Annotated in this window: 35 protein-coding genes and 1 tRNA gene; 15 read left to right on the top strand and 21 right to left on the bottom strand. The window is 73.5% G+C overall.

Annotated elements, in window-relative coordinates:
• From ACWGIF_RS22155 to ACWGIF_RS22215, 13 genes are all read right to left on the bottom strand, one after another.
• Positions 1–7137, bottom strand: a 7137-nt coding sequence (locus ACWGIF_RS22155; RefSeq protein ID WP_453499899.1) for an amino acid adenylation domain-containing protein, incomplete at its 3' end; no start/stop codon positions are given.
• Positions 7138–7184: 47 nt separating this feature from the next.
• Complete coding sequence (locus tag ACWGIF_RS22160) at positions 7185–8183, bottom strand: TauD/TfdA family dioxygenase (protein ID WP_453499901.1); 999 nt, start codon at positions 8181–8183, stop codon at positions 7185–7187.
• An 8-nt stretch (positions 8184–8191) separates the two neighbouring features.
• Positions 8192–8404 carry an MbtH family protein gene (locus tag ACWGIF_RS22165; RefSeq protein ID WP_453499903.1) on the bottom strand — a complete coding sequence of 71 codons (213 nt, stop codon included), beginning with the start codon at positions 8402–8404 and terminating at the stop codon, positions 8192–8194.
• A gap of 186 nt (positions 8405–8590) precedes the next feature.
• Positions 8591–9865 (bottom strand): cytochrome P450, encoded by a 1275-nt coding sequence (locus ACWGIF_RS22170; RefSeq protein WP_453499905.1) that lies wholly within the window; start codon positions 9863–9865, stop codon positions 8591–8593.
• Complete coding sequence (locus tag ACWGIF_RS22175; RefSeq protein ID WP_453499963.1) at positions 9865–10674, bottom strand: thioesterase II family protein; 810 nt, start codon at positions 10672–10674, stop codon at positions 9865–9867. The genes ACWGIF_RS22170 and ACWGIF_RS22175 overlap by 1 nt, the downstream gene beginning before the upstream one ends.
• 14 nt (positions 10675–10688) lie before the next feature.
• Positions 10689–12542, bottom strand: a complete 1854-nt coding sequence (locus ACWGIF_RS22180) for a non-ribosomal peptide synthetase (protein ID WP_453499907.1) — start codon at positions 12540–12542, stop codon at positions 10689–10691.
• A gap of 1382 nt (positions 12543–13924) precedes the next feature.
• A complete protein-coding gene (locus ACWGIF_RS22185) occupies positions 13925–18592 on the bottom strand; it encodes an amino acid adenylation domain-containing protein (protein ID WP_453499909.1) in 4668 nt (1555 codons plus the stop codon).
• Between the two features lie 53 nt (positions 18593–18645).
• Positions 18646–23385, bottom strand: a complete 4740-nt coding sequence (locus tag ACWGIF_RS22190) for an amino acid adenylation domain-containing protein (protein ID WP_453499965.1) — start codon at positions 23383–23385, stop codon at positions 18646–18648.
• Positions 23386–23581: 196 nt separating this feature from the next.
• Positions 23582–24862, bottom strand: a complete 1281-nt coding sequence (locus tag ACWGIF_RS22195; RefSeq protein WP_453499911.1) for a glutamate synthase-related protein — start codon at positions 24860–24862, stop codon at positions 23582–23584.
• Positions 24859–25860: an asparagine synthetase A gene (locus ACWGIF_RS22200; RefSeq protein ID WP_453499913.1), complete on the bottom strand. Its 1002-nt coding sequence runs from the start codon at positions 25858–25860 to the stop codon at positions 24859–24861. Before ACWGIF_RS22200 ends, ACWGIF_RS22195 begins: the two co-directional genes overlap by 4 nt.
• Positions 25857–27272, bottom strand: a complete 1416-nt coding sequence (locus ACWGIF_RS22205; RefSeq protein WP_453499967.1) for a methylaspartate mutase — start codon at positions 27270–27272, stop codon at positions 25857–25859. The genes ACWGIF_RS22200 and ACWGIF_RS22205 overlap by 4 nt, the downstream gene beginning before the upstream one ends.
• A 176-nt stretch (positions 27273–27448) precedes the next feature.
• Entirely contained in the window at positions 27449–28000 is a 552-nt protein-coding gene (locus tag ACWGIF_RS22210; protein WP_453499915.1) for a cobalamin B12-binding domain-containing protein, read from the bottom strand.
• A gap of 312 nt (positions 28001–28312) precedes the next feature.
• Entirely contained in the window at positions 28313–29569 is a 1257-nt protein-coding gene (locus ACWGIF_RS22215; protein ID WP_453499917.1) for a helix-turn-helix domain-containing protein, read from the bottom strand.
• Positions 29570–30160: 591 nt separating this feature from the next.
• Between ACWGIF_RS22215 and ACWGIF_RS22220 the strand changes: the two genes are divergently transcribed.
• Genes ACWGIF_RS22220 through xdhC form a run of 3 tightly spaced genes read left to right on the top strand, consistent with a single transcriptional unit; the run spans position 30161 to position 34813 of the window.
• Positions 30161–31624, top strand: a complete 1464-nt coding sequence (locus ACWGIF_RS22220; protein WP_453499919.1) for a xanthine dehydrogenase small subunit — start codon at positions 30161–30163, stop codon at positions 31622–31624.
• Positions 31621–34002: a xanthine dehydrogenase molybdopterin binding subunit gene (gene xdhB, locus ACWGIF_RS22225; RefSeq protein WP_453499921.1), complete on the top strand. Its 2382-nt coding sequence runs from the start codon at positions 31621–31623 to the stop codon at positions 34000–34002. The genes ACWGIF_RS22220 and xdhB overlap by 4 nt, the downstream gene beginning before the upstream one ends.
• 1 nt (position 34003) lies before the next feature.
• Complete coding sequence (gene xdhC, locus ACWGIF_RS22230) at positions 34004–34813, top strand: xanthine dehydrogenase accessory protein XdhC (protein ID WP_453499923.1); 810 nt, start codon at positions 34004–34006, stop codon at positions 34811–34813.
• A 109-nt stretch (positions 34814–34922) separates the two neighbouring features.
• Here the strand turns inward: xdhC and ACWGIF_RS22235 are convergent, their stop codons facing one another.
• Positions 34923–35600 carry a TetR/AcrR family transcriptional regulator gene (locus ACWGIF_RS22235; RefSeq protein ID WP_453499925.1) on the bottom strand — a complete coding sequence of 226 codons (678 nt, stop codon included), beginning with the start codon at positions 35598–35600 and terminating at the stop codon, positions 34923–34925.
• A 139-nt stretch (positions 35601–35739) separates the two neighbouring features.
• Here ACWGIF_RS22235 and ACWGIF_RS22240 point away from each other — a divergent pair, with 139 nt between their 5' ends.
• The 8 genes from ACWGIF_RS22240 to ACWGIF_RS22275 all read left to right on the top strand — a co-directional run bounded on the left by ACWGIF_RS22240 (position 35740) and on the right by ACWGIF_RS22275 (position 43231).
• Positions 35740–37551 carry an ABC transporter ATP-binding protein gene (locus ACWGIF_RS22240; RefSeq protein WP_453499927.1) on the top strand — a complete coding sequence of 604 codons (1812 nt, stop codon included), beginning with the start codon at positions 35740–35742 and terminating at the stop codon, positions 37549–37551.
• A complete protein-coding gene (locus tag ACWGIF_RS22245; RefSeq protein WP_453499929.1) occupies positions 37548–39263 on the top strand; it encodes an ABC transporter ATP-binding protein in 1716 nt (571 codons plus the stop codon). The genes ACWGIF_RS22240 and ACWGIF_RS22245 overlap by 4 nt, the downstream gene beginning before the upstream one ends.
• Positions 39264–39449: 186 nt before the next feature.
• Positions 39450–40016 carry a hemerythrin domain-containing protein gene (locus ACWGIF_RS22250; protein ID WP_453499931.1) on the top strand — a complete coding sequence of 189 codons (567 nt, stop codon included), beginning with the start codon at positions 39450–39452 and terminating at the stop codon, positions 40014–40016.
• 137 nt (positions 40017–40153) lie between these two features.
• Complete coding sequence (locus ACWGIF_RS22255) at positions 40154–40417, top strand: hypothetical protein (protein WP_453499933.1); 264 nt, start codon at positions 40154–40156, stop codon at positions 40415–40417.
• Positions 40418–40432: 15 nt separating this feature from the next.
• Positions 40433–40684, top strand: a complete 252-nt coding sequence (locus tag ACWGIF_RS22260) for a hypothetical protein (RefSeq protein WP_453499935.1) — start codon at positions 40433–40435, stop codon at positions 40682–40684.
• Between the two features lie 51 nt (positions 40685–40735).
• Entirely contained in the window at positions 40736–41230 is a 495-nt protein-coding gene (locus ACWGIF_RS22265; RefSeq protein WP_453499937.1) for a DUF5709 domain-containing protein, read from the top strand.
• Positions 41231–41403: 173 nt separating this feature from the next.
• Positions 41404–42279: a glycosyltransferase family 2 protein gene (locus tag ACWGIF_RS22270; RefSeq protein ID WP_453499939.1), complete on the top strand. Its 876-nt coding sequence runs from the start codon at positions 41404–41406 to the stop codon at positions 42277–42279.
• A gap of 250 nt (positions 42280–42529) precedes the next feature.
• Positions 42530–43231 (top strand): AAA family ATPase, encoded by a 702-nt coding sequence (locus tag ACWGIF_RS22275; protein WP_453499941.1) that lies wholly within the window; start codon positions 42530–42532, stop codon positions 43229–43231.
• Between the two features lie 119 nt (positions 43232–43350).
• Here the strand turns inward: ACWGIF_RS22275 and ACWGIF_RS22280 are convergent.
• A tRNA-Pro gene (locus tag ACWGIF_RS22280) sits at positions 43351–43424 on the bottom strand.
• Positions 43425–43533: 109 nt separating this feature from the next.
• Here ACWGIF_RS22280 and ACWGIF_RS22285 point away from each other — a divergent pair.
• Positions 43534–44019 carry a DUF309 domain-containing protein gene (locus tag ACWGIF_RS22285; protein ID WP_453499943.1) on the top strand — a complete coding sequence of 162 codons (486 nt, stop codon included), beginning with the start codon at positions 43534–43536 and terminating at the stop codon, positions 44017–44019.
• On the opposite strand, the gene ACWGIF_RS22290 is transcribed toward ACWGIF_RS22285, so the two are convergent.
• The 4 genes from ACWGIF_RS22290 to ACWGIF_RS22305 are packed head-to-tail and all read right to left on the bottom strand — an operon-like array spanning position 43996 to position 47252.
• Positions 43996–44391, bottom strand: a complete 396-nt coding sequence (locus ACWGIF_RS22290) for a VOC family protein (protein WP_453499945.1) — start codon at positions 44389–44391, stop codon at positions 43996–43998. The two genes, ACWGIF_RS22285 and ACWGIF_RS22290, sit on opposite strands and share 24 nt — an antisense overlap.
• A 4-nt stretch (positions 44392–44395) precedes the next feature.
• Positions 44396–45034, bottom strand: coding sequence for a LutC/YkgG family protein (locus ACWGIF_RS22295; RefSeq protein WP_453499947.1), 639 nt, complete (start codon positions 45032–45034; stop codon positions 44396–44398).
• Entirely contained in the window at positions 45031–46500 is a 1470-nt protein-coding gene (locus ACWGIF_RS22300; RefSeq protein WP_453499949.1) for a lactate utilization protein B, read from the bottom strand. The genes ACWGIF_RS22295 and ACWGIF_RS22300 overlap by 4 nt, the downstream gene beginning before the upstream one ends.
• Positions 46497–47252 carry a (Fe-S)-binding protein gene (locus ACWGIF_RS22305; protein ID WP_453499951.1) on the bottom strand — a complete coding sequence of 252 codons (756 nt, stop codon included), beginning with the start codon at positions 47250–47252 and terminating at the stop codon, positions 46497–46499. Before ACWGIF_RS22305 ends, ACWGIF_RS22300 begins: the two co-directional genes overlap by 4 nt.
• A gap of 18 nt (positions 47253–47270) precedes the next feature.
• Between ACWGIF_RS22305 and cobF the strand changes: the two genes are divergently transcribed.
• A complete protein-coding gene (cobF, locus tag ACWGIF_RS22310) occupies positions 47271–48023 on the top strand; it encodes a precorrin-6A synthase (deacetylating) (RefSeq protein WP_453499953.1) in 753 nt (250 codons plus the stop codon).
• Here cobF and ACWGIF_RS22315 read toward each other — a convergent pair.
• Together ACWGIF_RS22315 and ACWGIF_RS22320 are read right to left on the bottom strand one after the other, a co-directional pair.
• On the bottom strand, positions 48010–49212 hold the full coding sequence (locus ACWGIF_RS22315) for an aminotransferase class V-fold PLP-dependent enzyme (protein ID WP_453499955.1): 1203 nt from the start codon (positions 49210–49212) through the stop codon (positions 48010–48012). The genes cobF and ACWGIF_RS22315 overlap by 14 nt on opposite strands.
• Before the next feature lie 83 nt (positions 49213–49295).
• Entirely contained in the window at positions 49296–50171 is an 876-nt protein-coding gene (locus ACWGIF_RS22320) for a potassium channel family protein (RefSeq protein ID WP_453499957.1), read from the bottom strand.
• A gap of 280 nt (positions 50172–50451) precedes the next feature.
• Between ACWGIF_RS22320 and ACWGIF_RS22325 the strand changes: the two genes are divergently transcribed.
• Positions 50452–50727, top strand: a complete 276-nt coding sequence (locus ACWGIF_RS22325; protein ID WP_453499959.1) for an isoamylase early set domain-containing protein — start codon at positions 50452–50454, stop codon at positions 50725–50727.
• A gap of 117 nt (positions 50728–50844) precedes the next feature.
• On the top strand, positions 50845–51246 hold the full coding sequence (locus ACWGIF_RS22330; protein ID WP_453499961.1) for a cofilin family protein: 402 nt from the start codon (positions 50845–50847) through the stop codon (positions 51244–51246).
• The last annotated feature ends 94 nt before the right edge of the window (positions 51247–51340 follow it).

The raw sequence follows: 51340 nt of genomic DNA on the forward strand, positions 1-51340 counted from the left end.
GATGGGCACGTCGGTTCCGGCCCCCAGCCGGGTGAGCAGAGCGGCCAGTGCGGCCTGGAACGTCATGAACAGGGTGACCCGGTGCTCGCGGCTCAACTCGACCAGTGACCGGTGCAGTGCGGCGTCGATCGGCAGGGCGACCCGGTCCCCCCGGTGGTCGGCGCGGGCGCCGCGCGGCCGGTCGGCGGGGAGCATGAGCTCCTCCGGGAGGTCGGTCAGGATCTCGCGCCAGTAGGCGAGTTGGCGGGAGACCAAGCTGTCGGGGTCGGTCTCCGCGCCGAGCAGCTCGCGCTGCCAGAGTGCGTAGTCCGCGTACTGGACGGGCAGCGCGTCCCACGCGGGCGCCGAGCCGTCGCGGCGGGCGGTGTAGGCGTCGGTGAGGTCGCGCAGCAGCGGACCCATCGACCAGCCGTCGCCCACGATGTGGTGGAGCGCGACGACCAGTACGTGCTCCTCGGCGGCGACCCGGAGCAGGGTGACCCGGACGGGCGGTTCGCCGGCGAGGTCGAAGGGCCGGCGGGCGGCGCGGTCGACCTCGTCGTCCACCGACTCCGGAGCGCAGTCGAGCCGTTCGACCGTGAGGGCGGCGTCGTCAGCGGCGAGGACCAGCTGGTGGGGCTCGCCGTCGTGCTCGGCGATGACGGTGCGCAGGATCTCGTGCCGGGTGACCAGGTCGCCGAGGGCGCGTTCCAGGGCGGCCGCGTCGAGCGGACCGGTGAGGCGCAGCGCGAGCGGCATGTTGTAGAGCGCGCTCGGCCCCTCCATCCTGTCGATCAGCCAGAGCCGCTGCTGGGCGAAGGAGAGCGGCAGGCGCTCGGGCCGCTCGCCGGCCGTCAGCGCGAGCCGGGCCCCGGCGCCGTCCAGCCGCCGGGCCAGGCCGGCCACCGTAGGCGCCTCGAAGACGTCCCGGATGCCGAGTTCGGCGCCGAGCACCGCGCGGACCCGGCTGAGCAGCCTGGTGGCGAGCAGCGAGTGCCCGCCGAGAGCGAAGAAGTCGTCGTCGACCGAGACCGGCCCCGTCACGCCGAGCACGTCGCCGAACAGGCCGCAGAGGATCTCCTCGCGCGCCGTCCGTGCCGCCCGGCCGCCGGTGGCCGCCGCGAAGTCGGGGGCGGGCAGCGCGGACCGGTCGAGCTTGCCGTTGACGCTCAGCGGCAGCGCTTCGAGCGTCACGAAGGCCGCCGGGACCATGTAGTCCGGCAGGGTGGCGGCCACGTGGGCGCGCAGCTCGGCCGGGTCGAGCGGGGTGCGCGCCACGACGTAGGCGGCCAGCCGGGTGCCGGCCGCGCCGTCCGCTGCGTCGTGATGGGGCAGTACTGCGGCCTGGAGTACGTCGGGGTGGGCGGCCAGGACGGTCTCGATCTCGCCGGGCTCGATCCGAAACCCGCGGACCTTGACCTGGTGGTCGGTGCGGCCCAGGTACTCGACCCGGCCGTCGGGGCGCCGCCGGGCCAGGTCGCCGGTGCGGTACATCCGCTCCCCCGGCGCGAACGGGTCGGCCACGAAGCGCTCGGCGGTCAGCGCGGGACGTCCGAGGTAGCCGCGGGCCAGGCCTGCCCCGGCCAGGTACAGCTCGCCGGGGACACCGGGCGGGACGGGCCGCAGGCAGGTGTCCAGGACGTGCGCGCGCACATTGGGCAGCGGGCGGCCGATGAGCGGGCGCGGGTCGCCGGAGAGCCGGTGGTGCAGCGCGTCGACGGTGCACTCGGTGGGGCCGTACATGTTGAGCACGACGGTGTCGGGGGCGGCGGCCAGGGAGGCCCAGAGGGTCTGGCCTAGGGCCTCGCCGCCGACCATCAGGAGGGCCGGCGGGCAGCGGTCGAGGAGGCCCTCCTCGACCAGCCGTCCGGCCTGGCCGGGGGTCACGTCGAGGACGTCGGCGCCGGTGTGCTCGGCATAGCGGACGATCGCGGCGGCGTCGCGGCGGACGTCGTCGTCGAGCAGATGGAGCTCGTGGCCGGCGACCATCCACAGCAGCGCCTCGAGGGCGGTGTCGAAGGACAGCGAGGCGGCTTGGGCGAACCTGAACCGGGGTCGCGGGCGGGCCTGTCGGGCCGTGGCGATGGTCTCGTCGCGGTGGAAGGCGAGCAGGTTGGCCAGGCCGCCGTGGTTCACCACCACGCCCTTGGGACGTCCGGTGGAGCCGGAGGTGTAGATCACGTAGGCGGCGGTGGACGGGTCGACGCGGACGGGCGGGGCGTCGGCCGGGTGCCCGGCCCAGGTCCGCTCGTCGGCGTCCAGGACGGTGAGACCGTCCAGCACCTCGGGCAGCGGCCAGCCGGCACCGGTGAGGACGGCCGCCGGCCGGGCGTCGGCCAGCATGTGGGCGATCCGGTCGCGGGGGTAGTCGGCGTCCAGCGGGAGGAAGGCCGCACCGGCCTTGAGCACGGCGAGGACGGCGACGATCGATTCGGCGGAGCGCGGCAGGGCGAGCGCGACCACGTCCTCCGGGCCGGCGCCGGAGGCGATCAGGCCGTGGGCGAGCCGGCCGGCGCGGGCGTCCAGCTCGGCGTAGGTCAGCCGCGTCTCCCCGAAGACCAGGGCCGTGGCGTCCGGGGTCGCGGCCACCTGGGCGGCGAAGGCCGCCGTGACGGGTATGGCCCCGCCGGGCCGCGCGGTGTCGTGCCACTCGGCCAGCGCGGCCCGGCCGGCCTCGCCCAGTACGTCCAGCTCGGCGACGGGGCGGTGGGGGTCGTCGGCGGCTTGGGCGAGGAGGCGCAGCAGGGCGTCGGCGAGCCGTTCGGCGGTGGTCCGGTCGAACAGGTCGGTGGCGAACTCCAGGCCGCCGTCGAGGCCGGCCGGGGTGCCGTCCGGATGGTGGCGCTCGGACAGGTTGAGGGTGAGGTCGAAGGCGGTGGCGGGCAGCCCGAGCGGCTCGTATGCGGCGCGGGTGCCGGGGAACTCGGGGCCGCCGCCGGAGGTGTTGTCGAAGGCGATCATCACCTGGAAGAGCGGATGCCGGGCCAGCGTGCGGGCCGGGTTGAGCTCCTCGACCAGCCGCTCGAACGGCACGTCCTGGTGCGCGTAGGCGGCCAGGGCGGCCTCCCGGACCCGGGCCAGCAGCTCGGCGAAGGTGGGACGGCCGGTCAGGTCGGTGCGCAGCACCAGGGTGTTGGCGAAGAAGCCGACCAGCTCGTCGAGGGCCGGGTCGAGGCGGCCGGCCAGGGGGGTGCCGATCGGCAGGTCGTCGCCGGCGCCGAAGCGGTGCAGGAGGGTGGCGTAGGCGGCCTGGAGCACCATGAAGAGGGTGACCCCGTGCCCGGCGGCCAGCTCGGCGAGCCGCATGTGCAGGTCCGCGTCCAGCTCCAGCGGGACGACATCCCCCCGGTGGCCGGCGACCGCCGGGCGGGGGCGGTCCAGCGGGAGCGGCAGCTCGTCCGGCAGCCCGGCCAGCGTCTTCCTCCAGTGGTCGAGCTGGCGGGAGAGCGGGGACTGCGGGTCGGTGTCCGCGCCGAGCAGCCGGTACTGCCAGAGGGCGTAGTCGGCGTACTGGACCGGCAGCGGCTCCCACACCGGCGGCTCACCGCCGAGCCGTGCGGTGTAGGCGTCGGCGAGATCGTGGAAGAGCGGCCGCAGGGACCAGCCGTCGCTGGCGATGTGGTGCATCACCAGGAGCAGCACGTGCTCGTCGGGGGACTCGGGGCGCAGGTAGGCGTGGAGCGGTACGTCGACGGCCAGGTCGAAGGTGTGGCCGGTCAGCTCCTGCACCGGGCGGTCGGTGACCGTGAGGAGCGGGGCCGGGGGCGCGGGCAGGACCCGCTGGTACGGGACGCCGTCGACCTCACCGAAGACCGTACGGAGCGTCTCATGGCGGGCTGTGACATCGCCGAGTGCGCGTTCCAGGGCGTTCGCGTCCAGCGGTCGGGTGAGCCGCAGGGCGAGGGTGACGTTGTAGGTGGCGGAGGGGCCCTCGGCCTGGCCGAGGAACCACAGCCGGCGCTGGGCGAAGGAGACCGGCAGGCGCTCGGGCCGGGGTTCGGGGCGCAGGGCGGGCCGGGCCGGGCCGGTGGCGAGCCGGGCGGCGAGGGCAGCGACGGTCGGGGCCCGGAAGAGGTCGGCGATGGCGAGTTCGGCGCCGAGCTCGGTGCGCGCCCGGCCTGCCAGGCGGGTGGCCAGCAGGGAGTGGCCGCCGAGTTCGAAGAAGTCGTCGTCGATGGTGATGTCGTCGATGCCGAGGATCTCGCCGAAGAGGGTGCACAGGACGCGCTCGTTCTCGTCGCGCGGGGCGCGGCCGGCGGTGGCGGGGCCCAGCTCGGGGGCGGGCAGTGCGCGCCGGTCGACTTTGCCGTTGGCGTTGAGCGGCAGGGTGGGCAGCACGACCACGGCCGAGGGGACCATGTAGCCGGGGAGGGTGTCGGCGGCGAACCGCTTGAATTCGGCGCCGAGTTCGGGCACCTCGTCGAGGGCGGAGGCGAGCACCGAGCAGTAGCCGACCAGCCGGGTGTCGCCGGGGCGGTCCTCGCGGGGGACCACGATGACCTGGCGGACGGCGGGGTGACGGGAGAGCACGGCCTCGATTTCGCCCGGCTCGATCCGGAAGCCGCGCAGCTTGACCTGGCCGTCGATCCTGCCGAGGAACTCGATCGCGCCGTCCGTCCGGCGGCGGACCAGGTCTCCGGTGCGGTACATCCGCTCCCCCGGCGCATACGGGTCGGCGACGAAGCGCTCGGCGGTCAGTGCGGGCCGGTGCCAGTAGCCGCGGGCCAGTCCGGCCCCCGTCACGTACAGCTCACCGGGGACGCCGGGCGGGACGGGCTGAAGCCGCGCGTCGAGGACGTGGGCGCGCATGTTGTCGAGGGGGGCGCCGATCGGGGGCCGGGGGCCGGCCAGGTCGGCGGGGGCGAGGGGGTGGTGCGTGGCGAAGGTGGTGGCCTCGGTCGGCCCGTAGACGTGGGCGAGGAACAGGTCGGGGCAGTGGTCGAGGACGCGGCGCATGAGAGTGCCGGAGGCGGCCTCGCCGCCGGTGCAGACGGTCCGCAGGGCGCGGAAGGTCTCCGGGGCCTGCTCGGCGACCAGGTCGAAGAGCGCCTTGGTGAGGAAGACGGCGGTGACCTGGTGGCGGGTGGCGACGGCGTGCAGGGCGGCGGCGTCCAGGCTGCCGGGCGGGGCGACGACCACCGTGCCGCCGGAGAGCAGCGGCGTCCACAGCTCGTAGGTGGAGGCGTCGAAGGCGTGCGGGGAGTGCAGCAGGATCCGCCGGTGCCGCCCGTCCTGCCAGCGGCGGTCGGCGGCGAGGTCGACCACGTCGCGGTGGCGGACCGCGACGCCCTTGGGGGTCCCGGTGGAGCCGGAGGTGAACATCACGTAGGCGAGCCGGTCGGGGTGGACCGGGATGCCGGGGTCGTGCTCCGGGGCGGCCTTCTCGTCGCCGGGGCGGACCACGACGGCGGTGTGCGGGAATCCCGGGTCGGTGCGGTCGGTGAGCAGGACGGGCGCGGCGGTGTCGGCGAGCAGCGCGGCCATCCGCTCCGGCGGCAGGCTCGCATGCAGGGGGACGTAGCAGCCGCCCGCCTTGAGCACGGCCAGGGTGGCGACGACCAGGTCGACCGAGCGCTCCATCAGCAGGGCGACCGGGGACTCCGGGCCGACACCGCAGGCGATCAGGTGGTGCGCCAGCCGGTTGGCGCGGGTGTTGAGCTCGGCGTAGCCGACGGCGCCCCCGTCGTGGGCGAGTGCGGCCGCGTCCGGGGTACGGGCTGCCTGGGCTTCGAACAGGTCCGGCAGCGAGCCGGACGGGACGGGCGCGGCCGTGGCGTTCCACTCGTCGCGCAGACGGCGGAGCTCCTCGGGGGCGAGGATGTCGAGCGTGCCGATCGGCGCCTCCGGGTCGGCGGCCGCGGCGGCCAGGAGCCGGCCCAGGCGCTCGAACAGGGTGGTGACGGTGGCGCGGTCGTAGAGGTCGGCCGCGTACTCGACCGATCCGGTGAGGCCGCCGGGGGCGCCGTCGGGGGCGTGCAGCTCCGTGACGCCGATGTTGAGGTCGAACTTGGCGACCCGCAGGCCGAGCGGTTCGGGCGCCGATTCCAGTCCCGGAAGGCCGAGCTCGCCCTCCTCGTGGTTCTGCAGGACGAGCAGGGTCTGGAACAGCGGGTGGCGGCCGAGGGAGCGGACCGGGTTGATCTCCTCGACCAGCCGCTCGAACGGAACGTCCTGGTGGGCGAAGGCGTCGAGCTGGGCCTCGCGGACCCGGCCGACGAGTTCGGCGAAGGAGGGATCTCCCGAGGTGTCGGTGCGCAGCACCAGCGTGTTGACGAAGAAGCCGACCAGGTCGTTCAGCGCCTCGTCGGAGCGGCCGGCCACACCGGTTCCGAGCGGGATGTCGGTACCGGCGCCGAGCCGGGTGAACAGCGCGGCGAGGCCGGCCTGAAGGACGGAGAACAGGGTGGCGCGGTGCCGGCGGGCCAGGCCCGCCAGCGCGGCGTGCAGCTCGGGACCATAGGCGAACGGCACGGCGTCGGCGGCCCCGGTGGGCGCGGGCGGCCGGGGGCGGTCCACCGGCAGCTCCAGCTCCTCCGGCAGAGCGGACAGCACGCCTCGCCAGTAATCGAGCTGACGGCTCATCATGCTGTCGGGGTCGTGCTCCTCGCCGAGCACCTCGCGCTGCCAGAGCGCGTAGTCGGCGTACTGGACCGGCAGGGGTTCCCAGTCGGGGGCGCAACCGTCGAGGCGGGCGGCGTAGGCGGTGGCGAGGTCGCGCAGCAGCGGGCCGAGTGACCAGCCGTCGCCGGCGATGTGGTGGAGCACGACGAGCAGCACGTGCTCGGCCGTGGTCCGGGAGGCGGGGGTGAGCGAGAAAACCGTGATCCTGAGGGGCAGTTCGGAGCTCAGGTCGAAGGTGTGGGAGGCGGCCCGGTCCCGCAGGGCGGGGTAGTCGCCCGGTGCGCAGTCCACCGTTTCGAAGGCGATCTCAGCCTCCGCGGACGACAGGATCCGCTGCACCGGGACTCCCCCGGCCAGCGGGAACACCGTGCGCAGGGCCTCGTGCCGGGCGACCACGTCCGCCGTCGCGGCGCGCAGCGCGGCCGTGTCGAGCGTGCCGCGCAGGCGGACCGCGAACGGCAGGTTGTAGAGCGCGGTCGGCCCTTCGATCTGGTCGATCAGCCAGAGACGCTGTTGTGCGTACGAAACCGGGATCACGGTGCTTCCTCTGCTCACGTCACGGCGTGGATGGTGTTCGGGGTGCCTCAGGCGGGGACTGCGGTGGCCGGGCGCACCGTGGGCCGGCAGTCCAGGAGGCCGACGGGGCGGCCCATCGCGACGGCGATCCTCCGGTCGCCGCGGAACGGGTCGCGGCCGTGCGCGCAGAGCACGTTGTCGACCAGCATCACGTCGCCGACCTGCCAGGTCTCGCGGACGGTGGCCGCTTCGTACGCCGCGTTGAGGGCGTCCACGTCCTGCCGGGTGAGCGGTTCCCCGTCGCCGAAGCCGGTGTTGAACGGCAGGCCATCCGGGCCGAACTCGTCGACCATGGCCTCCCGGATGTCCGGGTCGAGCGACCATTCGTTCCAGAAGGCCAGGTGGTTGAACCAGACCTCCTCGCCGGTCTGCGGGTGGTGGACGGTGGCCGAACGCAGCTGGCTGGTACGCAGGTTGCCGTCCGGCTGCCACTCCCAGGCGATGCCGTTCTCCCGGCAGTACCGCTCGACCTCGGCGCGCTCCTCGGTGCCGAAAGCGGTGCGCCAGCCGAGCGAGATGTAGTCCGAGTAGGTGCGGGTGAGCGTCCAGCCGGAGGACCGGCCCCGCTCCACCAGGTGGTCGGGGAGCCCGGCGAGGACCTTGCGGACGTCGGCCGTCGGGGTGGCGCCGCCGGCCCCGGGGGCGGTCAGGCAGGCGAAAAGCAGCCGGCCGGGGAAGGTCAGGGTGTAGCTGTTCTCGTTGTGCATCCGGATCGACTGGGCGGGCGGCAGGTCGGTGGACGAGAAGACGCCGTTGCCGAAGTCGCTGCGCGGGGTGGCCTTCTCCCGGTACGGGGTGGGCTCGGGGATCAGCACGTCGCGGACGGCGGCGACGTCCGGGCTCTGGGCCACCGGCAGTCCGCGCAGGAAGATCGTGCCGTGCTCGTGCAGGGCGGCGGTCAGCGCGGCCTCGTTCTCACGCAGCCACGCGCAGGCCTCGGCGAGGTCGGCGGTGGCCGGCACGTGGGTGAGGGCCGGGCGGCCGGGATTCAGTTCCCAGGTCGGCATGGCGGCGCTCACCGCTGGTCGAGGGTGGCGAGCAGGCTCGCCGGGCGGATGTCGGTCCAGTTGACCTCGATCCAGTCGAGGCACTCCTGGCGGGTGGCCTCGCCGTGGACGGCGGTCCAGCCGGCCGGCACGTCGATCCAGACCGGCCAGAGCGAGTGCTGGTTCTCGTCGTTGACCAGGACCAGGTAGCCGGAGTTGTCGTCCTCGAACGGGTTGCTCATGGTGGTCTCCGTAGGAATGAGAGGTGTTCTGGGGTGTGCTTCGAACGTAGGGGCGCCGGACTGGCCCGAGCGGCACAAGCCCCGGCAGGTGAGCGGCAGTTGCCGTGCTGCCGCAGGCGTCCTCCGCGAACGGCCTGCCTCAGGCGTCCTGCCGCCGCCTCACCACCGTGCCGGGGGGCCGGTCGGTCAGCGGGGGGTGAGGCGGACCGGGAAGTGGTCCAGGCCGAAGTTGATGATCGAGCGGTTGTAGCGGACCGGCCCGGTCGGCTCGATGAGGGCCGCCTTCTCCAGCGCGGCCGAGTACAGCGCGCTCAGTTCGGCCTTGGCCAGCGGGGCGCCGATGCAGTAGTGGGCGCCCAGCCCCAGCGCGAGGTGTTTGTTGGGTGAGCGGTCGAGCCGGATCTCTTCAGGCTGCTCGAAGGCCTCCGGATCCCGGTCGGCGGACCACACCCAGACCGCGACCCGGTCACCGCGGCGGATCCGGCGTCCGCCCAGCTCGACGTCCCGGGTGGCGGTGCGCAGCGTGTGGAGGCCCACCGAGGTCCAGCGCAGCAGCTCGTCCACGGCGGAGTCCATGGACACCTCGCCCTGCTGCAGCCTCCGCCACAGATCCGGCCGCTGGACCAGCGTGTGCAGCCCCATGGCGGCCGTGTGACGGACGGTCTGTACGCCGCCCACGACGATGTTGTCCAGGTTGAGCACCACGTCCTCGATCGGCAGCAGGCGCCCGCCGACCTTGTAGGTGGCCATCATGGAGATCAGGTCGTCGCGCGGGTCGGAGCGCCGCAGCATCACCTGGTGCAGCAGGTAGGGGATCAGCTGCTGGTGGCCGGCCCTGCGCTCCTCCGGCGTACGGCCGAGGAAGGCCACGTCGCAGACCCGGACCACCATGTCGCGGTCCTTCTCGGGGACGTCCAGCAGGTCGCACATGACCGCGAGCGGCAGCGCGGAGACCACGTCGACGAGGTCCACCTCGCCCTGCTCGACGGCCCGGTCGAAGAGCTCGCCGGCCCGCTCGGCGATCGACCGGGCGGCGCCGCGCACGCCGCCCTTGGAGAAGAACGGGTTGGCGGGGGCCCGCAGATCGCGGTGGCGGGGCGGATCGGTGAGGGCCATCATGCGGCCCGAGCCGACCGGCACCTTGCCCTGCCCCGAGCCGAGCAGCGACCCGGACTCCGAGCTGAAGACGGCCGCGTTGCGCAGTACGTCCGCCGACTCCCGGTAGGTGAGCACCGACCAGACCGGGCCGTCGTCCACGGTGTCGGTCAGATGGACGGGTGCCTCCCTGCGCATTTCGGCGATCAGGGCCGGGGTGTCGGGCCGGGTCCACAGGCCGGGGTCGGTGAGGTCGACGGTGGTGGTGGCCGTGGCGTTGGCCGTGGCCGTGGCGTTGGCCGTGGACGTGGCGTTGGCCGTGGACGTGGTGGTGGTGACGGTCGTGGCGGCGGCGGTGGTCAGCATCACGGCTCCCTGAGGACGTTGCGGTGCGGGGCGGATGCCTGACGGTCCGCCAGAAGTGAGGTCAGGAGGTCGACCGGCCCGGGCCGGTCGACGGTGGCCAGGAGGTGGCCGCCGGGGACGAGGCGGTGGCCGAAGGCGCCGCGAGTGTGGGCGGCCCAGCCCGTGAGTGCGGTGGTGGCGAGCATCGGATCGTCGGCCCCGGCCAGTGCGTACAGTGCGGAACCGATCGGCGCGTGCGGACGGTGACGGTAGGTGGCGCTGACGGCGAGGTCCGTGCGGATGGCCCCGAGGGCGAGCTCGAGCAGGTCCGGCTCGGCCCGGACCGTCTCCTCCAGACCGGTGAGCCTGAGGAGTTCGGAGGCGTCCAGGTCCCTGGACCCGCGCTCGGCCCATGCGGCGGGGCAGGGCGCTCCGGCCGCGACCACCAGCTCGGGACGGCGGTCGGCGGGCAGTGCGCGGGCGACCTCGTAGGCGAGAAGGGCGCCGAAGCTCTGTCCGTAGAAGCCGAACCGGCCTTCGTCGCCGCCGGTCAGGTGCGGGGTCAACGCCTCGGCGACGGCGGCCAGCAGAGCGTCGAAGTCGGGCGGCATCGGGTGCCGGCTGCGGCCGCCCCGGGCCGGCGGACGCAGCGCCCAGACCTCGGCGACGGGTGCCAGGGCGCGGGCCAGCGGGGTGTAGGCGGTGGCGTCGCCGCCGGCGTGCGGGAAGCAGAACAGCCGGAAGGGGCGGTGGGGCTGAGGGGCGGGGACGAGCAGCCAGTCGCCCTCGGCCCGGGGGCGGGCGGTCCGCGCGGCGGCAGTGCCGGGCATGGTGGTCACCGTGGTCATCGGACGGCCGCCCGGCGCGCGGTCAGGGCGGGGCGGGCGGCGGCCGGACCGGCTTCGGCGGCCCGGCGGACGGCGGCGGTGAAGTCGGCCAGGTCGGCGGCGTCCAGCAGGTGGCGGAGCTGGAGCTCGACGTTCAGCTTGCGGCGCAGCAGATGGACGACGCGCAGGGCGGCGAGCGAGTGGCCGCCGAGGGAGAGGAAGTCGTCGGTCGGCTCGACGCCGGGCACACCCAGCACGGTGCACCAGACCTCGGCGACCTGCTCGTCCACTCCGCCTCGTGCGTCCGGTCCGGTGGCCGCCTCCGGGGGGACGGCGCCGGCCGCCGGAGCGGGCAGGGCACGGTGGTCGACCTTGCCGTTCGGGGTGAGCGGCAGGGAGCTCAGCACGGTCACGGTGGACGGCACCAGGTGGGCGGGCAGGGTGCGGCGCAGCTCGGCGAGCAGGTCGGCGGGGCGGACGTCCGCGCCGGTGACGTAGCCGGCCAGCCGGTGGTCGCCCGGGGCGGCCTCGTGGACGGTGACCGCGGCGGCGCTCACACCTGGCAGGGCGCCCAGCGCGTGTTCGACCTCGCCCGGCTCGATCCGGAAGCCGCGCAGCTTGACCTGTCGGTCCACCCGGCCTGCGTACTCCAGCAGGCCCTCGGCGGAGCGGCGGGCCTGGTCTCCGGTGCGGTACATCCGGGCGCCCGGCTCCGGCGCGAACGGGTCCGCGACGAACCGGCCCGCGCTCAGACCCGGGTGGCCCGGATAGCCGTGCGCGAGGCCGGGCCCGGCCAGGTACAGCTCGCCGACCGCGCCGACGGCCGTCACGGGGGCGAGCCGGCCGTCCAGCAGGTAGGCGCGGACGCCGGGCAGCGGCTCGCCCAGGTGTGGGCCGGGCCCGGTGACAGGGGTGGTGAGCGCGTCGACGGTGCACTCGGTGGGCCCGTAGAGGTTGAGCGCGTCGATACGGGCGTCGGCCAGTTCGCGCCAGGTCCCGGCGGGCACGGGCTCACCACCCATGAACAGCCGCGGGATGCGGGCGCCCGCCAGCGGCTCGCGGAGCAGCTGCCAGTGCGAGGGGGTCAGGTCGAGGTCGGTGACGCCGTGTTCGGCGAGCAGCTGCACCAGGCGAACCGGTTCGGCTCGCTGGGTGTCGTCGATCACCACCAGGGTGTCGCCCCGGCAGATGCGGATCCACTGCTGGACGGAGGCGTCGAAGGAGACGCTGGCGTTCCAGGCGACGACACCCGGCTCCGGGCGGTAGGCGCCGCTGCGTTCCAGGGCGGCGGCGAGGTCGGCGACGGCACCGTGCGGGACCTCCACGCCCTTGGGGCGGCCGGTGGAGCCCGAGGTGTAGATGACATAGGCGGAGTCGAGCGGGTGCGGGGTGAACTCGGCCGCCGGGCCGTCGGCGTCCGGAGCGTCGGGGCCGGCCGGGGCGGCGGCGTCCGGGCGGAGCACCGGGACGCCGGCCGGGACGGGCGGCGCGGCGTCGGCGCTGACCACGGCGGCGAGGCGGGCGTCGGCGGCCATGAAGGCGATCCGCTCGGCCGGGTAGGCCGGGTCGAGCGGAACGTACGCGGCGCCGGCCCGCCAGGTGGCGAGCAGCGCGACCGGCAGGTCGCAGGTGCGGGCGAGGTGGATGCCGACCCGGTCGCCGCGCCGGACGCCGTGTGCCCTGAGGGCGCGGGCCAGGGCGGCGGTGCGGCGCTCCAGGGCGGCGAAGCCGAGGTCGCCGTCGACGGCGTGCACGGCGGGCCGCGCGGGGTGGGCGGCGACGGCGGCGCGCAGACGGGTCAACAGGTCGGCGGCGGGGGCGGCCGGGGCGGGAACCGGGGTCGTGGTGGACGGTTCGGCGAAGGTGGTCATGCGAAGGCACTCCTCGGTGCTCGGTGGGATGGGTGGATCACGATGTGTGGGTGCCGCGTCGGGCCGGCGGGCGAGGTGGTCGGGCGGACGGAACGGGGCACGGGGGCCGCAGGTTCGGGGCCGGCGGTACGCGCCCGGCAGGACGTGGTTCACGGTGCGGGGCCGGCCCTGCCGGGGCGAGCCGCCGACGGGTGCCGCCCGGCAGGGCCGGCCCGGCCACGGCCGGCCGGTAACCGGCGAGACCCGACCAGCAGCGCGGGCCGACCCCGCGGGCCCGTGGCGACGGCTGATCCGGCGGCACGAGGCCCACGACACGGGCTCCGCACCCCGACCGGCCGCACGGCCGGCGGAACGTGACCGCCGTGGCCCGAGGGGCCGCCGACGGCGGACTGGCGACCCGAGGACTGGGATGCGGGATCGCCCTCGGAAGGGCCGGCCCGCCGCCCGCGGTACGGGCCCGGCCTGCAGAGCCGTCGGCGGATGACCGGCGGCACGGCGACCCGGTGGCCGGCGAGGCCGCCGACTGCGGCGGACCGACCGCACCCGGACTGCGGTGCGGGATCCGCCTCGGACCGGCCGTACAGCCGCCCGCACACTCGCGGCGAGGCAGGGCCCGGCCACATGGCCGACGGCACGTGACCGGCGGCCGGTAACCGGCCGGGCGTGGCCCCCGTACGGGCCGGCCCTGCAGAGCCGTCGGCGCATGACCGGCGGCACGGTGACCGGGCATGGCCCGCGAGGCCGCCGACGGCGGTTGAACCGGCCGCACCCAGACGCGGTGCGGGATCCGCCTCGGACCCCCGCCGCACAGCCAACCGCACGGCCCGGAGGGGCCACCCCGCCGCACGGCCGGCGGGCAGGACCACCAGCCGACCACGCGTAGAGCGTCGCCCGGGGTACGGGCCGGCCCTGCAGAGCCGTCGGCGCGTGACCGGCGGCACGGTGACCGGGCGTGGCCGGCGAGGCCGCCGACTGCGGCGGACCGACCGCACCCGGACCGCGGTGCGGAAGCACGGACACCCGGACCGGCCGCACAGCCGACCGCACCCGGCGAGGCCTGCCCGGCCGCACGGCCGTCGGCGTGTGACCGGCGGCACGCGACCAGGCCGGCCCGCGAGGCCGCCGACGGCGCCACACCGGCCGCACCCGGACCGCGGTGCGGAAGCCACGCACCCGGACCGGCCGTACAGCCGACCGCACCCCCCGAAGGGCCGTCCCGCCGTGGCCGGTGGCGCGTGGCCGAAGGGCGGCAACCGGCGGGGCTGTCCCACGCGGTGGTCCGGCTCCGCCGCCGGCCGCGGCTGACCCTGCGGGACGAGGCCTGCGGTGCGGGCCCCGCACCCCGACCGGCCATACGACCGACCGCACGCGACCGGCGCCCGTCAGACGTTCGTGGCCAGTCGTGCCAGCGCCGACGCGTAGGCGTCGATGAACTCCTCCGCCGTGGCGTCGTCCACCACCGCCCGCTGGTGGTCCACGGCGAGCAGCACGCGCTGCGACACCGGGTCCTGGATCAGCGAGGCGCCGAAGGCGAAGCTGTTGGGCTCGTGCCGCAGCGTCGGCTCGCAGCCGATCCGGCCGTCCTCGATCCGGGCCGCGCTGAGCCGGCCCAGCGCATGGAACCGCAGGTAGCCGAACTGACTGTCGAGCGCCGTGTCGGCCATCATCCGGGCCAGCCGGGCGAACGGCACCCGGCGGTGCGGCATCATGTCCAGCTCCTCCCGGTGCACGTGCCGCACCAGCTCGGCCAGGTCCTCCTCCGGCTCGGCGACCAGCGGAACGGTGTTGAGGAACAGTCCGTACACCTCGGTACCGCCTAGCCGTTCCAGTCGGCCGTTCATCGCCAGCCCCGTGGTGACCCTGCGGCGCCCGGTGATATGGGCGAGGGCGTGCAGGTGGGCGGCGAGCGCGACCGACTTGACCGGGACGGCGAGCGCGTCGGCGACCGCGCGCAGCTGACCGGGGGCGTCGGGCAGCACCCGCTCCACCGTGCGCGGCAGCTCGTGGACGTCCTCACTGCCGGGCCAGAGCTGGCCGGTGGCCCCGTCGAGCCGCCTCCGCCAGTACGCCAGGGACTCCTGGTCGGCGGCGGCCGCACGCTCCACGGCGACGAAGTCGCGGAAGGCGGTGCGCGGTGGCGGGGTCGGCGCGGAGGCCGGGTCGGCGGCGAGCTCGGTGTGCCGTTCGAGGATCTCGGTGAGCAGCGAGGTGAAGCTCCAGCCGTCGAGGATGGCGTGGTGTTCGGAGATGGTCAGCTGGAAGGCACCGGCGGCCAGCCGCTGGACGGTGATCCGGAAGAGCGGCGGTTCGGCGAGGTCGAAGGGCCGGTCCCGGTGGTCTTCGAAGACGGTACGGATCCTGTCGTCCTGCTCCTCCGCCGGCGCCCCGCGCAGGTCCGCGAACTCGACCGGCACGGGCAGCGTGTCGTGGACCAGCTGGAGCGGTTCCCCGTAGCCGGAGAGGTCGAGGCCGGTGCGCAGGACGGCGTGCCGGGCCATCGCCTCCCCCACGGAGCTGCGCAGGGCGCTCTCGTCGAGGTCGCCGGTGATCCGGTAGGAGTTGACGTTGTGGTAGCTGTCGGTGCCGCCGGCGACCTCCATGTGGAAGACCATGGAGAGCTGCATCGAGACCATCGGGTAGGCGTCGGTGATCCCGGGGGGCAACGCGTCCCGGTCCTCATCGGCGATCAGCGCGAACGGCCGGTCCGCGGCGGGGTCGGCGGCCACCGGGCGGGCCAGCGGCAGCAGTTCGGCGACGGTGGGCGCGTTGAAGACGTCCCGCAGGGTGACCTGCCAGCCCCGGTCGTGCAGGGCGCCGGCCAGCTGGACGGCGCGGATGGAGTCCCCGCCCAGGTGGAAGAAGTCGTCGTGGACGCCGATCCCGACGACCCCGAGCACGTCCGTCCACACGCCGGCGAACAGTTCCTCCTCCGGTGTGCGCGGCTCGACGTGCCGGCCGCCGGCGGGGGTGGGCGCGGCCCGGCCTGGGGCGGGCAGCGCGGCCCGGTCGACCTTGCCGTTGACGGTCAGCGGCAGTGCGTCCAGCACGGTGAAGCTCTTCGGGATCATGTACTCGGGCAGGGAGCGGCCGAGGAAGGCCCGCAGGTCTCCGGGCTCGGCCGGCGAGCGCCCGGTGACGTATGCGGCGAGCCGGTCCTCGTGCACCGTGACCACGCAGGCGTCCACCTCGGGGTGGGCGGCGACGGCGTTCTCGATCTCGCCGAGCTCGATCCGGAAGCCGCGCAGCTTCACCTGGAAGTCCGCCCGGCCGACGTACTCCATCCCGCCGTCCGGCAGCCGCCGGGCGACGTCGCCGGTCCGGTAGAGCCGGGCGCCCGGTGGTCCGTACGGGTCGGCGACGAAGCGGCCGGCGGTGAGGCCGGGGCGGCCCCAGTAGCCGTGCGCGAGGCTGCCGCCGCCGATGTACAGCTCACCGGGGACGCCGGGCGGGCAGGGGCGCAGCCAGTCGTCGAGGACGAGCGCGGTGAGGTGCGGCAGAGGTTCGCCGACCAGGCTGCGCTCGAAGCCCACTCCGTCCTCGGCGACATCGTGCAGGGTGACGTGGACGGTGGTCTCGGTGATGCCGTAGAGGTTGCAGAGCCGGGCGGGCGGCAGCGGGTCGAGTTCGTGCCAGCGCCGGACCACGCCCGGGTCGAGCGCCTCGCCGCCGAGCATGATCCACCGCAGTGCGGGCAGAGCGCGCGGGTTGCGGCGCAGCGCCGGTTCGAGCTGCCGCAGCGCCGAGGGGGTCAGGCACAGGTGGGTGACGCCTTCCTCGTCGAGCAGGCCGGCGAAGTCGTCGGGCGAGCGGCTGGTCAGGTGGGGAACGACGACGAGCCGGGCGCCGTGCAGCAGGGCGCCCCAGAGCTCCCAGACCGTCCAGTCGAAGGCGTAGCTGTGGAAGAGCGTCCAGACCGTCTCCGGGCCGAAGCCGAAGTGGTCCAGGCCGGAGTCGAGGAGGCGGCTGACGTGCTCGTGGGCGACTGCGACACCCTTGGGGCGGCCGGTGGAACCGGAGGTGAAGATGAGGTAGGCGAGGTCGCCGGGGCGACCGGCGGCGGGGGGCCGCACGGCCGGGTGGGCGGCGATCTCCTCGGCCCGGGCGGCGAGGTCGAGGGTCTGCCAGGGGCCGTCCGGGGCGCGGTCGGGCCGGTCGGTGAGGACCAGGCTGACGGCGGTGTCGCCGAAGACCAGGGCCGCCCGGTCGGCGGGGGCCGCGAGGTCGACCGGCACGTAGGCGGCGCCGGTCTTGAGCACGGCCAGGATCGCGACCGGCACGGCGGCGGTGCGCTCCAGCAGCAGCCCGACCCGGTCGCCGGGGCCCACGCCGCGGGCGAGCAGCGCGTGGGCCAGCCGGTTGGCACGCCGGTCGAGTTCGGCGTAGTCGAGGAGGCCGTCCCGGTCGCTCACGGCGGGCCGGTCGCCGTGTTCGTCGGCGGCCCGCTCGAAGAGGTGGTGCAGGCACCGGCCCGGGTCCAGGCGGGCCGGGCGGTGCGGCCGTCCGGCGGAGGTGAGCCGGAGCACGGTGGCGTCCGGCTCGGCGAGGGCGGCGTCCAGCAGGCCGGCGTAGTCGGCGGCCAGGCGGCGCACGGTGCCGGCGTCGAAGAGGTCGCTGCTGTACTCGGCTTCGCCGCGCAGTTCGCCGCCGTCGGCGCCCTCGAACACGGACCAGGTGAGGTCGAACTTGCTGGTGCCGTTGGAGCGGACGGTGCGCTCGGCGGTGGCGGCGCCGAGCGCCAACGGTGTGCGGTCCTCGGCGTGGGCACCGAACACCACCTGGACCAGCGGTGGGTGCTGCGGTGTGCGGGTGGCGCCGACCAGGTCGACCAACTGGTCGAAGGGGACGTCAAGGTAGCCGAAGGCGTCGAAGGCGCCGTCCTGGAGGTCGGCGAGCAGCTCGCGGAAGGTGGCGCCGGGGGTCAGCCGGACACGCAACGGCAGAAGGTTGACGAAGTAGCCGAGCAGATCGGCGACTTCGGGCCGGTTGCGGGTGGTGACCGGGGTGCCGACGAGCAGGTCGTCGGCACCGGTCCACCGTCCCATCAAGAGTGCGAAGGCGGCCAGTTGGACGGTGAACGGTGTGACGCCCTCCTGTTCGGCGAGCTCCCGGACCCGGGCCGCGGCGCCCGGGGCGAGGTCGAAGGGCTCGGTGGCGCCGCGCCGGCTGCTCTCGGCGGGCCGCGGCCGGTCGCCGGGCAGCTCCAGCAGGGTGGGGGCGCCGTCGAGGCTCCGCTTCCAGTGGGCGAGGTGCTCCTCGTACGAGGTGTGCTGCTCGTCCTCCGCCCAGTCGGCGTACTGGGTGGTGAGCGCCGGCAGCACGGCGGCCCGGTTCTCGATCGACGCACGGTAGAGCTCGCCGAGTTCGTACTCGAAGAGTTCGGCCGACCAGCCGTCCCACACGATGTGGTGGACGACGAAAAGGAGGGTGGTGCGGTCGTCGGCGAGGCGGAACGCCTCAGCGCGCAGCAGCGGGCCCGCGGTGAGGTCGAACGGCCGGCTGCCCCGCTCGGCGATCAGCTGCTCAGCCTGGCCCGTGCGTTGGTGTTCGGGCAGCTCGCGGAGGTCGGTGACGGCAAGAGGGACGGTGAGCGTGCGGTGGACGTGCTGGCGCGGACCGTCGGGGTGCAGGGCGAAGGTGGTGCGCAGCGCCTCGTGCCGGGCGGTCACGCCGTCCAGCGCCCGCTGGAGCACGGCGAGGTCGAGGGGGCCGGTGACGTCGTACGTCCAGGGAGTGGTGTAGGTGGCGGCCTGCGGGTTCCACCGGTCGAGGAACCAGAGGCCGCGCTGGAGACCCGAGACGGGCGCGGTACGGACCAGGCCGGCGGGTGGGACGGCTGCCAGGCCGGCGGGCGGGACGGCTGCCGGGTCGGCGGGCGGGACGGCTGCCGGGTCGGCGGGCGGATCTGCGGGAGGATCGGCAGGAGGGTCCGGGGGCAGAACGGCCGGCGGGTCGGCGGGCAGGACGGCCGGCGGAGCGGCGGTCGGTTCGGAGGGCAAGACGGCCGGGCGGGCGGCCGGCGGCGCGGCGGGCAGGTCGGCGGATGGGCTCACGGCCTCGTTCCCTTCGGTCGGACGGGTGGGCTGGCTGCCTTGGTGCCGCGTCGTCACGACGCCAGCCGTTCGGCGATGGCACCGACCGTCCGACCGCGGAAGACCACCTGCGGCGGGATCCGGGTGCCGGTGTGCTGGGAGAGCCGCATGGCGACCCGCACGGCGGCCAGCGAGTTGCCGCCGATCCGGAAGAAGTCGGCGTCCGGACCCAGGCCGTCGGGCAGCCCCAGGACGGCGCGGACGGCGTCGGCCACCAGCCGTTGGTCCGGGGTCAACCGGTCGGCCGGGGCGGACTCGGCGGGCTCGGCGGGCTCGGCCGGGGCGGGCAGGGCCCGTCGGTCGACCTTGCCGTTGGGGTTGAGCGGGAGCGCGTCCAGCACGTCGAGCGTGGCGGGCACCATGTGCTCGGGCAGCAGTCGGGCCAGATGGTCGAGCAGCACGTCCGGGTCGGGCAGCGGTGCTCCGGCAGCGGTGACGTACGCGGCGAGCCGGCGGTCGCCCGGGGCCGGCTCGTGGACCGCGACGGCGGCCTCCCGCACGGAGGGGTGGCGGGTGAGCGCGTCCTCGATCTCCCCGGGCTCGACCCGGAATCCGCGGATCTTCACCTGGTCGTCGATCCGGCCGGTGATCTCCAGCACCCCCTCCGGCGTCCGGTGGCCGAGGTCGCCGGTGCGGTAGAGCCGCTCGCCGGGCGCGCCGAACGGGGAGGCGACGAACCGCTCGGCGGTCAGCCCGGGCCGGCCCACGTAGCCTAGGGCCAGCCCACCGCCGGCCGCGTACAGCTCACCGGTGGTGCCGTCCGGTACGGGGCGCAGCTGGGCGTCGAGCACGTGGATCGCCTTGCCGTGCAGCGGGTGGCCGATCGGGATGGAGGCTCCGCCGGCGTCCTCGGGGGTGGCGCGGTGGCAGGTGGTGAGGCCGAGGCTCTCGACCGGGCCGTAGCCGTTGGCGACGACGAGGTCCGGATACTGGTCGAGCGCCTTGCCGACGTGGGTGACGGAGGCCCGTTCGCCGGCGGTGAAGGCCACCCTGAGGTCGTCGTAGGTCTCCGGGAATTCCTCCAGCAGGAAGTTGAACAGGCTGGCGGACAGCTGAAGTTGGGTGACCCCATGGCGGCGGGTGAGTTCGGCGACGGCCTGGGGGTCGGGCCGCTGGCCGGGCTGGAGCACGCACACCCCGCCGAAGGCCAGCGCACCGTAGAGCTCCAGGGCGAAGGCGTCCCACGAGACCGGGGAACACTGCAGCCAGACCTCGTCGGGCCCGAAGCGGGCGTAGTCCTGTCCGAGGTAGGTGGTGGTGAGGGCGCGGTGCGGGACGGCGACGCCCTTGGGGCGGCCGGTGGAGCCGGATGTGAACATCACGCAGGCGAGGTCGGCGGCGGTGACCGCCAGGCCCGGGTCGTGGCCGGGGCGGGCCGCGACGGCGGCGGCCGCGGCGTCCAGGTCGAGGTGGCGGGCGACCGGGAAGGGCGGGCTCGCGTGGCGGTGGGTGACCAGCAGGGCGGCGCCGCCGTCGGCGATCGCGCCGGCCAGCCGCTCGGCCGGGAAGTCCGGGTCGAGCAGGGTGTAGGCGGCGCCGGCCTTCAGCGCGGCCAGCAGGGCGACCACCAGGTCCGGTCCGCGCTCGACCAGGACGGCCACGGTGTCTCCGCGGCCGACGCCCAGGCCGCCGAGGTGGTGGGCGAGCCGGTTGGCCCGCTCGTTCAGGGTGCCGTAGTCGAGGCGGTCCTCACCGGAGACCAGAGCGAGGGCGTGCGGGTCCCGCGCGGCGCGGTCCTCGAACAGGGTGTGCACGGGCGCCTCGACGGCGGCGGCAAGAGTGCCGAGCCAGGCCTCGCACAGCTCGGCCATGGTGGCGGGGTCGAACAGGTCGGAGTCGTACTCGAAACGGCCTGTGAAGCCGGTGCCGCGGTCGTCGACGGAGATGGACAGGTCGAAGCGGGAGACCGGGTTGGAGTGCAGCTCGCGGGTGACCTCGGTGCCGCCGATGGTCAGCGGGCGGGTGTCCAGCGGATGCAGTTCCAGCAGCACCTGGCAGAGCGGGTTGCGGTCCTCGGTGCGGTCGTCGGGGCGCTCCTCCATGACGGCGCCGGCGATGGCGTCGAACGGCGCCTCCTGGTGGCGGTAGCCGTCGATGGCCACCCCACGGACGTGCCGGACCAGATCGCGGAAGTCCATCCCCTCGTCGAGCCGGACGCGCAACGGCAGCAGGTTGACGAAGTAGCCGATGAGCGCGTCGAGTTCGGTCCGGCCGCGGACGCTCACCGGGGAGCCGATCACCAGATCGCGCCGGCCGGTGCGCCGGTGCAGGGTGAGCGCGAGCCCGGCGAGCAGCACCATGAACGGCGTCGCGTCCTCGCTGCGGGCCAGGGCCCGGACGGCCTCGGCGACCGGACGGGGCATCGTGAACCGGTGGAACGCGCCGCGGAACGCCTGCAGGTCGGGGCGGGGGCGGTCGGTGGGCAGCGGGGGCTCGGTGGGCACGTCGCGCAGGTGCTCGCGCCAGTGGTCGAGCTGCCGCTCGGCGGCGCCGTCCTCGCGCTGCCAGGTGCTGTAGTCGGCGTACTGGACCGGGAGTTCGGGAAGACCGGCGGGGCGGCCGGAGGCCAGGGACTCGTACAGGGCGGCCAGTTCGGACTCCAGGACGGGCAGCGAACTCTCGTCCCAGACGATGTGGTGGCAGAGCAGCAGCAGGGTGGAGTTCCCGCCGGTGCGGTAGAGGTGGGCGCGGACCAGCGGGCCGGTCTCCAGGTCGAAGGGCACCAGGGCGGCCTCGGCGAGCAGGCCGTCCAGAGCGGCGGGAGGGGTGTCCACGACGGTGAACGGCAGTTCGACGGAGGGGTGGATCACCTGCCGGGGACCGTCCTCGCCCAGCTCGAAGGTGGTGCGCAGCGCTTCGTGCCGGGCGACCACGCCGGCCAGGGCCCCGCGGAGCAGTTCCGGGTCGACGGGCCCGGCGAAGCGGAACACCCAGGGCACGATGTAGGTCGGCGCGCCCGGGTTCCACTGGTCCAGGAACCAGAGCCCACGCTGGAAGTCGGCGAGCGGCGCCTCGGTGGCACCGGTCCGGTTCAGCGCCGGGCGCCGGCCGCCGTCCGAGGCCGCGGTGACCGCGGCGGCGAACTCGGCGAGGGTCGGCGCGTCGAAGATGGTGTACGGGGAGATCATGCCGAAGACGTCGAAGACCCGGCCGACCACGCGCACGGCGGTGAGCGAGTCCCCGCCCAGGTGGAAGAAGTTGTCGTCGGCGCCGACCTCGGGCACTGCGAGCACGTCCGCCCAGACGGCGGCGATCAGCTGCTCGGCGGGGGTGCGCGGCGGCCGGCGGCCGGCGGCCGGTGCGGCGGGTGCGGCGGGCGCGGCCTGGGGCTCGGGCAGCGCCGCCCGGTCCACCTTGCCGCCGGCGGTCAGCGGGAAGCCCTCCAGCGGGGTGACGGTCGCCGGGACCATGTGCTCGGGAAGCCGCTCGGCCAGATAGGGACGCAGCTCCCCCACGTCGGGGGCGGTACCGGTCACATAGGCGGCGAGCCTGCCCTCGTGGGCCACCACGACCGCTGCGGCGACGTCCGGGTGGCCGGTCAGGACCTGCTCGATCTCGCCGGGCTCGACCCGGAAGCCCCGGATCTTCACCTGGTGGTCCGCGCGGCCGACGAACTCCAGCGCGGCATACGGACCGGACCGCCGGACCACGTCACCGGTGCGGTACATCCGGGCCCCCGGCTCCGGCGCGAAGGGGTCGGCGACGAACCGGCCGGCCGTCAGGCCCGGGCGCCCGTGGTAACCGGAGGCCAGCAGTGACCCGCCGAGGTACAGCTCTCCGGCCGCTCCGGGCGCCACCGGCCGCAGCCGGTCGTCCAGCACGTACGCGCGGCGGTCGCCGAGGGGGCGGCCGATCGGGACCGTTTCACCCTCCGCCGCGGTCGGGCCCGCCAGCTCGTGGACGGTGGCGGTGACGACGGTCTCGGTCGGCCCGTAGGCGTTGAGCAGCGGCACGCCGGTGGCGGCCCGCCAGCCGGCTGCGGCGTCCGGGTAGAGCCGGTCGCTGCCGGAGATCATCAGCCGGAGGGTGCGCGGCGGGCGGCCGTGCCCGCGCAGCGCGGCCACCACCTCCTGGAAGTAGCCGGCGGCAAGGTTGGCCACGGTGACGCCCTCGGCGTCCAACAGGTCCAACAGGGCATCGGGTGCCAGAAGTCGTTCCTCGGGTACGACGATGCAGGCGCCGGCCGAGAGGGCGGTGAGCACCTGCTCGACGGCCACGTCCACGGTCGGGCGGGCGAAGTGCAGCACCACGTCGTCCTCGGTGAGGCCGAAGCACTCGACGGCGGCTGCCAGGTGCCCGGTCAGCGCGGAGAGCGGGACGTGCACCCCCTTGGGCCGGCCGGTGGTGCCGGAGGTGTAGATGAGGTATCCCGCGGCGGACTCGCGGCCGCGCCGGTCCCGGTCCGGCTCGCTCCCGGCTCCGCCTGCACCGACGGTCGGGGCGAGCTCGCCGTCGGAGTAGGCGAAGGTGGCGCCGGCGTCCTCGCGGATCCAGCGGTTGCGCTCCTCGGGCGCCTCCCGGTCCAACGGCAGGTAGGTGGCACCCGCACGCAGGGCGGCGAGCAGGCCCACCACGTGATCGAGCCGGTCCCGGCCGGTGACGGCCACCGTCCGACCGGGGGCGATGCGGGTGGCGAGGGCGCCGCTCAGCTCGTCCAGTTCCCGGTAGGCGACGGTCCGGGCGCCGAGCCGTAGGGCCGGGCGGTCCGGGAACCGGCGTGCGACGGATATGAAGGGCAAACCGCGAGATTCCATCATCCAACCCCGATGAATTTAACGACGCTGCGGGTAGTGACTCGACGATAGGACGGCCTTTCCGGGCCGATCGGCAGATTGCCCGGAAGACCATCGGCAGTTTCAACTGCCGCTTGACCATGGGGTTCGATCCAGACAGGGCAGCCCGCCGAGACGCACACGGGCGCCTCGGCGGGCTACAGGAAAAGCGTTTCGATTATCCGGTGACGGGAATTCCGGAGAAATCCTGGGACCATACGTCGTCCCGTTCCAGTGCGGCAGGCGCGTATTTGCCGAGCGCGCTGATCAGCAAGCGGAGTTCGAGCGCGAGGCACTCCGCGAACCGGATCAGCCCGGCCTGCGGGTCCTCGGCCGTGGCGAGCAGGGCCGCCCGGCCCAGCCCCACCGCGCGGGCGCCGAGCGCCAGGCTCTTCACCGCCCGGCCGCCCTCCCAGATCCGTCCGGAGACCAGCAGGCAGGGCGGTGGCCCGGCGGCCGCCAGCCGGCGCAGGCATTCCGCCAGCGGCAGACCGACCTGCGCCGGGAAGGCCCCGGGCGCCCAGCCGGTGCCGCCCTCGGCGCCGTCCACCGTGACGGCGTCCGCCCCCGCCTCGGCCGCCACCCGGGCGGCCTCGGCGACGTCCCGGCCGGGGTGAAGCTTCACCCAGACACGGGCCCGGGGGAAGTTGTTGCGCATCAGACGGATCTGCTGGCGCAGGATCTCCGCCGTGAACGTGCCGGGGGTACTGGAGCGCAGCACCCGGCCGTCGCCGAACACGTCGTCCAGCCCGTACCGGTCGCCGAGCCGGACGGCCGCCTCCGCATCCAGCACGGTCATCCCGCCGAGGCCCGGCTTGGCTCCCTGCCCGATCTTCAACTCGAACGCCAGGCGCCCCGATTCGAGCAGCGCAAGCGCTGCCGGGTCGCTGTAGACGAGGTTCCACACCTCGGCGTCGGCGTCCTCGGTGGACTGCTGGACGGCGACCCCGCCCCGTCCGTCCGGCAGCTCCTCGGCATAGGCGCGGAGGCGGCCGAGGAGCGCGCTGTCCGCCGCCCCGCCGAGCCGGCCGTAGCCGTTCACCGGCACGACGTTCTCGCCGATCACCATGGGCAGGCCGAGCGCGCCCGCCTGCCGGCTGAGCGCGAGGCCGAGGTCGCCGCCGGCCGCCCGGGTGGAGCCGAGCGCGGACACGTACACCGGCTGGGAGGAGGTGAACCCGCCGATGGCGGTGGTCAGGTCGACGTCCCGATAGTCCGGCTCGCGACCGAGATCGATCAGCCGGGCGAGCCGCTGCGGCATGAAGACCGGCGGGGCGATCCGCAGCGCGTCGAGCGGATCCCGCTCGTCGGCCGGGTGCCGGTGCCGGTCGCCCGGATGCTCGGCGCCGAACAGGACCCGTCCGTACTCGCCGGGCGGCGGGAAGGCCGCCGCCACCCCGGCCCGGGCGCGCCGGCGGACCTCCTCCTCCGGAAAGCCGGGCGCCGAGAGATCGCTCACGGCGATACCACCCCGGCCACCTTCGGGAAGGCGCTGGCCTGCCAGACCGCGTCCAGCCCGGCGACGTAGCGGGTCAGCCGCTCGACGCCGATGCCGAAGCCGGCGCTGCCGGGAACGCCCTCGCGGACCAGGTCCAGGTACCAGCGGTACTTCTGCGGGTTCTCGCCGGTCTCCCGTATACGGGTGACGATCTCCGCGTAGTCGTTGGTGCGCTGGCTGCCGCTGCACAGCTCACCGTAGCCCTCGGCCGCGATCAGGTCGAAGTTGCGCAGGATGCCCGGCTCGTCGGGGTCTTCTCGGTCGTAGAAGCCGCGCGAGCCCTTCGGGTAGTCGGTGACGAAGAACGGCCGGTCCCGCCGGCCGGAGAGGAACGCCTCACCGGCCCAGTCGAGTTCGGCGTCCGGGCTCTGCGGATGGCCGAGCCCCCGGAGTTCGGCGACCGCCTCCGCGTGCCGCATCCGGCCGAAGGAGCCCTTCAGCAGTTCGGTGAACGCGCCCACGTCGCGGCCAAGTTCGGCGAACTCCTTGGGCAGCTCGCGGATCGCGCTGTCGACCATGTGCACCACCAGCTCCTCGACCAGCCGGACGGCGTCGTCCCTGGTCGCACCCGCCACCTCCACGTCGAGCTGGTGGAACTCGGCCAGGTGGCGGCTGGTCCCGGCGGTCTCCAGCGGCTCCAGCCGGACGTTGGGGGCAATGCAGAAGATCTTGTCGAAGGCCAGCAGCGAGGCCTGCTTGTAGAGGATGGCGCTCGTCATCAGCTTGTAGCGGTGACCGTAGAAGTCGACGTCGACCTGCTTGGAACCGCGCGACCCGGGGTCGGTGACGGGCCCGATGATCGGCGGCAACAACTCGATGAAGCCCTGCCCGCGCAGGAACTCCCGGGCGGCGGTGAGGAGCTGGTGCTGGATCCGGAGCGCGCTGCGCGTGGTCGCGGCGGTCAGGTGGCGGCCGGGGTCCGGGATCGGGGCGGGGGCCGTGAGCCCGTCGGTGGTCATGGTGTGGTGAGTCCCAACTCTGGTTGTGGCGTGGACGTCGTACGGGGCGGTACGGGCGGGCGGGGCGGTACGGGCGTGCGCGGCTTCGGTGCGGGCGGGCACGGCTCAAGTGCGTGCGGGCGGGACGTGTCGCGGGCGGCACCGACGCGCGGCCGGGCGGCGGCACGGGCGTCGTAGGTCCGCTGGACGTGGGAGAGCGCCGAGATCAGCCCGGCCGACCCGAGGATCGGCGGGCGCGGGCCACCGTCCGCCAGGCCGGCGATCGGCATCGACCCGATGCTCGACCAGCGGAGTCGGCCGTCGGGTGCGAGCGAGGTGCGGGCCCGGCCGGCGTTGTCGGGGTGCAGGCAGTAGGGGACGTCCAGGTAGCCGGCGGCGAAGGCCCGGACCAGCGCTCGGCCGACGTCGGCGTCCAGCTCCAGCACGGCACCGATCAGCGCCCGGGCCTCCGCCTCGATGCCGGTGTCTTCGATGCCGTTGCCCGCGGTGCCGTCGCCCGCGGTGCCGTTGCCCGCCGGGTGTACGCCGGGGCCGGCCGGCAGTCGGCGGGCGCGCTCGTCGGCGGCGACCGCGGCGGCCGTCTCCAGGGCCCGCACGTTCTCGCCCACGGTGGGGATCCGGTGTGCCTCGGCGGTGGTCTTGACGATCAGCCGGGCCGCGCCGGCCCGCACCGCCAGCCGGGCCGCGTCCTCCAGCAGCAGCCGGGCCCCGCCGGGCGAGCGCGGGTAGACGCCCATGTAGGCGTAGAGGACGAGGTGGTGGTCGACGTCGGGCAGCAGTTCGCCGGCCAGCCGCCCGAGCACGGTGAGCGCCTCCTCGTCCTGGCGCGGATCGGCCTGCTGCGCGTAGCTGAGCGAGAGGGAGCGCAGCCCGTGCTGCCGGAAGAACAGCGCCTCCAGCACACTGACCGCGATCAGCAGGCTCGGCGGACAGAGCTGCCCCATCAGACAGCCGCCGAACGTCTCCAGGTGCGGCTCGCCGCCGAACTCCGCCGCGGAGGCGAGCAGTTCGCAGCTGCGCTGCCAATTGGCGACCGCCTCTCGCAGCGGCGTCCGGCTGTACGGCAGGCAGTACGAGACCGGACCCCCCTCGGTGGCGTCCAAACCGACCGCCAGCAGCGCGCGGACGATGTGCTCCGGCATCGCCGAACCGTGCCGGACCTGCACGGGGAAGCGTGCGTCCGCAACGCCCCGCAGCACCGCCCGGGTGGTGTCGGCCGGGTGGGTGACGATCGGGTAGCCGTTGAGGCCGACCCCCTCGGCGAGCGCGCGCCGGGCGGCCGCGAGGTCGCCGGTACGGGTGTAGCTGTCGAGTGTGATGGTGCCGACGGTGACGGCGTCCGCGGCGCGGGTGGCGAGCAGACCGTCGCGCATCCGCAGCGGATCGGCCATGCCCATCCTGGGCTGGACCACCAGCGCACCGGCCGCCCGGGCCCGGGCGACGAAGGCACCGAAGCCGAGCGCCGGGACGGCGGGTGCGGACCCCGGGACGACACGGGCGGACCCCGGGACGACACGGGCGGGCCCCGGGACGGCGGGGGCGTCCGGGTGCGCGGTGAAGGCGTCGCCCGCGCCTCCCGAGGAGCCGGTCACAGCAGCACCCCCGACGCGGCGGGCATCGCCGCGGGCCTGGCGGGCAGTGCCCCGGAGCCGGCAGGCATCGCCTCGGACCCGGCGGTCAGCGCCGTGGATCCGGCGGACAGCGAGCCGACGAAGGACTGGAACTCCAGAACCGATCCGCCCTCTTCGAAGACTCCGTCGAAGCCCGCCCTCAGCAGCGCCCGCCGCCGGGCCGGAGTGCCGGAGCCGGCGATGCCGAGCTTCCCGCCGATCACGGTCGGCGTGCGGGCCGGCCCGGGGCAGGCGCGCAGCGCCGCGATCACCCGCAGCCCCTCGTGGTAGCCGTGCCCGTTGACACTGCTCAACACGATCAGGTCCGGCTCGATCCGGCGGCACTCGGCGACCAACAGCTCGTCCGGCACGCACGCGCCCAGGTTGGTGACCCGGTGACCCAGCTCCTCCAGCAGCAACTGGAGGAAGACCAGGTTCCATGTGTGCGAGTCCGAGGCCATGGTCGTCACGACGACGTCCAGACCGGCCGGCTCGGTCTTTCCGTGCTGCTCCACGGCATGCTGCTCCACGGCGCAATACCTCTGTGTCGGTAGGTGGTGGGGAGTCCCGGGGAGTGGTGGGCCTCCTGGTGTCCAGGTGTCTGGGGGCGACAGGGCCTCCGGGTGTGCGGAGGGTCCGGGGTTCGGGGGTCCGGGGGTTCGGGGGTCCGGGGGTTCGGGGGTCCGGGGGTTCGGGGGTCCGGGGGTTCGGGGGTCCGGGGATCCCGGTGTCCGGCTCGCCCGGCCATGGACAGAACGCTAGGAAGGATCCGGGCGCCGGACCGGCAGCTCGTCCGGCAGGATGCGGGCAGTATCGGCCGAGGCCGGAGCCTTCGCACGGGCTCAGCTCGCCGCCGCCAGCGCCGGGTACGCGCCGCTCCCGCACAAGCGCCGGCACAGGTTCAGTACGGTGAACCGCACGCCGTCGCGGGCCGGGACGCTGCGGATGAGTCCGCTCGCCAGCAGCTCGTGCACCGCCGCCAGGCACTCCTGCGGCGGCCGGCCGCTCAGCGCGACGGCGTCGTCTCCCGACCAGTCCCCCGGTCTGGCCGCGAGCCGCTCCAACAGGTCCCGCTGGCCGAGCGTCAGCCGGTCCAGCGCGGCCCCCAGCGCCGCACCCACGTCCGCCCGGCCGCCGAATCCGGCCGGCGGCGGCGCCAGGTGGAACGGGCCGTCCGCCAGCCGCGCCACCAGCTGGCGCGGGGAGAGCACCGTCGACCAGCCCGCCACGAGCTCCAACGCCCCGGGCAGGCCGTCCAGCTGGCGGCAGAGCGCGGCGACGGCGGGCGCCTCGTCGGGCTCCAGGCGGTAGCCGGGGCGCAGCCGGCGCAGGTGCGAGAGCAGCAGCCGGACGGCGCCCACCTCGGCCAGTGCCACCGGGTCGTGGTCGAGTTCCGGCCCGGGCGTGGGCAGCGGGGCGAGCGGGATCACCTGGCCGCCGGGCAGCGGCTGCGGGACCCGGGCGGTGATCAGCACGCGCAGGCCGGGGCAGCGCTGGAACAGTTCGTCCAGCAGGGCCGTGTCCACACCTGCGTCCGCGCCGTCCAGGACCAGCAGGGTGGGCCGCTCCCCGATCGCCCGGGCGAGGTCCGCGCGGCGTTCGAGTCCCGCGGCCGGCTGCCGGCCGCAGTCGATCCAGCGCACCGACCACCGGGACGCGAGGTACAGCCGTCTCGCGACCTCCAGGACCAGCCGGGTCTTGCCGGCACCGCCCAGGCCGGCCACCGTGACCAGCCGGTCGCCGTGCACGGCGAGAGCGTCGGTCAGCGCCTCGGCCTCCAGCTCCCGGCCGACGATCGCGCCCCGGGCGACCGGCGGCGCGGTCGGCTCGTCGCGCGGCTCGTCGACGAGCACCTGCCGCCGTGCGGCCGCCTCGAAGTCCGACCGGCCGCGGCCCTCCAGCCGCAGCGCGTCGGCCAGCAGGCGGACCGTCTCCTGCCGGGGGCGCTGCACCCGCCCGCTCTCCATGTCCCGGATCGCCCGGACGCTCAGGGTCGCGTGATCGGCGAGCACCTGCTGGGTCAGGCCGACCCGTTCACGCCGGATCCTGAGCAGCTCTCCGAAGCCCGCCGTCGACTGCAACGACTGAACAGCGTCCATGCCTCGTCCACCTTCCGTGGGTTGGCCAAGTACCGGGGACCGGGGGGCCCGGGCGGCCGTACGGCACGCCCGGTACGGCGGCGACCGGTGGTGACCGTCGAGCCGTGTTCCCCTTGGCGCCGATCGTCCACGGCACGGCTCTACGGTCGATCAACGGCCGATCACCACACGTTCACGCACTCTCCACGCGGCCCCCTACTCTTCGGTGGGGGCGGGTGGGGTGCAGGACCGGCCGGTCCCCGGGTCGACCTCTTGACCTCGATGGCCCCGGCCACTACTTTGCGTAGACGCCGACCCACTTGACGACCGGAAGGAGGCGACCAGCGGATGTACACCAGCTCCGATCTGAGTCGCCTCGCCCAGTGCACGGTCTGGGTTCCTGGTCGGATCGCGCACGGCTGCTGAGCACGCCGTTCTGCTGTGCCCCTCCGTGGCACGTTTCGGGTTTCCCCGTCTTCACCTTCCGGCACGTCGCCTCTGCGTGCCGTTCTGCGCCCGACTCCCCCCCGTGGCGCGTCTGAACACAGAAAGCTGCCTGAAATTGGCGAACATGATGAATCGATCCAGCGCGCACCGAAATGAAGGTCCGTCGTGGTAGCGGCGCGGATCACCGTCAACGGTAAAGAAACACCGATTTCACCGGCGGCACCCCACACCACGGTGCTGGATCTTCTGCGCGAGCGTGGTCTGACCGGCACCAAGGAGGGCTGCGCCGAGGGTGAATGCGGTGCCTGTGCGGTCCTGGTGGCCCGTCCCGGGGTGAACAGGCCCACCGACTGGGTGGCGGTCAACGCCTGCCTGGTCCCGGCTGCGGCCCTCGACGGGCAGGAGATCATCACCTCCGAAGGTCTCGCCACCGCCGGTGCACCCGGCATGCCGCCCACCCTCCACCCGGTGCAGGAGGAGATGGCGGTCCGTGGCGGCTCCCAATGCGGTTACTGCACGCCGGGGTTCGTCTGCAGCATGGCTGCCGAGTACTACCGACCCGACCGCTGCGCGCCCGGGGATCCTGCCCACAGCACCGACGCCGAGCACGGCCCGAACGGCTTCGATCTGCACGCGCTGAGCGGAAACCTGTGCCGCTGCACCGGTTACCGCCCGATCCGCGATGCCGCGTTCGCCGTCGGTACGCCCACCGGCGAGGACCCGCTGGCGCAGCGTCGCGATCAGTCCCCGCCCGCACCGGTTGCCACCGAGTACACCCGGGACGGCCGCACGTTCCTGCGCAAGCGCACCCTGGCCGACACGCTGCGGTTGCTGCGCGAGCAGCCCGAGGCGGTGGTGGTCGCCGGCTCCACCGACTGGGGTGTGGAAGTCAACATCCGCTCCCGGCGGGCCGACTGCGTGGTCGCCGTCGACCGGCTGCCCGAACTGCGGGAGCTGCGGGTCGAATCGGACCACATCGAGATCGGCGCGGCGCTGACGCTCACCGAGATCGAACGCCGCCTCGGCGGTGGCGTCCCGCTGCTGGCGGAGCTGTTCCCCCAGTTCGCATCACGGCTCATCCGCAACGGCGCGACCCTCGGCGGCAACCTGGGTACCGGCTCCCCCATCGGTGACAGTCCGCCGGTGCTGCTCGCGCTGGAGGCGTCGGTGGTGCTCGCCGACGCCGACGGTGAGCGCGAGGTCCCGCTGGCGGACTACTTCACCGGGTACCGGCAGAGCGTGCGCCGTCCCGGTGAGCTGATCCGCACGGTGCGCATCCCGCTGCCGCCGGCGCCGGTCACGGCCTTCCACAAGATCGCCAAGAGGCGCTTCGACGACATCTCCAGCGTGGCGGTCGCGTTCGCGCTCGACGTCGAGGACGGAATCGTACGGAAGGCGCGCATCGGCCTGGGCGGCGTGGCCGCCACCCCGATCCGCGCCCTCGCCACCGAAGCGGCCCTGGAGGGCGAGCCGTGGACGGCGGAGACCGTCGAGGTCGGGGCCCGGGTGCTGCAGGCCGAGGGCACGCCGATGGACGATCATCGTGCCAGCGCCGGCTACCGCTCCGCGATGCTCGGCCAGAGTCTCTTGAAGCTGTACGCGCGAACCACCGGGGCGGTGTCGTCATGAGCCATTTGTCCGAGCGTCCCGAGAAGCCGGTGGTCGGCGTTTCGATGCCGCACGAGAGCGCCGTCCTGCACGTCACCGGCGCCGCGCTCTACACCGACGACCTCGTCCATCGCACCAAGGACGCACTGCACGCCTACCCGGTCCAGGTGATGAAGGCCCACGGCAGGATCACCGCGCTGCGGACCGAGCCCGCGCTGGCGGTGCCCGGTGTGGTCCGCGTGCTGACCGGTGGCGACGTGCCGGGCGTCAACGACGCCGGGATGAAGCACGACGAACCGCTGTTCCCCGACGAGGTCATGTTCCACGGCCACGCGGTCGCCTGGGTGCTCGCCGAGACCCTGGAGGCGGCCCGGCTCGGTGCGGCGGCCGTCGAGGTGGAACTCGACGAGCTGCCTTCCGTGGTCACCCTGCAGGACGCGATCGCGGCCGACAGTTTCCACGGCGCTCGGCCCGTGATGCAGGCCGGTGACGCCGACGCCGGCTTCGCCGACTCCGCTCACGTGTTCACCGGCGAGTGCCAGTTCTCCGATCAGGAACACTTCTACCTCGAGACGCACGCGGCGCTGGCCTGCATCGACGAGGCCGGGCAGGTGTTCGTCCAGAGCAGTACCCAGCACCCCTCGGAGACCCAGGAGATCGTCGCGCACGTGCTCGGTCTGCACAGCCACGAGGTGACCGTGCAATGTCTGCGGATGGGCGGCGGCTTCGGCGGCAAGGAGATGCAGCCGCACGGGTTCGCGGCCGTCGCCGCGCTCGGCGCCAAGCTGACCGGCCGGCCGGTGCGGCTGCGGCTCAACCGGACCCAGGATCTGACCATGTCCGGTAAGAGACACGGGTTCCACGCCCAGTGGCAGATCGGCTTCGACGCCGACGGGCGCATCCAGGCCCTGGAGGCCACCTTGACCGCGGACGGCGGCTGGAGCCTGGACCTGTCCGAGCCCGTGGTGGCCCGTGCCCTGTGCCACATCGACAACACCTACTGGATTCCCCACGCGCGCATCACCGGTCGCATCGCCCGGACGAACAAGGTCTCCAACACCGCCTTCCGCGGCTTCGGCGGACCGCAGGGCATGCTGGTGATCGAGGACATCATGGGCCGGTGTGCGCCGCTGCTCGGCCTCGATCCGATGGAGTTGCGGGAGCGCAACTTCTACCGGCGGGGTCACTCGACGCCGTACGGACAGCCGGTCGTCCAGCCCGAACGGATCTCCGCCGTCTGGCAGCAGGTCAAGGACGACGGCGGCATCCGCGATCGCAGGCGCGAGATCGCCGCCTTCAACGCCGCGCACCCGGACACCAAGCGGGCACTCGCGCTCACCGGCATCAAGTTCGGCATCTCGTTCAACCTCACCGCCTTCAACCAGGCCGGCGCGCTGGTGCTGATCTACAAGGACGGCTCGGTCCTGATCAACCACGGCGGCACCGAGATGGGCCAGGGCCTGCACACCAAGATGCTGCAGGTGGCCGCGACCACGCTGGGCATCCCCGTGCACAAGGTGCGGCTGGCGCCCACGCGAACCGACAAGGTACCCAACACCTCTGCCACCGCAGCCAGTTCCGGAGCCGATCTCAACGGCGCGGCGGTGAAGAACGCCTGCGAGCAGTTGCGCGAGCGGCTGCTGCAGGTGGCCGCCACCCAGCTGGGTTCGCACGCCTCGGACGTACGCATCGCCGAGGGCGTGGCGCGCACCCTGGGCAGCGGGAAGGAGCTGCCCTGGGACGACCTGGTGCGCACGGCGTACTTCCAGCGGGTCCAGTTGTCGGCCGCCGGTTTCTACCGGACCGAGGGTCTGCACTGGGACGCGAAGACGTTCAGGGGCTCGCCGTTCAAGTACTTCTCCCATGGCGCGGCCGCAGCCGAGGTGGAGGTGGACGGCTTCACCGGCGCGTACCGCATCCGGCGGGTGGACATCGTGCACGACGTCGGCGACAGCCTGTCCCCGATGATCGACATAGGTCAGATCGAGGGTGGGTTCGTGCAGGGCGCGGGCTGGCTCACACTCGAGGACCTGCGCTGGGACACCGGTGACGGGCCGGACCGCGGCCGGCTGCTGACCCAGGCCGCGAGCACCTACAAGCTGCCGAGCTTTTCGGAGATGCCCGAGGAGTTCAACGTCACGCTTCTGGAGAACGCCACCGAGGAGGGCGCGGTCTACGGGTCGAAGGCGGTGGGCGAGCCTCCGCTGATGCTGGCGTTCTCGGTGCGGGAGGCATTGCGTCAGGCCGCCGCCGCATTCGGGCCGAACGGGGTCAGCGTCGAACTGGCCTCGCCCGCAACGCCGGAGGCGGTGTACTGGGCGATCCAGGCGGCCCGCCGGGGCGATGGGTCCGCAAACGGCGGGATCAAAACCGCCGCGGAAGCCTTGCACGGTGCCTGACATGACGTGGTTCGCCGCAGTCGCACGGTTGCGAGCTCGCCGGGAGTCCGGCGTGCTGGTGACCGTCGCGGCGGTGCGCGGCCATGCCCCGCGCGACGCCGGTGCGAAACTCGTCGTGGGGCGGACCGAGACGTGGGGCTCGATCGGTGGCGGCAATGTCGAGGCCGTCGCGATCGACCGGGCCCGGGAGATGATCGTCGCGGTCACGCCGGAGCCGGAGCTGATCGATTTCGCCCTGAACGACAAGGTGACCAACCGGCACGGCGTGCAGTGCTGCGGCGGCACGGTCTCCGTGCTGCTCGAACCGCTGCCGGTGGTAAGGGCGGTGGCGATCTTCGGCGTCGGGCACGTCGGGCTGGAACTGGCACGCATCCTGGCACGTCAGGACCTCGACCTCCATCTGATCGACACCCGCTCCGACCTCCTCTCCGAGGAGCGGCTCGGGGTGCTGGCGGACGCGGTGGCACAGGTGCACGTACATCACACGCCGCTGCTGCCCGAGGAGGTGCTGGCCCAATTGCCGCACGGCACCCACATCCTGATCATGACTCATGATCACGCGGAGGACGCCGCCCTGTGCGACGCCGCCCTGCGCACCACCCACCTCGGGTCCATCGGGCTGATCGGGTCGGCCGCCAAATGGGGGCGGTTCCGCAAGCGCCTCGCCACCGAGGGCGGTCACGACGAGGCCACCACCGACCGGATCAAGACCCCGATCGGGCTGGCCGACATCACAGGCAAGGAACCCGCGACGATCGCAGTGAGCGTTGCCGCCGATTTGCTGCGCACCTTCGAAACCGCCGCGAACTGACGCTCCCACCGGCTGGTCGCCTGGGCGCCCGCCCTGGGAACCGGCCGGTGAGGAGCGGTCGGCCGGTGCGGTGAGCCGGCCCGTGGCGGCCTGACACCGGAACGGACGGTCACGCACGGCCGGGGGTGACTTGTGCGAGCAGCCCGTCGACGAACGTGCGCAGTCCCTGGGGGTAGATGTCCCGTGCGGCCAGCGCGGCCCATCGGATGCCGATGGCGGCCAGGTGGGGCACCTTGGACGGGTCCAGGTCGTCGCGGTAGGCGAAGGGCTCGCCCTCGGCCTGCCGACGGGCGGAGTGGGCGCGGACCAGGACCTCGCCGACGGTGAAGTACCAGATGCTGCGGAAGACGTCGACACTCTGCTCGGGCGTGCATCCGTGGTCGTCGGCTCCGGCCACGATGGCCTCGACCATCCACATCGCCGATTCGTCGAGGAGGCCGACGAAACCGTCGGCGGAGAGCACCTCTGCGGCCCAGGGCCAGGCCACGAGGGCGTCGTGCATCGCGGTGGCGGCCGTGACGATGCGCTCGCGTGGGTCGCCGGGCAGTGGGGGGCGTTCGATCTGCTCGACGTGGTGATTGAGCAGAAGGAGCAGCAGGTCGTCCTTGTTCCGGATGTGGTGGTACAGGGTCGTCGCCCCGATGCCGATCTCGGCGGCGAGGCGGCGGATCGTCAGCTTCTCCCAGCCGTCCTGGTCGATGAGCCGGCGGGCGGCCACCAGGATCTGCGCACGGGAGGTCAGGGGTGGCCGGCCGGTACGGCCGTGCGGTGCGGGCGCTGGGGACATCGTCCCATCATGCCGCCCCGCCGCCCCCCGCCTCGAAACGGGTGCGGGTTCAGCCTTCCATGTTCACAGGGGCCTGCCTCGTGCTACTTTCGGAACATGTTCGGAAAGCCAAGTGCGCTCAGCGGCGAGGGAGTTCGCAGTGACGAAGCAGTCCGCACCACCCGATGCCGGTGACGCGGCGGTACAGAACACGGCGGGGCTGCTGCGCCCCTATTACGTGCGTTTCGCCGCGATGGTGACCCTGCAGGTCATAGGCGCCCTCGCAGGCCTGATGCCGCTGCTGGCGGTCGTCGAACTGGGGCGCACCCTGCTGGCGCCCGGCCCGATCGATCCCGCACACGTCCGCAACGTCGTGACCGCGGGCGCTGCCGGCTTGTTCCTCCGACTGCTGTTCACGGCCGCGTCATCAGGAATCGGGCACATCGTGGACGGCCAGGTGCAACTGGCGTTCCGCCGGCAGCTGGCCGCGCAGCTGGGGCGCGTACCGATCGGCTGGTTCTCCCGGCGCCGGACCGGTGAGCTGGCCAGGGTGGTGGGGGAGGATGTCAGCGCCGTGCACCCGTTCATCGCCCACACCCCCGGCGAGCTCGTCTCCGCCTTCGTGGTCCCGTCGGCGTCGCTGATCTACCTGTTCGCCATCGACTGGCGGCTCACGCTGATCACCCTGATACCGGTGGCGCTGGCCGTGGCGCTGGTTCCCCTGATGATGACCCCGACCCGGCTGCGCGAGCAGGAGGAGTTCGACGCGGCCATGGGACGGATCTCGAGTGCCGTCGTCGAGTTCGTCCAGGGCATCTCGGTGGTCAAGGCGTTCGGCGGGTCCGGGCGCGCCCACCGCAGGTTCCTCACGGCGGTGGACGATTTCGTCGGCAGCTTCTTCCGGATGGTGCGCGGTCTCGCCGGGATCGCCGCCGGGATGCAGGTGGCACTGTCACCGCCGTTCGTCCTGCTGGTCCTCCTGGTCGGCGGTACGGCTCTGATCACCACCGGTGGCACGGCTCCCGCCGACCTGCTGCCGTTTCTCCTGCTCGGACTGGGCCTGACCGCTCCCGTGGCGGCCCTGGGACACGGCTTCGACGATATGCAGGCCGCCCGGCGCGCGGTCGGCAGGATCCGGGAGGTGCTCGCGGTGCGGCCACTGCCGGAGCCCGCGCACCCGGTCGCTCCGCGGGGTCACCGGGTGGAACTGCGTGGCGTCCGATTCGGCTACGAAGCCGGGCACGAGGTCCTGCGCGGGATCGACCTGGTGCTCGAACCGGGGACGACCACCGCGGTCGTCGGGCCGTCCGGAAGCGGAAAGTCCACGCTGGTCCAGCTGTTGCCGCGGTTCTTCGACCCGACCCACGGTTCGGTGACCCTGGGCGGTGTCGATCTGCGCGAGCTGGGCAGCCGAGAGCTCTACCGGACGGTCTCCTTCGTCTTCCAGGATGTTCGCCTGCTGCGCGCGTCGGTCGCGGACAACATCGCGCTGGCGGTACCGCACGCCGACCTCGACGACGTGGTGCGCGCCGCCCGCCTGGCGAACATCCACGATCGTGTTCTCGAGCTGCCCCGCGGCTACGCGTCGGTGATCGGCGAAGACGCCGGCCTGTCGGGTGGCGAGGCGCAGCGGCTCGCGCTCGCACGCGCCCTGCTCGCCGACGCCCCCGTTCTCGTGCTCGACGAGGCGACCGCCTTCGCGGACCCCCAGACCGAACAGGCGGTACGCCGGGCACTGGCGACGCTGGAGGGTGACCGGACCATCCTGGTCATCGCCCATCGCCTCGAGACGATCGCCGACGCCGACACCGTCGTCATGCTGGACAACGGCTCGATCGTCGAGCGCGGCAAGCCGGCCGAACTGCTGGCACGGAACGGTAAGTTCGCCGCTTTCCGGCAATCCCAACAGTCGGCGATCGCGGACCCGACCGAGACCCGCCATGACGCACCGCAAGGAGGCGAGCCCCGATGATCCACATGCTGCTGCGCGTGCTGGGCCACGAGTACGCCCGGCCGGTGCGTCGCACCGTGGTCCTGATGACGGTGACCGCGGTGGTCGAGGGTCTGTCCTACGCCCTGCTGGTTCCCGTACTGCGGGCCCTGTTCGGGAGTACGCCCGAAGACGCCTGGCCCTGGCTGACCGCGTTCGGGGCCGCGGTCGCGGTCTACGCGGCACTGCGCTATGTCGGCGACCGGTCCGGTTTCCATGCCGGGACCACGCTGTTGCGCGGTACGTACCACCGTCTCGGCGACCACCTGGCCCGGCTGCCCATCGGCTGGTACGACGCGAGTCGCCTCGGAGAGGTGTCCGCCCTGGCCGGCCGCGGCGTCCTCCAGGCGATGAGCGTGATCGCCCACCTGCTGGCACCGTTCATCTCCGCCTGCGTGACCCCCCTGACGATCGTTGCCGTCATGCTGGTCTTCAACTGGCAGATGGGACTGGCCGCGTTGGCCGCCGTACCGATCGTGGCGGCGATCCAGGTGCGGACGGGACGCTCGATGGCCGCCGCGGACAGGGAGCGCCACGAACGCGACCACGAGGCCACCGGGCGCGTCATCGAATACCTCCAGGCCCAGCCGGTGCTGCGGGCCGGCGGCCGGACCGCCGAGCGCTACCGGGCTCTCGACGACTCGCTGCGTGAAGTCCAGCGCGCCTCCCGCCGAACCGCGCTGTCGGCGCTGCCCGGCGTGGTGGGTCTGGCACTCGCGGTGCAGACGATGTTCACCGTCGTGCTGGCCCTGGGCGCCTGCCTCGCGCTCGGCGGTCACATCGGTGCGGCGGAGGTCCTGGCGATCCTGGTGCTGGCCGCACGCTGCGCTGATCCGCTGCTGTCGCTGGCCGACATCAGTGGCCAGATCCGCGGCGCACGTTACGAGCTGGCGCGGCTCGACGCGGTGTTGCGCACCGAGCCGCTGCCGGAAGCTCCCGAACCGGTCCAGCCGCTGCGCCATGATCTGGAGTTCGAGTCCGTCGCCTTCCGGCACGGCGAGCGCACCGTGATCGACGACCTGTCGGTGTCCCTGCCGCAAGGACAACGGCTCGCCGTTGTCGGACCGTCGGGTTCCGGCAAGAGCACCCTGCTGCAGTTGCTCGCGCGGTTCTACGACGTGGACGCGGGCGCGGTGCGTGTGGGGGGCGTGGACGTCCGCGCGATCAACTCGCACGTACTGATGGCCCAGTTCGCCATCGTCTTCCAGGACGTCTATCTCTTCGACGGCACGATCGAGGAGAACGTGCGCCTCGGCCGCCCGGACGCCGACGAGGCCGAGGTGCGGGCGGCGGCGACGGCGGCGCGGTTGGACGAGGTGATCGAGCGGCTGCCCGGCGGATGGTCGACGCGTGTGGGCGAGGGCGGCGCGCTGCTGTCGGGTGGTGAACGCCAGCGTGTCTCGATCGCGCGAGCGCTGCTGAAGAACGCTCCCGTCGTGCTGTTGGACGAGGTGACCTCGGCTCTGGACCCGGTAAACGAGGCAGCCGTCCACGAGGGCATCGAACGCCTGATGGCCGGCCGGACGGTGGTGATGGTCGCGCACCGCATGCGGACCGTCCGACGCGCCGATCGCGTCGTCTTCCTGGACGGCGGCCGGATCGTGGAGGAGGGCACCCATGACGCACTGCTGCGCCGCGGCGGCCGCTACGCCGCATTCTGGAACCTTTCCCTGACACCGGCAGCCGGAGAATGAGCCGGCGCGTGGTCCCCGACGGGTCCCCAGGCGCCGAGGAGGCGGCGCGTCGGCAGGCGGCGCCGCACGCGGGGTCCCCGGCCCTTCGCGCCCATGCGGCCGACACGCTGAGTGCAGCGGAACCACGCTCTGTGCCCGTAGCGCGATTCACTGGGTGGGCAGGAATCTCGTAGAGAAGGGAACCCCATGGGACACGGCGGTGATGTGATCGCGGAATTGATGACCGACCACGAGGAGGTCGAGGAACTTTTCGCGAACATCGAGGAGATTCCCTCCGGTGACGCCCGCAGAAAGATGTACGCCGACCAGGTCACCATGGAGCTCGTCCGGCATTCGGTAGCCGAAGAGGCGTACCTGTACCCCGCCGTACGCGAGCACGTTCCGGACGGCGACACCATGGCCGACAAGGAACTGGAAGACCACGCCGCAGCGGAACGCATCATGAAGGAACTCGAGGGATGCGACGCCGATCATCCTCGGTTCGACGAGCTCATCATGAAGCTGATGACCGAGATCCGCAGCCACGTGAACGACGAGGAGGACGATCTTTTCCCTCGCCTGCGGCAGGCGTGTTCCACGGAAATGCTGGAGAAGCTCGGCGACAAGGTGCGCCAGGCCAAGAAGACGGCTCCTACGCGTCCGCACCCGTCGGCCCCGGACAAACCGCCGGCCAACAAGCTTCTGGCCCCGGGGGTCGGGCTCGTCGATCGCCTGCGGGACGCGATGAGCGGACGAGGCAAAGAACCATCCTGAGAGGGCAGGCCCGCCCCCTTCGCCCGGTCGGCGGCACCTGTGGGGCAGGTGCCGCCGGGCATGGCGCCCACGGTGTTTCGCCTGCCCCTTCTCGGGCAGCCGCCCGGAGGGGTCATCGAGACAGAAGGAACACCGAGATGACCGAGCACACACCGGACGCCGCGCGGCAGAGAGCTGACGAGCGCGCCCGGAGCAGCGACGAACCGGGAGCCCACTCCGGCTCGGAGAGCCAGGCGCAGGAGCGCGTGGTGCCCGGTACGGCAAGTGCCCGAGAGGGTTACCACCAGGCCGGCACCGGTAGCGGGGAGCCCCTGGCCGGTGTCGAGGCCGCATCCGAGGAGGAACCCGAGAACCTCTCCGACACCGACTCCGACACCGGCTCCGGCTCCGGGAGCCGGTGAGAGGGGGACCGGGCCGTGGAAGTCACACGCGAACAGGTCCGCGCCCTCCTCGATCAATCCCGCGAGAACCACTCCCTCGTGCTGTTGGAGGGTCGTACGGAGGTCGTCCCCTCGGACCGACTGGCATCGGAGCCGTACGCCGGGGCCGTGGAAATCGCGTCCGGCCGTGATCTGGCCGCGACGTCGGCGTCCGGCACACCGACCGATCGGGACATCGACGCCTTGGCGTCGCGGCTGAACAGCGCGATCGCGCACCTCGGCGCATGATCATCGCACCGCTCGGCCGCGACCCCGACCGCCGTGCGAAAGGAGCGCCTGATGAGTGAGAACCAGATGGGGGACGACGTCTATCAACCCACAGGCACCCCTGAGGAGCAGCAGGATACGGCGTCCGTGGACCTCCAGAACGCCGTGGACGAGCGCACCTACGACGAGATGTTGGACGAGGGCTACTCCCCTCCCGAAAAGCCGTTGGGCGTCACCAAGTACGGCACGACGGCGGCTGAGCAGCACGCCGGCGAAACCCTCGACGAAAGGCTGTCCCAGGAGGTCCCCGACGTGGCGGAGCCCGAAGGGGACGGTCTGGGGGACCTGCCGGGCGGGCAGGGAGAACTGATCGACGCCGAGGCGGGGACCGACCGCGCCGGGCGACTGAGGGCGCCGGACGAGGGCGTCCGTACCGACACCACCAAGGAACTGATCGCCCGGGACGAGGGCATCGACGGAGGCGCGGCGAGCGCCGAGGAAGCGGCCATGCACGTCGTCGAGGGCGGTCCGCCTGTCGAGGGCGAGGAAGCGGACCCGGCTGCCTGACCCGGCGGCCGCGCCGGCCGTCGGCGCCTGACCACCCTGACCACCATCCTGACCACCCTGACCCCCCTGACCTGCGCTTCTCCGCAGGGGTCCGTGGGCCCCATGACCGATATGACCGGCCTCCCGTGGGCCTCGCGCACCATCCCGTCGATCCCACCCGAGGTGGCCCGGCCGTGACCCCCGATCCCCGCACCACCGTCGTCGTCATCACCCACAACCGCCGTGACCAGCTGCTGCACACCCTCGACCGGCTGGCAGCACTGCCCGAGCGGCCGCCTGTGATCGTCGTCGACAACGCGTCGACCGACGGGACCCCGGAAGCCGTCGCGCGTCTGCGGCCGGAGGTCACCCTCCTGGCGCCCGGCCGCAATCTCGGCGCTCCGGGCCGCAATCTGGGCGTACGCCACGCCCGTACGCCATACGTGGCGTTCAGCGACGACGATTCCTGGTGGGAGGCGGGATCACTGGCGCGCGCGGCGGACCTGCTGGACCGGCATGCGCGCCTCGGACTGATCGCCGCCTGCGTCCGCGTGGGCCCTGACGGCGACCCCGATCCGCTGAACGGCCTGCTCGCCGCCTCGCCGCTCGACCACGCCGTCGATCTGCCCGGGCCACAGGTGCTCGGCTTCCTGGCCTGCGCCGCCGTCGCCCGACGGGACGCCTACCTCCAGGCCGGCGGCTACCACCCGATCCTGTTCCTCGGAGGCGAGGAGACCCTGCTCGCCTACGACCTGACCGCGCACGGGTGGGGCGTATGCCACGTTCCGGACGTGGTGGCCGTGCACCGGCCGACCGGTGGGGTGAGGCCGGGCCGGCCGGCGGTCCAGCGCCGCAACGCCGCCCTCACCGCGTGGCTGCGCCGCCCGGTCCGCGTCGCTGTGGAGCACACCCGCCGGCTCGCCGCTGAGGCTCCGCGCGACCCGGAAGCCCGTCAGGCGCTGATGGGAATGCTCAAGCGGCTTCCGGCGGCGCTGCGCTCACGCCGTCCGCTGCCGCCGACCGTCGAGGCGGCGGCCCGCCTCCTGGACGCGGACGCAGTGCGGGCCTGAACCGTGATCGGCATGGGCGTCCCCCGGGCCGGTGGCGGTGGGCCTCTCTGCACCGGAGGACGCGTTGCCCGTCTCACGATTCCCTGTCCGGTCCCCAAGCGCCGCTGTCCGCAACTGGCCGACACGGACCGGTACGGCACGGGCACGCGTACGACGTACACCCTCCGGTGGGAACCGGAAGGGGCGCTCCCGGTGTGGCACGCCCCCACACCGGTTTCACCGGGCGCCGACGGCGTGTCATCGTGGCCGTATGGCGACAGCAGTGGATCTGGCCGTGCTCGTCGGGCTCCAGGCGTCCGGGAAGTCGACCTTCTACGCGCAGCGTCTGTCCAGCCGGTACGAGCTGGTGAGCAAGGACCTGTTCCCACGCAACGCCCGCAACAAGCAGCAGCGGCAGATGCGGCTGCTGGCAGAGCACCTGGCCGCCGGGCGGCCGGTGGCGTTGGACAACACCAACCCGTCACCGCAGGCGTGGGAGCCGCTCGTGGAACTGGCCCACGCCCTCGGTGCGACCGTGACGGCGTACTGGTTCCCGCCCGACGTGGCCGGCTCGCTGCGGCGCAACGCCGCCCGCCAAGGCCGCGACCGCGTCCCGGACGTCGGCGTCCTGGCCACGCTGAAACAGCTGCGCGAGCCCTCGCCGGCGGACGGCTTCGACGTGGTGCGCGAGGTGCGGTTCGACGGCCGCGGCGGCTTCGAGGTACGGCGGCCTGAGCCACCGCATACCGCTGGGCCGGGAGGGTACGTGCAAAGCATGAGAAAGCCTGACAGAAAGCCCGAATCCGATATCCGTGAGGCCGAGCAGGAGCGCGCTGAGGCCCAGCCGTTCAGCTACCCCTACCCCGAGCGCCGCCCGAACGTCCGCGCGGTCCGGCACATCACGCGCGAGCAGGCGGACGCCGACAGCCACCCCAGGCGTCCCCGCCCGCTGCCCCTTCCCGAGCAACACTGACGTGGTCAAGGGGCGTTGGTCCCCAAGTGGTCCCAAGTGGTCCCCAGCGGTCCCCGAAACGTTCAAAGGGCCGTTTCAGATTGCTCTGAAACGACCCTTTGAACTGCGACTTCTACAAGTCGGGACGACAGGATTTGAACCTGCGACCCCTTGACCCCCAGTCAAGTGCGCTACCAAGCTGCGCCACGTCCCGATGTACCTTCGACCTGCGGGTTTCCCCGTGCTCGGCGGCACATGCAGAACATTACCCCACGCCGAGGGGTGTGCATGCACGGGTAATCGCCGAGGGAGAGGATGGGGTCGTGAACGCACGGGACCGGGACGTCGAGGGGCGGGCGCGGAGCGCCCGGCCGAGGGATGGGCTGGGGCGGCCGTTGCCCTACGGGGTGCCAGGGGTGGAGCGGCAGCCCGAGGGTGTGGTGCGTTCGCCGGCGCAGACGGTGCGGGAGGCGCAGCGGCTGCTGGACGCCGGGATGCCGTTCCACGCGCACGAGGTCTTCGAGGACGCCTGGAAGTCGGGGCCCGAGGCCGCGGCCCCGCTCTGGCGGGGGCTCGCGCAGATGGCGGTCGGGCTGACGCACGCCGCGCGCGGGAACGCGGTCGGCGGGGCGCGGCTGCTGCGGCGCGGGGCCGCCGGGATCGAGGACGTGGATGGAGGGCCGTACGGGATCGACGTGCCGGGGCTGGTGCGATGGGCGCGCGAGCTGGCCGGCCGGGTGGCGGACGGCGGCCCGGCGGTCGATCCCGCGCGGGAGGCGCCCCGGCTAGCCGGCGGCGGGCTGGAGTAGATCCCAGCGGTTGCCGTACAGGTCCTCGAAGACGGCGACGGAGCCGTACGTCTCGTGGCGCGGCTCCTCCAGGAAGCGCACGCCCTCGGTGGTCATCCGGGTGTGGTCGCGCGCGAAGTCGTCGGTGTAGAGGAAGAAGCCGACGCGGCCACCGGTCTGGTCGCCGACCCGGGAGCGCTGGGCGTCGTCCTTGGCGCGGGCCAGCAGCAGGGCGGATTCGGTCGCGCCGGGCGGGCGGACCACGACCCAGCGGGAGCCGTCCGGGCGTGCGGTGTCCTCGGCGAGCTCGAAGCCCAGCGCGCGGGTGTAGAAGTCGATGGCCTCGTCGTAGTCGTGGACCACGAGGGCGGTCAGAGCGATGTGGGATGACATGCCCTCATTCTGCGCCGAGGAGGACGACCTCCAGGGTGCGGGGCCCGTGTACGCCTTCCACCCGGTTCAGTTCGATGTCGCTGGTGGCGGAAGGTCCGGAGATCCAGGTCAGGGGGCGGACGGGGTCGAGCCGTTCCAGTGCCTGCGGTACGGAGTCCACCACCTGCTCCGGTACGCGGATCACGCAGATGTGGTGGTCCGGGATCAGGGTGATGCGGCGCCGGCCCTGCTCGGGGCCGCCGTCGAGGACGATCGTGCCGGTCTCGGCGACGGCCAGGGCGCAGCCGGTGACCACGCTGTCGACCCGGTCCAGTTCCAGTGGGGTGGAGGCCTCGCGGTCGTGGACTCGGGTCGCGTCGGCCGCGGAGAGCCAGTACGGGGGCAAACCGGGTGGGACGAGGACGGTCCGGGACCCGCGTTCGCCCAGCAGCCGCATCAGCAGCAGCGGCAGGCCCTGCCCGTCGGTGCGGTGGACCTTCGCCCGGTACTCGGCGAGGTTGGCGGCGAGCAGGTCGGCGCTCGCGGCCGCGGTGCGCGCGCCGTGTACGCGGAGGTAGTCACGCGGGATTTCCGGGCCCGGGCCGGGCTCCGCCGCGGGAACGGCCCGGCGGATGCGGGCCAGGATGCGGTCCTTGCTGGTCACCGCAGGTTCCCCCGGTCTCGGGCCCACCAGTCGCGGAAGGATTCCGCCGGGACGGAGGGCAGTTCGCGCGTGTCGGTCCAGGCCCGCCCACGGCCGGGGAGTCTGCGGGGAGCCAGCCGGCGGGCCCGGGCCAGCAGGCGCTCCCCCGCGCGCAGGGCCGCGGGGCGGTCCAGGAGGAGCCGGGCGGCTCGCATGGCGGCCCGTTCGGCGGTGTGCCCGTGCGCGGGGCGAAGCCGTACGCGGATGCCGTCCCGTGTCACCGGGCCGCCCTGGGCCACCCGTTCGCGCAGGTGGACGAGGACCTCCGGGATGTCGATGGCGACGGGACAGACCTCGTAGCAGGCTCCGCACAGGGTGGAGGCGTAGGGCAGCGAGGCGTCGATCTCACTGCCTGTGCCCCGCAGTTGGGGGCTGAGGATGGCGCCGATGGGCCCGGGATAGACGGAGCCGTAGGCGTGGCCGCCGACGCGCTCGTAGACCGGGCAGACGTTGAGGCAGGCGGAGCAGCGGATGCAGCGCAGGGCCTGGCGGCCGGTCTCGTCGGCGAGGGTGTCGGTGCGGCCGTTGTCGAGGAGGACGAGGTGGAAGGCGGAGGGTCCGTCGCCGTCCGTCGTGCCGGTCCACATCGTCGTGTACGGGTTCATCCGCTCGGCCGTCGAGGAGCGCGGCAGCGTCTGGAGGAAGATCTCCAGGTCGCGGAAGGCCGGGACGACCTTCTCGATGCCCACGACCGAGATGAGGGTCTCGGGCAGGGTCAGGCACATCCGGCCGTTGCCCTCGGACTCGAGGACGACCATCGTGCCGGTCTCGGCGACCATGAAGTTGGCGCCGGACACGGCGACTTTGGCCCTCAGGAACTTCTCGCGCAGGTGCAGGCGCGCCGCCTCGGCGAGTTCCCGCGGGTCGTCGCCGAGCGGGACGGGTGCCGGTCGGCCCCACTGTCCCATCTCCCTGCGGAAGATGTCGCGGATCTCGGCCCGGTTGCGGTGGATGGCCGGGACCAGGATGTGGGAGGGGCGGTCGTGGCCGAGCTGCACGATGAGTTCGGCGAGGTCGGTCTCGTACGCGACGATCCCGGCGGCCTCCAGGGCCTCGTTGAGTCCGATCTCCTGGGTGGCCATGGACTTGACCTTGACGACCTCACGTTCCCCGGTGGCCCGGACGAGGTCCGTGACGATCCGGTTGGCCTCGTCGGCGTCGGCCGCCCAGTGGACGAAGCCGCCGGCGGCCGTGACGGCCGCCTCCAACTGCAGCAGGTAGCGGTCGAGGTGGCGCAGAGTATGGTCCTTGACCGCCTTGCCCGCCGCGCGCAGCCGGTCCCAGTCCTCCAGTTCGGCTACCGCCCGGGCCCGCTTGTCGCGGATGGTGTGCGTGGCGTGGCGGAGGTTGGCGCGCAGCCCGTCGTCCCGTACGGCGTCGCGGGCCGCCTCGGGGAAGGCGGGCATGCCCAGAGGGGTACCGGTCACGACAGTGGCTCCTCCTCGGTCGCGGCCAGGATCTCGGCGAGGTGCAGGGTGCGCAGCGGGGCGTCCGCGCGGCGCAGCAGGCCGTCGAGGTGGGCGAGGCAGGAGTTGTCGGCCCCGCACAGCACCTCGGCGCCGGTGGCGGCCGCGGAGGCGATCTTGTCGGCGCCCATGGCGGTCGAGACGTCCGGGTTCTTGACGGCGAAGGTGCCGCCGAAGCCGCAGCACTCGTCGGCACCCGGCAGCTCGACGAGCTCCAGGCCCTTGACCGCGGCCAGCAGCCGTCGCGGCCGGTCCCCGAGGCCCAGCCCCCGCAGGCCGTGACATGAGGGGTGATAGGTGACGGTGTGCGGGAAGTACGCGCCCACGTCGGTCACTCCGAGCACGTCGACCAGGAACTCGGTCAGCTCGTACACGCGTGGCGCGAGGGACTGCGCCGCCTGAGCCGGCCCGTCGCCGCGCCCCTCCTGCGCCGCCTTCCGGCCGATGCGCGGGTAGTGCTCGCGGATCATCGCCGCGCAGGACCCGGAGGGGGTGACGACGTACGCGTAGCCGGCGAAGGCCGCCGCCGTGCGCCGCACCAGTGGTTCGGTTTCGTGCCGGTAGCCCGTGTTGTACTGCGGCTGCCCGCAGCAGCTCTGGCCCGCCGGGAAGTCCACGTCGACGCCGAGCCGCTCCAGGAGACGTACGACGGCGATGCCGGTCCGCGGGTACAGCGCGTCGGTGACGCAGGTGACGAACAGGGCGACGCGCATGACGGGCAGAATAGCCGGGTGAAGAAGTTCTCAGTGATCGGCATAGGCGCGGGCGACCCGGACCACCTGACCCTCCAGGCGGTCAAGGCGATCGGCGCGGCGGACGCATTTCTCATCCTGGAGAAGGGCGAGGAGAAGGCGGATCTGACCGGGCTGCGGCGCGCGATGCTCGACGCGCACGCCCGGCCCGGCCACCGGCTGGTGGAAGGCCGCGACCCGGACCGGGACCGGACCCCCGCCGACTACACCCCGACGGTGGACGGCTGGCGCAGCGCGCGGGCCGAGCTCTTCGAGCGGTTCATCGCGGAGGACCTGGCGGAGGGCGAGACCGGCGCGTTCCTGGTGTGGGGCGACCCCTCGCTCTACGACTCCACGCTCGCGATCCTCGACGAGGTGCTGGAGCGTGGCCGGGTGGCCTTCGAGCACGAGGTCGTGCCCGGCATCAGCAGCGTCTCGGCGCTGCTGGCGCGGCACCGGACCAACCTGAATCGGGTCGGGCGCCCGGTCCAGATCACCACCGGGCGCCGGCTGGCCGAGGGCTGGCCGCAGGACGTGGACGACGTGGTGGTGATGCTGGACGCGCGGCACGCCTTCACCGCCCACCTGGATCAGGACCTCCACATCTACTGGGGGGCCTACGTGGGCACCCCGGACGAGATCCTGGTGCAGGGCAGGCTGGCGGAGGTCGCGGGGCGGATCGAGGAGCTGCGCACCGAGGCCCGCGCCCGGAAGGGCTGGATCATGGACACGTACCTGCTCAGGCGCGGCTGACGGCCCTGCCGAGGTAGCCGGGCAGGGCGGCGGCGAGGCGGGCGTACTCCTGGGGCCGGTTGTAGATCTGCCCGCAGACCCGGATGCCGCCGCCGCCCGGCCGGGGCCAGATGAGCACCCGCACGTGCAGCCGCGCCGCGAGTTCCTCGCGCAGGGCGCGGGCGCGCTCCGGGGTCTCGGCGACCCCGGACGGCAGGCGCAGGGTGCGCATGGCGAGGCCGGCGGTGTACGGCAGCGGGGTGAGCCCGGGGATCTCGCCGAGCAGCGCCGCACCGTGGGCGGCGAGGGCGCTGTTGTGGGCCCGGACCTTGGCCGCGTCGAGGCGTTCGAGGAGGTCCAGCCCCTCGGGGGCGGCGAGCCAGCCGGTGTAGTCGGCGGTGGCGCGGTTCTCCACGGAGCGCGGGAATCCGTGCTGGTCCTCCCATGACGGTACGAGTGCACGGATCCGGTGGCGGTGCTGCGGGGCGACGGCGAGGAGCGCGCTGCCGGAGGGTGCGTAGCCCCACTTGTGAAGGTTGCCGAACCAGAAGTCGGCGCCCCCTGCGAGGGGGTCGGCGAGCATGCCGGGGGCGTGGGCGCCGTCGACGACGGTGGTGACCCCGCGTTCCCGCAGGTCGGCGAGGAGCCGGGGGGAGGCGATGAGCCGGGCGGTGGGCGAGCTGAGGTGGTCGAGTACGGCCACCCGTGTCCGGGGCGTCAGCGCGGCCAGCACGGTCTCCCGTACGGCGTCCTCGTCGGGCAGCCCGGGGTCCAGGGCGACGGTGGTGACGGGGGCTCGGCGGGCGGCGGCCGCGACGACGGTGCCGTAACCGTGGTCGGTGACCAGGATCTCGTCGCCGTCGGCGAGCGGGACGGCGTCGAGGGCGAGGTTGGCGCCTTCGGTGGCGTTGGAGATGAAGGCGATGCCTTCGGGGTCGGCGCCGAGGTGCGCGGCGATCCGGGCGCGGGCCGCGGCGAGGCGGTCCGGAACGGTGAGGAAGAAGGCGTCGGGGTCGGCGTGCGCCTCTTCGCGCAGCGCGGCCTGGGCCTCCTGGACGGGGACGGGGACCGCGCCGAAGGAGCCGTGGTTCAGGTGGGCGACGCGGGGGTCCAGACGGAACAGGGCCGGCCCGCCGGGAAACTCGGCGGGATCACCCGCCGGGACCTCGACGGGGGAACCGGCAGCGGCTGGACGTGTCGGCTCGGTCACGGGTCCTCCGTGGATGCGGCGCGGCTGTCGCCCGGATCATCTCCCGCCACGGCCGTCGCCGGAAGAGCGCCACACGCTTCCCGTCAGGGGCCGGCGTGGCGTCCGTGGTCGCGCGCGAAGGCGTCGAACACCTGCCCGGGGGGTCCGCCGGTGTGGAGGAAACGCTGGTCGAGGATGACGGCGAGGTCCTCCAGGGCGGCGCGCAGGACGGCGGCGGCGAGGCGGACGTCGGGGTGGCGGGCTCCCGCCGCCTGGTCGGCCAGGTTGTCGGCATAGGGAAGGTGGCGGGCGAGAGAAGTGCGGTCGTCTCCGTCGTAGAAGTAGTACGACTCGGCGTACTGCATGAAGTCGACGGAGATCACCGAGATGCCGGCGGCGAGGCTGTCGAGGACCGCCACCCCCGCGTCCGTGTCGATCTGTTCCGTCGTGGGGTGGGTGCGCGAGAGGTGCGAGAGGCGCAGCGCCAGTGCGCGCCGCCGGGCCAGTGCGGGGTAGATGCCGAGGGTCCACGACACCGTGGCGCTCAGCAGGACGAAGCCGACGAGGGCCTCCATCGGGGCGAGGACGCGCAGCCAGCCTTCCGCGGGTGCGATGTCGCCCAGACCGAGCGTGGAGATGTGGACCAGGGAGATGTACAGCGCGTCGAGGAATCCGGCGTGATCGGACGGCCGCAGTCCGGCGGCGAAGGTGAAGGCGTCGGGCATGTGCGGCCAGTAGATCAAGGCCCACCCCACCACCAAGGTCAGCGCCCAGACGGCGACCACCGCCACCATCGCGAGGGGTCCCGCCAGCCCCGAAGCCCGGCGCCGCGTCGTGAGGGTCCCTGACAGACGCCACAGGCACGACATGATCAGCCGGCTCAGACCTCCGTGGCGCGTGGGGTGCCACAGCGTATGGAAGACGTCCCGGAGCACGTAGAGCACCAGGACGAGGCCCACGGCGTTGGTGAACCAGCCCACTCGACCCTTCCCTTCCCCGGCCGCCTGGACCGGATCCTGTCGACCGTGTTCCCGGCGGTACCGACGCCGGCGCTCCTCCCCTGCCCCCCGCCGCGTCGCGCGGCGCGGCGGGGGCTGGGAGGGTCGCCCGTCCGGCGGCCCCGCCGAAGGCCCGGCGGCGGGTGGCTCGCGGCCACCCGGGTGACCTCCGCCCTGCCCACGGCGCTGTACCGCCGCTCCGCACGCACGGCGGCGCGAGGATGCACGGGCCGGTTCCCCGTTTCGTGACTGGAGGCTTTCAGTGCTCGAACGCAAGCAGCTCAAGGGCCGTACCCAGGTCACCTTCATCCTCCCCGAGGACCGTCCGGGCGGGCCCGTCAGCGTCGTCGGAGACTTCAACCACTGGAACCCCGCCGCCCACCCCCTGGAGCCCCGCGGCGACGGGACCCGCGCGGTAACGGTCGCCCTTCCCGCCCACAGCGCGCACTCCTTCCGCTACCTCGCGGCCGGCGATTACTGGTTCGACGACGAACACGCCGACAGCCACGACGGTGCCAACGGCCGGGTCCACACCTGACCGCCGGTCTGCGGGCTGCCTCGCGGCCCGCTGACGAGCCGGCCCCGCACAGCGGCTCTTCCGACGTGTGCCGCCCCACTGTCCCAGTGTCCTGACCAGCGCCGAGGTGAGATCTTCGTGACCAGCCCGACCGGCCTTTCGGAAGGCTCTCTTGAGGCTCTGCACCACCTGAGGGAGAAGCGGGAGATCAACACCGTGACCCTTCGCTATGCGGATGTCCCAGGCGTCCTGGTCCCGGAGGTCGAGGGAAACCTGACGCATGACGAGCTGGTGCAGGCCTTGCCGGCGGACGAGCCGCGGCTGGTCGTCCATGAGCTGTCCTTCGCCAGCCCGGAGGGCATGCGAAGGAACGCGCAGCTGCTGATCTTCTGGATGCCCCCGGATGCCGGTGAACAGGAGGAGACGTACACGGCCGGGTACAGCGCCCTGAAGGAGTTCCTCGCCGACGTGCACGTCCACCTCACCGCCCGGCGGGCCGACCAGCTCGAGTACCGAAGGCTCGTAGCCCTGGCCGGCTGAGGCCTCTGCGGCTTCCGGGCCCGGAAGCCCGGCGCGCCCGTGGCCGCCGCGCGGTGTTCCGCGCGGCGGCCGCCCGCGCGTTACACGCGTGGGA

The organism is Streptomyces sp. NPDC054849 (assembly GCF_053610945.1).

Bases quoted from the DNA above. Each gene is read 5' to 3' on its own strand.
- ACWGIF_RS22160 (WP_453499901.1), bottom strand. From the start codon at position 8,183: ATGCCGACCTGGGAACTGAATCCCGGCCGCCCGGCCCTCACCCACGTG.
- ACWGIF_RS22165 (WP_453499903.1), bottom strand. From the start codon at position 8,404: ATGAGCAACCCGTTCGAGGACGACAACTCCGGCTACCTGGTCCTGGTC.
- ACWGIF_RS22170 (WP_453499905.1), bottom strand. From the start codon at position 9,865: ATGCTGACCACCGCCGCCGCCACGACCGTCACCACCACCACGTCCACG.
- ACWGIF_RS22175 (WP_453499963.1), bottom strand. From the start codon at position 10,674: ATGCCCGGCACTGCCGCCGCGCGGACCGCCCGCCCCCGGGCCGAGGGC.
- ACWGIF_RS22180 (WP_453499907.1), bottom strand. From the start codon at position 12,542: ATGACCACCTTCGCCGAACCGTCCACCACGACCCCGGTTCCCGCCCCG.
- ACWGIF_RS22190 (WP_453499965.1), bottom strand. From the start codon at position 23,385: ATGGAATCTCGCGGTTTGCCCTTCATATCCGTCGCACGCCGGTTCCCG.
- ACWGIF_RS22200 (WP_453499913.1), bottom strand. From the start codon at position 25,860: ATGACCACCGACGGGCTCACGGCCCCCGCCCCGATCCCGGACCCCGGC.
- ACWGIF_RS22215 (WP_453499917.1), bottom strand. From the start codon at position 29,569: ATGGACGCTGTTCAGTCGTTGCAGTCGACGGCGGGCTTCGGAGAGCTG.
- xdhB (WP_453499921.1), top strand. From the start codon at position 31,621: ATGAGCCATTTGTCCGAGCGTCCCGAGAAGCCGGTGGTCGGCGTTTCG.
- xdhC (WP_453499923.1), top strand. From the start codon at position 34,004: ATGACGTGGTTCGCCGCAGTCGCACGGTTGCGAGCTCGCCGGGAGTCC.
- ACWGIF_RS22235 (WP_453499925.1), bottom strand. From the start codon at position 35,600: ATGTCCCCAGCGCCCGCACCGCACGGCCGTACCGGCCGGCCACCCCTG.
- ACWGIF_RS22245 (WP_453499929.1), top strand. From the start codon at position 37,548: ATGATCCACATGCTGCTGCGCGTGCTGGGCCACGAGTACGCCCGGCCG.
- ACWGIF_RS22250 (WP_453499931.1), top strand. From the start codon at position 39,450: ATGGGACACGGCGGTGATGTGATCGCGGAATTGATGACCGACCACGAG.
- ACWGIF_RS22255 (WP_453499933.1), top strand. From the start codon at position 40,154: ATGACCGAGCACACACCGGACGCCGCGCGGCAGAGAGCTGACGAGCGC.
- ACWGIF_RS22265 (WP_453499937.1), top strand. From the start codon at position 40,736: ATGAGTGAGAACCAGATGGGGGACGACGTCTATCAACCCACAGGCACC.
- ACWGIF_RS22275 (WP_453499941.1), top strand. From the start codon at position 42,530: ATGGCGACAGCAGTGGATCTGGCCGTGCTCGTCGGGCTCCAGGCGTCC.
- ACWGIF_RS22290 (WP_453499945.1), bottom strand. From the start codon at position 44,391: ATGTCATCCCACATCGCTCTGACCGCCCTCGTGGTCCACGACTACGAC.
- ACWGIF_RS22305 (WP_453499951.1), bottom strand. From the start codon at position 47,252: ATGCGCGTCGCCCTGTTCGTCACCTGCGTCACCGACGCGCTGTACCCG.